Raw genomic sequence first — 57671 nt, forward strand, 5'->3', positions numbered from 1 at the left:
CCTATACAGCGCTGTTCCTGGCCACCGACGAAGCTCGCTTTATTAACGCGGCCGATATCATTATGGATGGAGGGCGCAGCCAACTGTATCACGACTAAATAGCGGCTCCCCCGCGTTTAGGTGGAGCCATACAGCACGCAGATATCGGCTGCCCCGCTTCCGGTTCCCGATTCGTGCATCCCTGCACTTGATATCCGGCATATTCGTATGGCGCAGCCTACCTGATTACTTCGCCGCCGCGGGCCATTGATCTAAAGTAATACCGCGTTGGATCGCATTTTCACTGAAGTCTTTCAGTAATGCGTTAACGTCTGGATCAATGTATTCAGCGTTATCGTGGTCGACTATTACCACGCTATTTTCCGGGATCTCGCCCAGTAAGCGCTGTAACCGCAGATTATGCATAAACGTCAGGTTCTGCTGGAAACGCAATACGTAGTGATCGTCATAGCGTGTCAGCTGAAACGCATTACGGTGGCTTTTATAGATGCTATAGATGATCTGCGTGGCAATTCCCAGACCAATCCCCGCCAGCATGCCAAAAGCAATGATGCCGATAATAGTGGTCAGGAAAGGAACCGATTGCTGAGCACCAAGGCGGATCTGATCGATAAACAACCGAGGGGTTGCCAGCTTATAACCGGTATAGAGTAGCACCGCTGCCAGGCTCGCCAGCGGTATCGCATTAAGTAAGTCGCTGAAATAAAGGCCGCAGACTAATAGCAACACACCATGAATCATGACTGATACTTTACTTTGTGCTCCCACGCTGACGTTAACAGAGCTTCGCACGATCACCGCGGTCACGGGTAACCCTCCCAGCAAACCTGCCAGCATGTTGCCCACGCCTTGCGCACGCATCTCTTTATCCGGAGAGGGCGCAGGAAACTGTGGCCGCAATTTTTTTAGCGCTTCCTGGCTCAGGAGAGTTTCCAGACTCGCCACAAGCGCCAGTGTAATTGCAACCACATATACCGATGGATTACGCCAGGCCTGCCAGTCAGGTCTTTCCAGTTCCCCCATCACTTCGCTCATATTTTCAAATTCCGGTAATGATATGCGTGGCAAACCGCTAACAAATTCCGGGTAAATACTATCGCCAAAACCGGTCGCCATGCTGCCAAACAGTACCGCAATTAACGGGCCAGGGATCCAGTTTAATATTTTAACGCGCTTAACGGTTGGCGTGGTCCAGAACCATAAGATAAACACGCCCACGACGGCCACAATGATGGCCGATGACGAGAAAGCAAAGTTCCCGTTAAAAAGTGTTGAAAGTTTACTCTCGCCGGCTGCACCCAGCGCTACCGGAATTTGCTGCATAATCAATAAAATACCTATCGCAGCCAACATACCTTTTATCACACTGCCGGGAACCAGATTGATAAAGCGTCCGGCACGGACCAGGCCAAACACCAGTTGGAGGGCCCCCGCCAGGATCAGCGCCAACAGAAACGCGGAGAAAGAGCCGAGCGTAGAAATGGCACTGACAACAATGGTTACCAATCCTGCAGCTGGACCACTCACTGCATAACGTGACGGGCTAAGCGAGGTGACAACCAGCCCCCCAATAACCCCCGTCAATAAACCAACAAACGGCGGTAATCCACTGGCTTGGGCGATACCAAGACATAACGGTAGCGCCACAAGGAACACGACCAAACCGGCAGGAATATCCTGACGCAATGTTTTCAGATTCATGGTGCAGGTTCCTCCGCCGATTGTTGAATTAATGCTTTAAGATGTCCCGACTGTAAATCATAGACACAACCAAATACTTCCAGCACGCGCCCTTCGCGCCAGGCGTTCACCACTGGTGCCGTACTGATAAGCGCGGCAAACTGCGCAAAAACATTGGCTTCAACCAGCCGGTCATGACGTTCATTTTCATCCTCATCTGCGGCATTAAACACCGACAGGCCCGAGGATAACGATTGCCTTAATTGCGCAATACGGCGAGCCAGCGGCGAGTCTTCAGTCACCAGTGGGCTGTCCAGCCGCGCAGTGGCAGCTCGAACGCCACCGCAACCATAATGACCACATAAAACAATGCGTGAAACGTTGAGGTACTCCAGCGCGTACTGCAATACGCTCATAAAATTATCATCCGTTGCGATCACCATATTGGCAATATTACGGTGCACAAACAGCTCCCCCGGATGTGCACCGGTTAACACTTCTGCCGGGACCCGGCTGTCGGAACAGCCAATCCATAATGAATGCGGCTTCTGTTGATGCAGATCTTTATCAAAATATTGCGGGTTACGTTGGCGACGCTGTAATGCCCAACTACGGTTCCTGGCTAACAGTGATTTTAATGTCGTCAAAATATTCGTCTCTTTTCGGGAATAAACAGCTTTTATCCGGACAGCGGATAAACCGCCTCTATTCAAAATTGAAAGTACAGACTAACAGTAGAAGCTTCTTCGCGAGGACACGTTCTAACACTTTAGATGAATTTATATAACCAGGATTAATCCTATAAGTTATTTTAAAATAAAAATGTAATTTTTTTAAAATTAATTGTATTTTTTCAGTAAATTAATAATTCTTCACTTGCCATTAAAAAAATGAATAACACCGCCAGCTCCCTTTCAAAGCAAACCCAACAAAACCATTTAAAATCATTTACATAAAAATAAAACTTCGTCTGAAAGACATGTCAGATATTCCCAACAACCATCCCTGGCCAGCATAAAAAATGACGTAATTAAATACGCATTTACGTTGCAGGCAGTGATCGCTGGCATCAGTAATAATGATTAAGAATAAGGAGAAATACACAAAACCAACTGTAGTTATCGTAATGATTGCTAGCAACCAGTCAGGAACCCATAAAAGGAAACAAAAATATGGAAGAATTTATGGTGCACTTTTCGGATAAAAAGAAAAATAAAATAGAGATGATATGGTGAAATATTAATATATTAATCTGCCTTTATTACCAGTTTCAGATTAAATAATAAGTTATTACCAGGCGGAACCTGTTGTCTCCGGAAATTTGGCGATGACATAACCTCACCACCAACCAAATCCGGCCTCTCTCATTGATTGCACCGATAAGTGGAAACTGTCGATGATCCAAAGGCAGAGAAGCCATAATGCGGACACGTTGTGAACGGCAGCAGTTTGCATATAAAACAAACGTGTCACATCAACCGGCACCGCCAAACATGTTCAATCGTTCAGAAGATTTCGCCTGCTGATAGCCACATTAACGACATTGCTATGCTGAGGTTGTTGATCATAAGTGAGAAACTCCGGGTGAACCGACAGGCTCTCTTCAAGCATGAGGCAGGGCGACATACAGATAAGATTTGCGATAAATCTTATTGCCTTTGCATTACTCTTCTTTTTGTTTCATTTTATGAAATAGTAAAAAGACAATATGTAAAATTTATTTATCAAACCCATATCTTAACCAATAAAAAAACACAAGATAAAAAACCATTAAAAACAACAAAAAAACGTGAATCAAAGCACACTTCCTTCAATGATTGCTGCAAGTTATTCCATGGATAGGTGTAATTAACTATGTTTTAAGTGTGGTTTTCCTTATATATGGCAATCCTACAAGTTGAAAGGAATAACAGGATATAACATGTTTAAGAAAATACTCCCGCTCTTAATCACACTGGCAATGACCAATGGAATGTCTGCGGCATGGGCCGATGAGAAATCACCCTCAACAAACTTTTACCAACCCAATACACTGGATCTCTCCCCCCTTCGTTTACACAGTGCAGAATCAAATCCTTATGGCAGTGACTTTAACTATGCAAAAGAATTCAACTCGCTGGATTTAGCAGCGGTTAAAAAAGATATACAGGCCGTACTGACGACCTCGCAAGATTGGTGGCCTGCAGATTACGGTAATTATGGCCCGTTCTTTATTCGTATGGCATGGCATGGCGCAGGGACTTATCGAACCTATGACGGCCGGGGCGGTGCATCTGGCGGACAACAACGATTTGAGCCACTTAACAGCTGGCCTGATAACGTTAACCTTGATAAGGCTCGCAGGTTACTATTGCCGATCAAAATGAAATATGGCGCGCAGATATCATGGGGAGACCTGATGGTGCTGACCGGTAACGTTGCGCTTGAATCCATGGGATTTAAAACACTGGGCTTTGCCGGTGGACGCGAAGACGACTGGCAGTCTGATTTAGTTTACTGGGGCGCGGGGAATAAAATTCTCTCCAGCAACCGTGATAAAAATGGCCATCTCCCGAAACCGCTAGCGGCCACCCAGCGGGGACTTATTTATGTTAATCCGGAAGGCCCGAATGGAAAACCGGACCCACTTGCTTCTGCGAAAGATATCCGGGAAGCCTTTGGAAGAATGGCCATGGATGATGAAGAAACCGTCGCATTAATTGCCGGAGGACACACATTTGGTAAAGCACATGGTGCAGCTTCCCCTGAAAAATGCGTAGGTCCGGCACCTGACGGCGCGGCAATTGAAGACCAGGGATTAGGCTGGAAAAATAAGTGCGGAACGGGTAACGGAAAAGACACTATCGGAAGTGGACTGGAAGGGGCATGGACAAGTTCTCCAACGCATTTTACCCTACAGTATCTGAACAACTTATATAAATATGACTGGGTGCTCAATAAGAGTCCTGCTGGCGCATGGCAATGGGTTCCCAAAAATGCCAAAAATGTCGTACCGGATGCACATGACCCTTCAGAACTGCATCCGCTCATGATGTTTACCACCGATATCGCATTGAAAGTTGACCCTGAATATAAGAAAGTCACCACGCGTTTTCTTGATAATCCAGAAGAGTTCGAGCTGGCATTTGCCAGGGCCTGGTTCAAACTAACGCATCGTGATATGGGGCCGAAAGCTCGCTACCTTGGCAATGAAATTCCGAAAGATAACTTTATCTGGCAGGATCCTATCCCGGCGGCGGATTATAAAACCATTGAAAGTGCCGATATCACCACCCTCAAAGAGACGATTTTAAAAGCAGGTCTCTCTGATTCAGATCTGATCAGAACGGCCTGGGCTTCAGCCTCTTCATTCCGGGTTACGGATTACAGAGGCGGCGATAACGGGGCCCGTATTCGTTTATTACCGCAGAAAAATTGGGAAGTAAACGACCCGGCAAAACTGGATAGCATTCTGACGTCGTTAGCGGATATCCAGAACGGCTTTAATAAAGACCGTACTGATGGGAAAAAGGTTTCTCTCTCCGACCTGATTGTTCTGGCCGGAAATACGGCAGTCGAAGATGCAGCCAAAAAAGCCGGATATACAATTACCCTGCCCTTTACGCCAGGCCGGACAGATGCCGCACAGAGTGATACCGATATAGAATCTTTCGGCGCGCTGGAACCCGTAGCTGATGGTTTCAGAAACTACTATGCGAAGGATAAAAATACCGTATCGCCTGTCGAAGCGCTCATTGATAAGTCCGGTAAGCTTGATTTGACCGTTCCGGAAATGACCGTACTGCTTGGTGGGCTTCGCGTGTTGGATGCCAATACCGGAGGCGCGAAAGAGGGGGTCCTGACGGCTACGCCAGGACAGCTTAACAACAGTTTCTTTGTTAATCTGCTGGATATGTCAACCCGCTGGTCCGCATCGCCCAAATCTGCCGGGCTATATGACGGCGTTGAGCGCAAGTCGGGGCAACACAAATGGACAGCCAGTTCCGTTGATTTAATCTTCGGGTCCAACCCTGAGTTACGTGCCGTTGCTGAAGTCTATGCGTCGGATGATGCAAAAGAGAAGTTTGTTAATGACTTTGCGAAAGCATGGACGAAGGTCATGAACCTTGACCGTTTCGATCTGAAAAAAGGGTAACAACGTCAATAAGGGCCTGGTAAACCAGGCCCTTAATAAAGGGCATGAAATGTTTTCATGCCCTTTATGCTCTTAGTCAGTCATAGTGGACAAACACCCTTACCGCCACTCATGATATAACCTCAAAACCCGTCTTATATTTCAGTTTTAACGCATTAGTGGCGCCATCTTCCGGATAGACATAAGGATAACGCTATGCAAAATACCTGGCCCGAACACACGCTTTTTTCTCCCCTGCTTACCTCATTGGGATGGGTTGAACATGCGTTTTATCCAGCCGGGCATAATCCCCCCGCCGCAAGCGCCTATGCCCATCAACGGCATAGCCCTGATATCATTCTGGATCATGAAGCTATTCCGCCAAAGCAACGGGATGCGGACGGCGTAATAGCTCTGAGCGATCGCCCCGTCGCAATCTATACCGCGGATTGTCTGCCCGTGTTAATTGCAGACGAGCGTCAGCACCATGTTGCTGCCGTGCATGCCGGGTTAAAAGGCGCGCTTGCCGGAGTGTTACTCACGGCGGTCAGCCGTCTGATTGAGCAGGGCGCGATACCAAATAGCCTGTACATTGCCATCGGCCCTGCCATTGGCCCCTGCTGCTATGAGCTGGGAAGTGAGGTATTGGGTGAGATACAGCGAAACCCGCTGCTGCATCACACGCCGCTGTGGCAACGTAAACAGCCCGTCAATCCTGACGCCATCCGCCCTCAGGCACAGGCTACGCGCGACAGCGTATGGTTTGATTTACCTGCTCTGGCCCAACAGATGCTGCAACAACTGGGCGTACCGGCGACTCAAATCGACCGGGTACCGGTCTGTACCTATTGCACAGCAGAAGCGAACTCCAGCTATCGCCGGAACACCCATTTTTCACAGGGCTACCGGCAGCGTTTTTCCTGGATCCGGCGGCGCGATTAATACCGCGCCTGCGTTGATGATGTCCCGCCAGGAACGCAGGGGCGCACAAGGCGGGAGGATCCCGCCGGATAGGTCAATGAATGATCGCGTTTAATATCAGCACCCCGGCTAAACCCAGTATAGAGATCAGCGTTTCCAGTACCGTCCATGTTTTCAGCGTTTCAACCACGGTTAAATTAAAGTAGCCTTTAAACAACCAGAAACCCGGATCGTTAACATGTGAAGCGATCACGCTACCGGCACCGACAGCCAGTACCATCAACGCCGGATCGGTATGCGTTACGGCAATAATTGGCGTGACAATGCCGGCGGTCGTAATCGCCGCTACGGTCGCGGACCCTAGCGCCACACGCAACATTGCAGCAACCGTCCAGCACATCAACAAAGGCGACAATGAAGAACCTTTCATCATATTCGCGATATAGTCGCCCACGCCGCTATCTACCAACACCTGTTTAAATGCACCCCCCCCGGCAATAATAAAGACAATCATTGCAATAGCGGCAATCGAAGCACCGCACATATCCATGACGTCTTCCATTTTACGTCCGTTACGCAATCCTAGCGTCAGCACGGCAATCACGACCGAGATAAACAGCGCAACCGCTGGATTACCCACAAATTCAAAGAACTGACGCAGCGGGTTTGCTTCTGGCAACGTTAACTCGCATACCGCAGCAACAGCCATCAGGATCACCGGCGTGATCGCCGCAAAAATACTGACCCAAAAACCAGGCATTTCGTGTTCTTCAAAGATTTTTGGATTAAACAGCCCTTCCGGCGGTTCCCGCTCAAAACTTTTCAGAAACCGTGAGAAAACCGGGCCGGAGATAATGACGGTGGGAATAGTAATAATCAGCCCGTAAAGCAGCGTGGTGCCAAGGTTTGCGCCAAATATGGTGGCGATCGCCGTTGGGCCGGGATGCGGCGGCAAGAAACAGTGAGTCACCGACAGTGCGGCAACCATCGGCACCCCCACGTACAACAGCGGCATCTGTGCTGCGGCAACAATAGTAAACACCAGCGGCAACAGCAGGACAAAACCAACTTCGTAAAACATCGCCAAACCGACAATCAGCCCGGTTATGACAAGCGCCCACTGCAACCGCTCTTTACCGAATGCTGCTATCAAGGTCGTCGCGACGCGTTGCGCCGCGCCGGTATCGGAGACAAGGCGCCCGAGCATGGCACCAAACCCCAGGATCATCGCCAGCCCACCCAGCGTTCCGCCAATCCCTTTTTGAATCGAGGCGACTGCTTCAAGCGGCGTCATACCTTCCGCAATACCTACCAGTGCGGACACCAGCACCAATGCAATAAAACCATTGAGCTTAAATACAATCATCAGGACCAATAATAAAATCACGCCTATCGCAATTATTGTAATCGGCATATCAGTTTCCTTATCAGAATCGGTGTGAGATGCAGCTTCAAGTATGGCGGGTAACGCCTATACCGCCACGCGCATCCCTCCATCGACAAAAAGCAGATGGCCATTTACAAAATCTGCCGCTTTTGACGCGAGAAATACGGCAGCACCAATCAACTCTTCTGGGTTCCCCCAACGTGCTGCCGGGGTGCGCTTAGTCAGCCATGCGTTAAAGGCTTCATCGTCGACCAGCGCCTGTGTCATTTCCGTTTTGAAATAACCCGGCGCAATGCCGTTGATCTGAATATTGTGCCGCGCGAGTTCGACACACATTCCACGTGTTAACATGGTAACGGCGCCTTTTGACGCGGCATAAGGCGTAATTGTCTCGCGCCCTAGTTCGCTCTGCATCGAGCCAATATTGATAATTTTACCCTGCTGGCGTGGCACCATCCTGCGCGCCACCGCCTGTGAAACCAGAAACACCGCCGTTTGATTCACGGCAATGACTTCATTCCACTCTTGTTCAGAGAATTCAAGGAACGGACGGCGACGCTGAATACCAGCGTTGTTCACCAGCACATCAATAGCGCCGATCTGGTTTTCTATCTGCTCAATGGCTGCATTCACCTGGGCAGATTGCGTGACATCAAACGCCAGTGCATGGGCGGTGTGCCCCCGCGCGCTTAACTGTGCAGCCGCTCTTTCTGCACCGGCTTGCGTTGTGGCGTTCAGAATCACTTCGCCCCCCGCCTCAGCCAAACCTTTCGCCAGCAGAAAACCGATGCCCCGTCCGGAACCGGTGATTAATACTCGTTTGTTTTCTAAAGAGAAAAGTGTGTTCATGATCGGTTCCTTAATCAAAAATCAACTGAACTTTGGCAGCTTTTTGCTTGTCTCCGGCGAAAATGAGCGCCGCATCAATATCATCCAAATGGTACTCAGCGCTGAATAACGGCAGCGGATCCACTGTCCCATGACTCAACCACTCAACGGCAGTGTTAAATTCTTCAGTAAAGCGAAAAGATCCAACCAAATTTATCTCTTTCGCAATCAGTGTCATGATGGGGAAGTGGGGAATGGTGCCGCCCATACCAACCTGTACCAGCGTCCCTCTGGCACGGGTGACGTCAAGGCAACGTTGTAACGAAGAGGGGTGGCCAGATGCTTCAAAAGAGACATCAAAGTAGCCTTTTCCTGCCAGATAAGAACTAAAATCCCCGCTGGCAGCGTCCAGTGTATGCGTTGCGCCCATTTTTTCTGACAGCATCAGTGAACGCGCACTCACATCAGTGCAGATGATCTCATTCGCGCCTTTAGCTTTCACCGCTGCCGCAATCAGGCAACCAATCGGCCCTACGCCAGAAATAAACACGTTCTTACCGGTGAGATCGCCCGCCTGGTTTGCCGCATGGATACAGACAGCTAGCGGCTCGGCAAACACCATCACCGAATCATTTGCATCATTCGCAAACGGAATACACTGCGATGTATCAACGATTTTATATTGAGTAAAACCACCGTCAACGTGTGGAAAATACATGGCGCTACCGAAAAAACGCATGCCAACACACTGGTTTTCTTCATGGTTAAGGCAATATTTGCACTGCCCGCAAGGTTTGGCAGGGTTAATCGCCACCTTTTGCTGCGGCAGTAACGCCGGATCGTCGCTCTGCACCACATGACCAATAACCTCATGCCCCAGTATCATCGGCATTTTGATATCGAAACTGCCCACTTTGCCATGTTGGTAATAGTGCAGATCGGAACCACAAATACCGCCGCGGGTAATGCGCACCAGCGTTCCCTCTCCCTGATAATTCACCTGCTGGGTGATGACTTTAACGTCTTCTTTACCGTTGATCATGCAGGACTGGGTATTCAAGCTCATGTAAACCTCACACATTGTTCGCTCAGGAGCACATTAACCCGATTTAATGAATGCAATACTGTGAAACAGGTCACTTAAAAGGGTGTTACAGAACGCATGTTACGCATAACGTGACCCCGCTAGCGCTTACGCAATGTTGTCACGATTTTCCATAAATCGGTGGCAAGGCGATTTGATATCAACACCTGACGTAATTTTTTGACTCGCTTCACAGCTTGTTTGTTCACACTTTCCCTTTGTGCAACTCCGCGCTACAGTCAACTCATCCGACCACACAATATTTCTGCAACATTACCCTGGTGGACATCCCCATGCAGCCATCCCCTTCTCTTTTCGATTCACTGGACCTTGGCTTTACGCAGTTAAAGAACCGCGTGTTAATGGGCTCCATGCATACCGGTCTTGAGGAGCATCCCGATGGTAGCGCGCGACTGGCGGCCTTTTATGCCGAACGAGCCAAAGCGGGCGTAGCACTGATTGTCACTGGCGGGATCGCCCCCTCACCGGAAGGCGTCGTGACGGCAGGCGGATCGGTACTTAATCAGTCAGAACAACTTGAACACCATAGGGTAGTCACACAAGCCGTACATAATGCAGGTGGAAAAATCGCGCTACAGATCCTGCACGCAGGGCGCTATAGCTATCAGCCGTCGCTGGTTGCTCCCTCGGTGCTGCGGGCACCGATTAATCCGTTTACGCCCCATATGCTGAGCCATGCTGCTATTTTAAAACTGATCGATGATTTCGCTCGCTGTGCCACCCTTGCACAGCGGGCGAATTACGATGGTGTAGAGATCATGGGTTCCGAAGGGTATTTGATTAACCAATTTCTCACCGCGCGAACTAACCGACGTGACGACCAATGGGGGGGTGATTTTCATCGTAGGATGCGTTTCGCCGTCGAGATTGTTTACGCGATTCGCAAAGCAGTTGGCCCTGAATTTATTATTATTTATCGCCTGTCAATGCTGGATCTGGTGGAACAGGGCAATACGCTGGAACAAACCATCATGCTGGCACAGGCAATTGAAGGCGCTGGTGCAACATTGATCAATACCGGCATCGGCTGGCATGAAGCGCGGGTGCCAACCATAGCAACCGCAGTGCCTCGGGCCGCTTTCGGCTGGGTCACCCGACAGCTAAAACAGCATGTCAACCTACCGCTCATTGCCACCAACCGCATTAACCACCCCGACGTGGCGCAAAGGCTCTTGGATGAAGGATGCGCCGATATGATTTCGATGGCGCGGCCTTTTCTGGCCGATGCTGAGTTTGTGCTAAAAGCACAGCAGGGGCGAGCCGATGAGATCAATACTTGTATCGGCTGTAATCAAGCCTGCCTCGATCGAATTTTTGTCGGCAAAATCACCTCCTGTCTGGTAAATCCTCGCGCCTGCCATGAAACGTTGATGCCCATCGTTCCTGCGGTAAAAGTGAAGACGCTGGCGGTCATCGGTGCCGGTCCGGCCGGCATGGCATTTGCGGTAAATGCTGCCGCTCGCGGCCACCAGGTGACACTGTTTGACGCCGCCAACGATATCGGCGGTCAGTTCACCATTGCCCGGCAGATCCCCGGAAAGGAAGAGTTCAACGAGACATTGCGCTATTTCCGTCGACGGCTGGCGCTAACCGGCGTCACGGTTCAACTGGGCCAGTATGTTGATGCCCGGCATCTGAGGGATTTTGACGAGGTCATTCTGGCCAGCGGTATTGCACCGCGACGGCCGGCGATCGACGGTATCACTCATCCGATGGTGCTCACCTATCTTGATGTTATCCAACAAAAAAAACCGGTTGGAAAGCGGGTGGCGATTATTGGTGCGGGCGGCATCGGTTTTGATACCGCAACATTCCTCAGCGCTGAGGGCCTTTCTCCCAGTCTGGACATCACTGCATTCTGCCGTGAATGGGGGATCGATCAAACGTTGCAGCATGCCGGTGGATTATTGCCGCAGAGAGCGAAAGCGGCCTCGACTCCACGCGATATCACGCTGTTACAGCGTAAACCCGGGAAACCGGGTGCAACGTTGGGAAAAACCACCGGCTGGATTCATCGTACCAGCCTGCAGGCACGCGGTGTGAAAATGTGGGGGGGCGTGCAGTATCTGCGGATCGATGATGACGGATTACATCTACTACGGGATGGGCAGCCGATCACACTTGCGGTAGACAACGTCGTGATTTGTGCCGGTCAGGAACCTCGCCGTGAACTGGCACGACCGCTGGAAGCGATGAGCAAAGTCGTGCATATCATCGGTGGTGCGGACGTGGCGGCAGAATTAGACGCGCGCCGCGCGATAGCACAGGGAACGGCGCTGGCACTGACAATATAGCGCGGCCGCCGCCAGGCCTAACGCAGCTTTACCGAACGTAAAATAACGAATTTCTGGTTTGAGGCCACGGTAACGCAGTTACCAAAAAGTTTTTTCATCTTCTGGTAATAACCAAGATGGCGATTCCCCACAAGGTGCAGCTCTCCGCCATATTGCAGGCAACGACGTGCATCACGCAGCATTTGCCAGGCGATCTGATCGGTAATCGCACTTTGCTGATGGAAAGGAGGATTACAGAGCACGGCGTGCAGGCGATCGGACGGGAATCCACTCAACGAATTGTTCACGGCAAAATGGCTACGTGCCATGTCTTCCGGGCGGTTAGTTTCCACATTAAGCTGGCTGGACGCTACGGCCATCCAGGACTCATCCACGAAGTGGACTTCTGCCTGCGGGTTCTGCTCCAGCGCCAGTAAACCGATCACACCGTTGCCACAGCCAAGATCGACAATTTCACCTTCAATGTTGCCCGGCAAATGTGCCATAAAAAAGCGAGCGCCAATATCCAACGCGCTACGTGAGAAAACGTTAGGATGATTGTGGATGTGGTAATCCGTGCCATCCAGCGGCCAAACGGTCGTCAGGGGGGCATCCTTTAGCGGCGGGTTGCCGAAGCGGCTGTAAACCAGACGCGCTTTTTTCCAGGCGAGTGATGTTTTGGTTTCCCCTAGCGTGCGTTCAAACAGCTGTAGTGTCGAGGTATGAATATCCTTCGCTTTAGCCGCGGCGATGATCACCGTTTCAGGTGTCAAAACCTCACGCATGGCTCGCAATTGGTGCTCTAACAACGCCAGCGTTTTAGGAATCTTGATCACTACGCAAGAGGGTGCTTTCGGCAACGCCGCCAGGCTGTCGAGGAAGATTACGCTCGACTCATCCAGGCCGTTCAGGCTGAGATTGTTACGAGTTGCCTGATGAGCAAGCCAGGAGTCGCCAATGCTGTAAACAGCACGGTCGCTAAGCGCACAGGCCAATACACCAAAGCTATCGTTAAAAATGAGTGTGGGACCGCTATCGTTCGAAGGCAGTTGTTGCTGCAGCAAATATTCATCGGCAGCGTCCCAGGCCTGCAGCGGACCCTCATCCTCCGTTTGCGGAAAACGATGCAGTGTCAGCGTGCGGTTGCTCAATTCGAGTTGGCTCATGGGATCTCCGGCATGGTAATATTGCGCATCTTATATCCGGCCAACAAACCTGCAACGTTAAGCCTGACGGATATCGCGGGCGCGCAGTATATATCAAAGTCTGCTGGACTTAGCCAAAATAATTCAACGCGTACAGGAACGATGATGTCATCATTAATTTATCTTCAGGGCTATCCTGAAACGCTGCTGGCACAGGTGCGCACGCTTATCGAACAACAGCGGCTGGGAGAGGTATTACAAAAACGTTACCCTGACAGCCACAGCATCACCAGCGATAAGGCGCTGTACGCCTACGCGCTGGACCTGAAAAACAGTTATCTGCGTAACGCCGCACCACTGAACAAAGTAGCTTATGACAGTAAAATAAAGGTGATGAAGCACGCTCTCGGTCTGCATACCGCCGTATCACGCGTTCAGGGCGGAAAACTGAAAGCCAAAGCCGAAATTCGCGTCGCCACTATTTTCAAAAATGCGCCCGAAGCCTTTTTACGCATGATTGTGGTGCATGAGCTGGCGCATATCAAAGAGAAAGATCATAACAAGGCTTTCTATCAGCTCTGCTGTCATATGGAGCCGCAGTATCATCAGTTAGAGTTTGATACCCGGTTATGGCTAACCGAGCAGGCAATTCGGGGTAACGCTGCTTAGGCTCAGATAAAATCTTTCGCCTTCTGAATCAAGCTGGTTTTTGTGAGGGCCCCGAGAAATTTTTTCTCAACCGCATTGTTGAGGACCGGTAAGCGCTCAAGCGTGACCTGGGCAAACGCCTCCCACCCTTCTCGAATGGTTTGGTTCTCATACACATAAGGGAAATCCTCATCCATCACCACGCTGACCGGTGAATCAAGGGTAATGTCGTGGTTAAGTACCTTACGTGAGATATCATGTATTGAAACCACACCAAGAAACTGGCCGTGCGGGTTAACGATATAAACAAAACGTTCACGCTTAAGCGAACTGACCGCCAGCGCTTTACCCACCGACTCTTCTGGCTGCAGGGCGGCGCCCGCCACAATAAATTGCGCGATAATTCCATTATCGAAATCGAATTTGGCATCCGAGCGGCTAAAATGGCGACTAATCACCGGATAGGTGCTGGATGATTGCAAACGATATACCGTCATTGATGCCAGTACTGACGCAATCATAATAGGGAAAAGCAGGCTGCTGTTTAGCGTCATTTCCAGCACCATTAGCATCGCCATCAGAGGTGCCTGACTCACCGACGCCAACACGGCCGCCATTCCCACCGCCGCAAATAACAGGGCATTCCCCACAGGGAGGCCTACCCACGCGGCCATGCTGGCAATGATGACGCCAAGCACCGCACCAATCAGCAACGACGGCGTAAACAACCCGCCAACCGCACTGGATCCCACGGACAAAGCGGTCGCCAGCATTTTCAATACCAGCAGTACCAGCAGTGCTTTCAGCATCAAACTTCCCGACATCACAGCAATAATGACTTCATAACCATTGCCAAGGATATCGGTTGAAGCGATTGCCAGAACGCCTACGGCAAAACCCCCTAATCCCAGCCGCAGCGGCAAATTGTTGATCCGTGCGAACCCTCGTTTACTTTTACCGATCATAAAGATCATGAGCCAGCCAGCTAATCCTGCGACCAGTCCGATTAAAATCGTCACCGTAATAGTGGTAGGATTAAGATCAAATTGCGCATCGGCAAAGGGATAGATCGCGGAACGATAGCCAAGCGTCCACATCGTCATTACCGCCGTTGCGGCAGCAATAATCAAGGGAATTAAGCGCTGGAGCGCGGAGATACCAAACGCAATTTCTGCGACGAAGATAGCCGAGGCTAATGGCGCATGATAAACCGACGCGAGGCCTGCTGCTGCTGCCATCGCCACCACATCGCTGTTTTTTAACGCCCGCAATTTAATGCAATAACGGCCCATGATGCTGCCACACAACGCGGCAAGCTGCACCATTGGCCCCTCTTTACCAATGGATGCGCCACTCCCAATGCTGGCAATAGAAGATAGCGCCCGAAACAGCGAGGTTCGCGTTGGCACGCTATCCAGCCGTGCATTAATCACCTCCAGATAGTCCGTCTGTACCGTCTTTGCTCGCTCGATGGTCGCCGCATAGTTGAGAAAAAAACCGGCGATTACGCCCCCTAACCCAACGATTAACGGCCAACACAACCATGAATACGCCGCCATCGCGCGGGTGATATCCTGATCGCCGCCAAAAAACAGGTTGTTGATCAGTGTAATAATTCCGCGAAAACCCAGCGTCACCAGTGAAGCCGCGCACCCTATCGGGATCGCCACCAGAATACTGGTCCAGTTCAACGCATGTTTTCCACCCACCGATATCGTACTCACCCATCACCCTTTTAATTGAGGCTTCTTTGCAACAGAAGACGCGGTATATCATCATATTGGAATGCCGATCTCAGGATCAATTGTTGGCACATTTTCCCCATTGCTCTCTGTTTCACGCGTGCTACTCTGCCCTTTCAATTCAGGTACGTGGAGCCAGAAAAACGATGATTCGCTTCGCAGTAATTGGCACAAACTGGATCACTCGTCAGTTTGTCGATGCCGCTCATGAAACCGGTAAAATGAAGCTGACTGCAGTCTATTCCCGCTCGCTTCAACAGGCTCAGACCTTCAGCAACGATTATCCTGTTGAGCACCTGTTTGTGTCGCTCGAACAAATGGCACAATCGGATGCGATCGATGCTGTCTATATCGCCAGCCCAAATGCCCTGCACTGCTCACAAGCGCTGTTATTCCTGTCACATAAAAAACATGTCATCTGTGAGAAGCCTCTGGCATCTCATCTTACGGAAGTGGAACAGATGATACGCTGTGCGCGTGACAATCAGGTGGTGCTGTTTGAGGCGTTTAAAACCGCCAGCCTGCCCAACTTCATCACACTACAGCAATCACTACCTAAAGTGGGCAAGCTGCGCAAAGCGTTTTTCAATTACTGTCAGTATTCTTCGCGCTACCAGCGTTATCTTGACGGTGAAAATCCTAATACTTTCAACCCAGCATGGTCCAATGGTTCCATCATGGATATCGGCTATTACTGCCTTGCGGCAGCGGTATCACTATGGGGTGAACCTTCGGCCCTCCAGGCACAGGCGTCTCTGCTCGCGAGCGGCGTGGACGCGCATGGTTCGGTGATCATGCACTATGGCGACTTTGACGTCACACTTTTGCACTCCAAGGTCAGTGATTCGTTGATCCCCAGTGAGATCCAAGGTGAAGCAGGCTCGCTGATGATTGAAAAGATCGCCGAATGTCAGCGGCTGATATTGACCTCTCGCGGTAGCAAAGCACAGGATCTCAGCCAGCCGCAGCATATCAACACCATGCTGTATGAAGCACAACATTTTGCCAGCCTGGTAGAAAACAATGAAGTAAACCATCACGGTCTGGCCACGTCGCGTATCACGGCAAAACTGCTAACGGAAATTCGCCGCCAAACCGGTGTTATTTTTCCGTCCGATGCGTAAGTAATGATACGACTGTGTAAATATTGCTAAATATTTCAACCTGCCATTGATTCTCCTCTTTGCTGAACGTATCGTGCTTTCAGCAAAGGGGAGTAACTTGTTAGCCAGTTAATCGTCATTACGGCATTCATCAATCGAACACTCGGCAGGTCTGATAACACGTTGCCAGAAGCGGCCAATTCGGCATACCCACAGCGTACTGACACTGCTGAGGTTAAGAATAAACGCTAACGGCTGTGGAACGCATAGCCTGTCAGATTGATGTTCGCCCGGTTACTGGGCAACACGGAATCAGGTGCACAATCTATCCTGTACCCAAAATAATTCGAGTTGTAGGGCAATATTAACGTTGCCCTGCAGGGCAGGCGAAAGCTCACCCCGCCAGTAAAGCAACATCCACAACGGGTGTTTCCGGGCGTCGTGAAATATGACGGGTATATATTCTGCGTTGTAAGTGAGACCTTGCCGGAAGGCGAGGTTTGCTTGCATGCAACATAAAGCAGCCGTCTTCTGATATCAGCCGCTTTATTGTTATCAGGACAGGTTATGAATACTGTAGGCACACCGTTACTCTGGGGCAGTTTTGCCGTCGTCGTCGCAATTATGCTGGCGATCGATCTTTTTCTGCAGGGCCGTCGTGGTTCGCATACCATGTCACTCAGGCAGGCCGCCATTTGGTCGCTGGTTTGGGTTTCTCTCTCACTGCTGTTTAGTGCCGCATTTTGGTGGTATCTCGATGATAGCCTTGGACGCGAAGTCGCCAACTCGCAAACCATGGCTTTCCTGACCGGCTACGTGCTTGAAAAAGCGCTGGCCGTAGACAATGTTTTCGTCTGGCTTATGCTGTTCAGCTATTTTTCTGTTCCCCCCAACCTGCAGCGCCGCGTATTAATCTATGGCGTATTAGGTGCGATCGTTCTGCGCACGGTGATGATTTTTGCCGGTAGCTGGCTGGTGACCCAATTTAGCTGGATCCTCTATCTGTTCGGTGCATTTCTGCTTTTCACCGGTATCAAAATGGCGCTGGCGAAAGAAAATGAAGAGGGTACGATCGGCGATAAACCCATAGTTCGCTGGTTACGCAGCCATCTGCGGATGACCGAAAACATGGACGGTGAAAAATTCTTCACACGGCAAAACGGCATTCTGTTCGCGACGCCTTTGTTATTAGTGCTCATCATGGTTGAACTGAGCGATGTCATTTTCGCGGTTGACAGCATCCCGGCTATTTTTGCCGTCACCACCGACCCTTTCATCGTTTTAACCTCAAACCTATTCGCTATTCTTGGCCTGCGTGCTATGTATTTTCTGCTGGCTAACGTAGCCGAACGTTTCACCATGCTGAAATACGGACTTTCCATCGTGCTGGTATTTATCGGCGTGAAAATGCTGATTGTTGATTTCTGGCATATTCCCGTGTCGGTTTCACTGGGCGTGATCGGCAGTATTCTGGGACTGACCCTGCTTATTAACGCATGGGTAAATCACAGGAACGATCGTACGGCATCCTCACGCTAATCTGTTCCGGACCGCTCCTCTCAAGGAGCGGTCCGGATATTTCAGACATTCAGATAGCGCAGCTATCAACCTTCATGTACACGATGCGGCTTTTTATATTGACCAAATCGGCCGTTGCCCTACTTGAATAACTGTCACACAAACGTTATCGAACCGTTAGAAAAGTTGATCACGGTTAAATTGCCAGAATTATCTCTTTTCCTGACAACACATTTCCTTATACTTCATCTGCAAACACGCCATCCACAGCTGCGGGTTCTGACGCAGGATGCGCGCCACTTATAACTATTATTGGTTCTGAATAATGACTATGGAAAAGAAGCCTTCAGGGTTGATCGGCCGACTTCTGGGTGGCAGCCTGGTAACACAAATCATGATTGGTTTAGTTGCCGGCGTGCTGTTAGCCTGGCTATCAAAAGAGACAGCGGTTACCGTCGGGTTGCTGGGCTCGTTGTTCGTTAGTGCACTGAAAGCGGTGGCGCCGCTGCTGGTTTTGGTGCTGGTTATTGCGTCCATTGCCAACCACCGGCACGGACAGAAAACAAATATTCGCCCTATTGTCGCCCTCTATTTACTGAGCACGTTTTTTGCCGCCGTTGTTGCCGTGGTTTTCAGTCATTTAGTGCCTCAAACGCTAACGCTTGATGCTACAAACACTGACATTACGCCGCCGTCAGGTATTGTCGAGGTCCTGCGTGGACTATTGATGAGTATGGTCGCCAATCCGATTACCGCGCTGATGGAGGCAAACTATATCGGCATTCTGGTATGGGGTATTGGTTTAGGTCTCGCTTTTCGCCACAGCAGTGAAACCACGAAAAATCTACTCAACGATGCTTCCAATGCGGTAACTTGGGTCGTACGTATTGTTATCCGCTGTGCGCCCATCGGTATTTTTGGGTTGGTGGCATCGATTCTGGCATCAACCGGCTTTAATGTGCTCTGGAGTTATGCTCACCTGCTAACCCTGCTGATTGGTTGCATGCTGCTGATGGCGTTAGTCTTCAACCCAATGCTGGTCTTCTGGAAAACCCGACGTAATCCCTATCCACTGGTGTTTACCTGCCTGAGAGAAAGCGGCGTTACCGCATTTTTTACCCGCAGCTCGGCGGCGAATATTCCGGTTAATATGGCGTTGGCAAAACGTATGAATCTGGATGAGGATACCTATTCAGTTTCTATCCCACTGGGTGCAACCATCAGTATGGCCGGAGCATCAATTACCATCACCGTACTGACTCTTGCAGCAGTAAATACGCTGGGTATCAGCATAGATGTGCCGACGGCGATTTTGCTGAGCCTGGTCGCATCGCTGTGTGCCTGCGGCGCATCTGGCGTGGCGGGCGGCTCACTGTTATTGATCCCGGTAGCCTGCAATATGTTTGGGATTCCAAACGATGTGGCGATGCAGGTGGTTGCCGTCGGCTTTATTATCGGAGTACTGCAGGACTCGGCAGAAACTGCACTGAATTCTTCAACAGATATTCTGTTTACTGCCGCAGTATGTCTGGCAGAAGAGAACCGCCTGGCGGAAAAAGCCTGATCTCATGACTAACAGGCGGTCTGTGCCGCCTGTTACAAGGTGACACCGCTTTTAAAGATAGCCAGCTCACGAAAATCATTGCGCTCATTGTTCACAGGTCTGCCGTTGGCGACGTCAACAATGAAATCGACAAACTCGTGAAGCAAGGTCGGCATCTCTTTTCCCGCAATTAATTCACCCGCATCAAAATCAATCCAGTGTGGCTTTTTCACGGCCAGCTCATGGTGAGTAGAAATTTTCACCGTAGGAACACATCCCCCATAGGGTGTTCCACGCCCGGTAGTGAATAGCACCATGTGACAGCCAGCAGCAGCCAGTGCGCTGGTTGCCACAGCATCATTGCCCGGCGCACTCAATAAATTCAAACCACGCCGCGTAAGGCGTTCACCATACTTAAGCACGTCGACAACCTGACTCCGACCCGATTTTTGCGTACATCCCAGCGACTTTTCTTCCAACGTTGTAATTCCTCCCGCCTTATTACCGGGCGAAGGATTTTCATAAATGGGCTGCTGATGAGCAATAAAATAGCGCTTGAAGTCATTAATCATGCTGACGGTTTTCCCGAATATCTCTTCATCGCAGCAGCGATCCATCAACAGATGCTCAGCACCAAACATTTCCGGCACTTCGGTCAGGACGGTGGTACCGCCATTAGCGATCGTATAATCAGAAAAATGGCCAAGCAACGGATTGGCGGTAATACCCGAAAGGCCGTCAGAACCACCGCACTCCAGGCCAAAGTTGAGTTCGCTCAGTTTTCCTGGCCGCCGGCGATCCTTACGCATCACCTGATAAAGTTGCCGCAATTGCTCAAGCCCCGCAGCTACTTCATCATCTTGTTGCTGGCACACCATAAAGCTCACACGATCTTGTTCAATTTTGCCTAAAGTATCGCGAAAAACCTCGACCTGGTTATTTTCACAACCCAGACCAATAACCAGTACCGCCCCCGCATTAGGATGTCGCACCATGCTTTGCAATATCGTGCGGGTATTCTCATGATCCTGTCCCAATTGTGAGCAGCCAAACGGATGGCTGAAGAGATGTACGCCGTCAATATCAGCAGCATCATCACTCTCCTCCAGAAAACGTTGCTGAATTTGACGGGCGATGCCGTTCACACAGCCGACAGTCGGCAGGATCCATAATTCATTACGGATACCAACGTCACCGCTGGCACGACGAAACAGCTGTACCTCGCGATCGTCAGCATGGGGGGGCAACAGCACCTGCGCCGGCCGGTAAATATAATCCTCAATTCTGTTCAGGTTGGTCTGAGCATTATGTGAATGGACACGCTCTCCCGGACGCACACTACAAGTAGCATGTGCGATCGGCTGACCATATTTGACGATCGTTGATCCCCGCACCATCGGCTGAAGGGCAAATTTATGGCCACGCGTCACCGCCTGTAGCAACTGAATTTGCAAATTATCCAGGATGAATATCTCACCTTCCGCCAGGTCGACCAATGCCACCGCAACATTGTCATCCGCGGCTAGTTTGATAAATCGTTGCATAAGCGATCTCTCCCACTGTCACGCACGATCCGCATTGATCCGCTGCAGTGATTACAGTTCAATGGCGAAATACTCCCGAGCATTGTTGAAGCAGATATTTTTCACCATGTTTCCCAATAGCGTGATATCCGCAGGGGCTTCTCCTTTTTCCACCCAACGCCCTATCATCTGGCATAACAGACGCCGAAAGTATTCATGGCGAGTATAAGAGAGAAAACTACGGCTATCGGTTAACATGCCGACGAAGCGACTCAGTAAACCAATCTGTGCCAGTTGAGTTAGTTGTCGCTGCATGCCATCAAGCTGATCGTTAAACCACCACGCAGAACCGAACTGCATTTTCCCCGGGGTCCCTTCGCACTGAAAATTACCGGCCATCGTGGCAACGACTTCGTTATCGCGCGGGTTAAGGCAGTAAAGAATCGTTTTTGGCAATGCATTATCACGGTTTTGTGCATCCAGCAGACGCGAAAGCGGCTCGGCTATTGGACGATCATTGATCGAATCAAACCCCACATCAGCGCCCAATAAGCGAAGCTGTCGGCGATTATTGTTTCTCAATGCACCGATATGATACTGCTGCGCCCAGCCACGATGTGTATATTCCGCTGCCAGCCAAATCAGAACGGCAGTTTTGAACTGTGCAATTTCATTTTCCGTTAGACTTGCACCCTGCAAACGACGCGCGAGAATCGCATCCAGCGTTGGCTCATCCGCTTCGGCAAACAGCACGACGTCCAGTGCATGGTCGGCAATTTTACATCCGTGTTCTGCAAAGTAATCAAGACGCTTAGTCAGCGCGCTGCAAAGATGGCTAAAGCGGGAAATGGCGACATCCGCTACGCTACCTAACCGCTGCATATACTCTGCAAATCCTTCCGATTCGATGTTGAAGGCTTTATCAGGCCGCCAGCTTGGCAATACTTTTGTCTGAAAATCCTCAGCCTGCGCCAACCTGGCATGATGACGCAGGTCATCAATGGGATCGTCGGTCGTTCCCACCATTTTCACATTCATCTGTTTCATAATACCGCGAGCGGTAAAGTCATCCTGCTCCAGCAGCGCGTTACACTGATTCCAGATTTGTTCTGCCGTTGTTTCTGACAAGAGCGTACCGGTGATACCAAACGGCCTACGTAGCTCCAGGTGTGTCCAGTGATAAAGAGGGTTTCCCAACGTATGTGGCACGGTACGCGCCCAGGCATCAAACTTTGCACGATCGCTGGCATCACCAGTGCAGAGCGATTCGGCTACCCCGTTCGCACGCATCGCTCGCCATTTATAATGGTCGCCCTTTAGCCAGATATCGTAGAGGTTTTTAAAATGCGTATTTTCCGCAATTTGTTGCGGTGGCAAATGACAGTGATAATCAAAGATAGGCTGGTCGGCTGCGTAATCATGAAATAGTCGACGGGAAAACTCACTTTCCAGTAAAAAATCTTCAGTCATAAAATGGGCCATGCCAGCTTCCTCTCTTTTAAGTCAGGACGGTGCGCCTTAATGACCAAAGTTATCATACCAATTACGGGGAGCACTGCGGTAATTTTGCGCAGTGACTCACAATAGTCGTATTTTTCGACACTATTATCGCGTTAACATCGGTTACAGCACCGATAAAGAGCGCTGGGATACGAAGATTAACAGTTACCCTCTAATCGACAGCGCAAGCTATCTCCCTGCCTCGGCAAGTGGTATAACAACTTATCATTACCGCATGCATTTATGGAGGAACATCATGGGACGGATCGAGCCACCCCGCCTTTATCAGCAACTGGCTGCCGAGTTGAGGTTGCGTCTTGAAGCGGGCCACTATTCTATCGGCGATAAGTTGCCTGCTGAGCGTCTCCTCGCTGAGGAGAAAAACGTTAGTCGTACGGTAGTTCGTGAAGCAATGATTATGCTTGAGGTAGAAGGTTACATCGCGGTACGCAAGGGCTCAGGTATTCACGTGGTTTCCCTTCAGCAAAAAAATCGCACCGTCCCCCCGGAACAACTGGAGTTTGCACAGTTTGGCCCATTCGAATTACTGCAGGCACGTCAGCTGATTGAAAGCAATGTGGCAGAGTTTGCGGCTACCCAAATTACGCGTGAAGATATTGAACAATTGATGGATATTCAGTCGCATGCGCGTCGCGAGGACCGCTTTCGCGACTCAGAATGGGATATGAAATTCCATGTTCTGATCGCCCATGCTACGCGGAATAGCGCGCTGGCAACGATAGTGGAAAAACTTTGGCTACACCGCCTCTCTAACCCTTATTGGCTCAAACTGCATGAGCATATTGATGAGCGATCAATGATGAGCTGGTGCGACGATCACGATGCCATATTGAAGTCGTTGATACGTAAAGACCCTGCTGCCAGCAAATTGGCTATGTGGCAACATCTGGAGAACACCCGACAGATGTTATTCAACGCCACGAGCGAAGATTTTGACTTTAATGTTGATCGCTATATGTTCAGCGAAAATCCGGTAATTTCTCTGAATAAAGCGCCCGTTACGGAATAATTTGACATGCCTGCCTGCAAGGTAGCACCTTAATAACAGGCTACGTGGCAGCCGTATAAAACTGAAATGGCCGCACAAAAGCCGCACTTTTCAAAGTCAATAAACTGCTAATAGTGTCAGCCTGTGTAAAACCTCTTTCTGCGAGACCCCCCTAACGGTAAAACTCCTATGTTATCGTAAGTTTCCCCTGTCTCAGACAGGCGAATTTTGTTACAGTTATCTGTCTTTTTTTACCCTTTGCCACAGGGTGAGAATTCCCTGCTTTTTTTCTGCTCGGATTCTGAAAACTCCCCCAGGCTAGCATTGAGCTGCGCCATTCATAATGATTAAAAACCGCGCTGTTCTTCGCCCTGGCCTGTTTTCGGCAAGAGTATTTAACATTGATGTTCAGGAATAGACTTAATGGATATTATGAGAGCGTTGTTGCACGCACTGTGGCAACAAGATTTTGAAACTCTGGCCGACCCCACCCTTGTCTGGGCAATTTACGGCGTATTATTTATGATCCTGTTTCTGGAAAATGGGCTGCTTCCTGCGGCTTTTTTACCCGGAGATAGCTTGTTGATTCTGGTGGGTGTTTTGATCGCCAAAGGCACCATGAATTTCCCCCTCACTATTTTCATTCTGACGACAGCGGCAAGTCTGGGCTGCTGGGTTAGTTATATCCAGGGTAAATGGCTGGGCAATACCGATACGGTGCAAAAATGGTTATCACACCTGCCTGCGCAGTATCATCAGCGCGCCCACAGCCTGTTTCACCGACATGGGTTATCGGCACTGCTCATTGGCCGCTTTATCGCCTTCGTGCGTACCCTGCTGCCTACGATTGCCGGTCTTTCAGGCCTTAGCAATGCGCGTTTTCAGTTTTTTAATTGGGTCAGTGCTCTGCTGTGGGTTGTGATTCTGACGGTTCTGGGCTTTGCGCTGGGCAAAACCCCTATTTTTCGTAAGTACGAAGATGAGTTGATGCTTTGCCTGATGCTTCTACCATTGGTGTTGTTGGTATTTGGCCTGATAGGCTCACTGTATGTTCTTTGGCGCAAAAAACACGGTTCGGGTAGTGAGAAAGGGAATTCATAATGACCGGGCAATTAAAATCTGCAGCAGGACGCCGCTATTTGTTACCGGGGCTGTTTCTTGCCGCGCTGGTGTTACTGGCGCTGACGATGATACCGACGCTGTTTCGCACAGAAACAGCCGTACAAATTCGTACCTCGCATGAGGGCATTGCCTTACCGGACGGCTTCTATATTTACCAGCGCCTTAATGCCCAGGGCATTCAAATCAAGAGTATTACGCCTGATGATGATAATGCGCTTGTGATCAAATTTGATTCAGAAGAAGAGAGTCTGGCGGCTCAGAAGTTTCTGCATACTATTTTTCCTAATGGTTTTGTCATTGCGCAAATCGATTCTCCATCATCCAAATACTGGATTACGCGCCTCGGACGCCATCATCAATCGGTTGGCTAACGTCCAAACGGGCATCCCTTTCGCTTATAAAGAAGAAGATTTCTGCATCTTTGAGATTTTGCTGGTTTCTGACTATTCTTACAAAGCATGCAGTTTTTCATTTCTGACTGATAGCCGATTCAGGACGTTAGTGCCGCTGTCCAATCACTTGCGCAGCTTTTCAACAAAGGAAGGTAAAGTTACATGAAAGTTCTTTTCACTCTCTGTTTTGGCCTTTTCTCTCTCTCCAGTTTTGTTCAGGCAGCTGAGCCGCTCTGTGCACAGAAGGAACAGCGTATCCAGCAAGAAATTGATTTTGCTAAACAGCATAATAATCAACGCCGTGTTACGGGTCTGGAGCGCGCGCTCACGGAGGCTCGCGCGGGTTGTACCGATGCAGGGCTGACCGCCGCACATCAGGAAAAGATCAAAGAGCACCAGCAGGAAGTGGCGAGACGGGAACGTGACTTGAAAGAAGCTCAGGATAAAGGTGACAGCGATAAAATCGCTAAACGAGAGAAGAAGCTGACTGAAGCACGCAAGGAATTGAAAACAATAGAAGCAGCACCATATTAAACCGTTTACTGGATACCATTTTACTGACTTTAAAGGAGTATTTTCATGTCAAAAGATACCACTTCAGAACATTTGCGCGCTGAATTAAAAAATCTGGCAGATACGCTGGAAGAGGTGCTGAGCACATCAACGGATAAGTCTAAATCAGAGCTGGATAAGCTACGCAGCAAAGCGCGTGCCGCGCTGGATGAGTCGCGTCACCGTCTAGGCGAGTCTGGTGAACGCATTGCCCAGGGTACCCGTGAAGCAGCCGATCGGGCGGATGATTACGTTCGTCAGAATCCATGGCACGGTGTAGGTATCGGAGCCGCCGTTGGCGTGGTGTTAGGCATCCTGCTGACGCGTCGTTAATTATGGCGAATACTCAGCAGAGCCACGGCCCCGGCAAAGGGGTCATTAATACCGGGCAACGCATCATTACCACACTCGTTGGTATGGTTGAAACTCGCGTACGGCTGGCAGTGGTCGAGCTTGAGGAAGAAAAGGCCAATCTGATTCAGATGTTGATGATGGTTGGTCTGACGATGCTGTTTACCGCTTTTGGCTTGATGAGTCTGATGGTGTTGATCATCTGGGCGGTAGATGTACAGTATCGTTTAATGGCGATTGCCATCACCACTGGCGTGCTCTTTGCGCTGGCGTTGATTTTCGGCCTGTGGACGCTTGGTAAATCACGGAAGTCAACGTTATTACGAGCAACACGCAAAGAGCTGGAGACAGACCGTCAATTGCTTGAGGGCGATGACGCATGAGCCGCCGCGAACGCGAGCAGCGTAAAGCCGAACTGTTAGGCATTGTTCAACAACAGCGGCTGGACATGACTGCGGCTCGCCGCGATTGGCTGACGACAACCGCACGCTACGATCATGGCTGGCTTACGTTGCTGAGTTTGCGGCGTTATCTGGTTATTGGTAGCAGCGCAATGGCCATCTGGTCTGTGCGTAACCCCAGTTTTCTACTGCGCTGGGCAAAACGTGGTTTTGGAGCCTGGAGCACGTGGCGACTGATCAAAAAAAATCTACCTCAACGATAGCTTCCTTCCCCCAATGACGCGAGAGTGCATCGTTCCTTGGCGATGCACCTCTTTTATCCGTCAAACAAGCACGACTTTCCTTTTGGCTGTTCATGCTGCATCCCGGAGGCAATCCGAGCGCCCCGCGCCATGTGACCTTCACCCAGTCACAACCCAAATAGAGCTGACGTGAAGGATTACGTGCATATTCAGAAATACTGACAGATAACGACAGTTTAACTTACTTACAACCCTTGCAATTCGCGTTTATCATCTCCTCCAACTCGAGGCTTACACACACTTTGATCCTTTTGAGCCTTGTTACTTAAGCGGTTAGTTTATTCTGCACACGATGAAAGAGAGATGGAGATGATGATGAAAAAATTAGAAGACACTGGATTGTTGATTGCACGTATTTTGCTGCCCATTCTGTTTATTACTGCTGGCTGGGGGAAAATTACCGGTTATGCAGGAACACAACAGTATATGGAATCCATGGGTGTTCCCGGCTTTTTTCTGCCACTAACTATTCTGCTTGAGTTTGGTGGCGGCCTGGCCGTACTGTTTGGCTTCCTGACACGCACGACTGCACTCTTTACCGCTGGCTTCACACTGCTCACTGCACTGATTTTTCACAGTAACTTCACTGAAGGCATGAATCAGCTGATGTTTATGAAAAATTTGAGCATTGCGGGCGGCTTCCTGCTGCTGGCCGTTAGCGGCCCTGGTGCTTTCAGCATTGACCGCGCTCTGAATAAAAAATGGTAAGCTGCGCAACATATATCCTGCCACAGGCGTAATCGTGGAGGTTAACAAACCAGCAGCCTGCGGTGTGATGGGGTATATACTAAATGATTAAAGGGCGAGGATAACCGCATCCCCGCCCGCATCATTTTGGAGGCGTTATGGGACAACTGATCGACGGAGTCTGGCACGATAAATGGTACGATACGGCCGCGAACGGAGGGCACTTCAAGCGTTCAGAATCGAAGTTCCGCCATTGGATCACACCAGAGGGCGACGCTGGCCCTGAGGGTAACAGCGGCTTTCGTGCCGAACGTGACCGTTACCATTTATACGTCTCGCTGGCGTGCCCCTGGGCACACCGCACGTTACTGATGCGTAAGCTCAAAGGGCTTGAAAATATCGTTCCCGTTTCCGTTGTACACCCATTGATGTTAGAACATGGCTGGACGTTTGAAGACGACTTTCCCGGCACCACTGGCGATAGCTTGTACCAGAATGAGTTCCTGTATCAGCTCTATCTGCATGCTGATAAAAGCTATTCTGGTCGAGTGACGGTGCCGGTACTGTGGGATAAACAGCAAAATACCATCGTCAGTAATGAATCCGCCGATATCATGCGCATGTTTAATTCTGCCTTTGACGCGGTGGGCGCTCGGGCCGGGGATTACTATCCTGCTGAGCTGCGCGAACAGATTGATGAGATCAATCACTGGGTCTACGATTGCGTCAATAACGGGGTTTATAAAAGCGGCTTTGCCACCTCACAGGAAGCCTATGACGAAGCGGTTAGCGTTCTGTTTAACGCGCTGGATCGGCTGGAAAAAATCCTGGGGCAGCAGCGTTATCTCACTGGCGATCGCTTAACTGAAGCCGATTTACGCTTGTGGACCACGTTGGTGCGTTTCGATCCCGTCTACGTTACACATTTTAAATGCGATAAACACCGAATCGGCGACTCTCTGAATTTACATGGTTTTCTGCGTGAGATTTATCAGATACCGGGCATCGCTGAAACGGTCAATCTCGAACACATCCGCCATCACTATTATCGAAGCCACAAAACCATCAATCCCAGCGGGGTGATTTCGCTTGGTCCGGCCTTCAACTGGAATGAACCGCACGGGCGCGATCGTCTCTAAACCTAACACGATAATTTTACCCCGCGGGCGAATAGCGCTTCGCTCCCGGGAATTATTTTTGCTTCGCTAATAAACGCGGTATTTCCCGCAGACACCAGGCTTTTGCTTCTCCCATACTGTCACGCCTCCAGGCCATAATGATATTGATTTCACGCGTGTATTCCGGGCTCACTACACGCAACCGGCCTTCCGCAATGTCTTGTTCTACGAGTGGATAAGGCATGCTGGCTACGCCCAAACCAGCCAGTAATGCGCGACGTTTATCATCCATCGAACTAACCGTTAATCGCTGTTGTTTATCCAGCAGCTGCACAGTGAGCACAGGACGCTCACGCGCGGTATCAGCAACGGCGATACCCCGATATTTTACTCGTGTAGTTTCAGATAACGGTTCTGGTTCAAGGTGGATTGGATGATCGTGACTGGCAACATAGACGCTCATCAAGCTGTAAAGCTTACGCGTATTAATTTCAGATGAGGCACGAAAGTGAAGATCAGGGGCGATAACGATATCTGCCCTTCCCTGCTCTAAACGCTCCCAAGAACCTGCCAACACTTCGGTCATCAGGGCAATCTGGGTATTCGCTTTTTCCGCCAATTTGTCGACCAACGGAAACAGCAACGAGCCCGGCACCAGTGCTTCTATCACAATGGTCAAATGCGTTTCCCAACCGCGAGCCAGCGCTTCAGCATCGGTGGTTAGCTTATCAGCAGCTTCGAGCAGGACACGTCCCCGCTCCAGCAGCATCCTACCAACGTTAGTGAACTTGGTACGATGGCCCGAACGATCAAATAACACGACATCCAGCTCTTCTTCCAGCTTTTGCATGGTATAGCTTAACGCTGAGGGCACACGCCCCAGCTCATCCGCCGCCGCAGCAAAGCTACCGCGTCGATCAATGGCATCCATCACTCGTAAGGCTTCCAGCGTTAGTGCCCTGTCTTTCGCCATAGCGGTTCTCTGTCAGGAAATTTGAATATACTCAGCAGATTAACTGGCTAACAATCCGCCGTCCACAAACTTACCATGGAAACATGACAATATCCGGCGATCCGGTGCCACTACAAGGGCCGAGGAAATAACGATGATCACATCTCGTGCTGCGGGCGCCTGCGGCAAAGCTGATTACGGTTGGCTGCAAGCTCGTTATACATTTTCATTTGGACACTATTTTGACCCAACGTTGCTTGGTTATGCTTCGTTGAGGGTGCTTAACCAGGAAGTTCTGGCGCCTGCATCGTCCTTTCAACCACGAATCTATCCGCAGGTTGACGTGCTGAATATTATCCTGCGGGGAGAGGCCGAATATCGCGATAGCGAAGGTAATCATATCCATGCCTGCGAAGGTGAAGCGTTATTGCTGTCGACACAGCCTGGTGTGAGCTGGAGCGAACATAATCTCAGTAAAGAACTGCCGCTAACGCGGATGCAACTATGGTTGGACGCCTGTCCTGAACGTGAGAACGCGCTGATCCAACACGTCAAGTTGGCCACGCATCAGCCCTGGTCACTGCTGGCATCACCCGATGGCGCTGAAGGTAGCTTGCAACTGCGTCAGCAGGTGTGGCTGCACCATCTTGAACTCCAGCCAGGTGAGAGCTGGGCGCTGAAACTACATGGTCCACGCGCCTATCTACAATCGATTCATGGCGCGTTGCGTGCTGAAGCCCACTCGAAACAACACGTGGCACTGATCTGCGGTGACGGCGCTTTTATCAAAGAAGAGGAGAGCGTGAGACTGACTGCAGAATCGCCACTCCGCGCGCTGGTGATTGATTTACCGGTGTAAAAAAGGCGGATAACGATCCGCCTTTTTACAGTAGCGCGGCTGTCGATTACTTAAGGATAGTAAACGCCGTGGTGACGTGCTTCACACCACTTACGCGACTGGCCGTGTCTGCCGCCGCTTTCGCTTCAGCATCCGTTACCATGCCGAGCAAAAATACCTCTCCGTCTTCGGTTGTCACTTTCACGTTGGATGATTTAACCTGGTCGCTGGCCAGCAGTTGGGAGCGGACCTTAGTGGTGATCCAGGTATCTGAAGAGGCGGTACCTATCGAGACTTTATTACCCTGACGGATTTCGTTATAGACCTCATTTGCGCCATCTACACCCATGGCAATTTGCTTCACACGATTAGCAATATCGCTGTTCGGCGCCTGGCCCGTCAGCAAAACTTTGCCCTGATAGGCCGTTGCCACAATATGGGTATCATTTTTAATTTGCTGATCTTTGCCCAGCGCATTACTGACGCGCAGCTCTAAGGTGCCATCATCAACCTGTGTGCCAACGGTACGCGGATCCGTTGCGCTCTTGGTGGCTACGGCCGCACTGCCTACAACCACTGCTGCACACCCCTGCAACAACAGCGTGCAGAGAATCACGGCTACTAAAGATAAATCCTTCATTTATGCTCCTTCAATCATCCTGGTGGGGAAATAAGGTGTTATCTATTAAGTCACACAGGCAATTCACGGTTAACATGTGCATTTCCTGTATCCTTGAGCTCCTGTGTGAGGGAATGCGAATTTCCACATCCTGCGGCCCCAACAAACCGGCGAGCTCACCGCCGTCATAACCCGTCAACGCAATGATGGTCATATCACGCGTTACTGCCGCCTCAACGGCTTTGACAATATCACGGCTATTACCGCGCGTAGAAATCGCCAGCAACACATCCCCGGTATGACCCAACGCACGTACCTGCTTAGCATAAATTTCATCGTGTAACCGGTCATTACCTATGGCAGTTAACAGCACATTATCAGCACTGAGCGCCACAGCGGGCAGACTGGGCCTTTCAGTTTCAAAACGGTTAATCATACTGGCCGCAAAATGCTGGGCATTGGCCGCGGAGGTTCCGTTGCCACAACTCAGGATTTTGTTGCCATTAAGCAGAGACTGCACCATGGTCATCGCCGCTCGTGAAATCGCGTCCGGCAGCGCCTCTGCAGCTGCTATCTGCGTTTGAATACTCTCGGTAAAACACTCTTTGATTCTTTCCAGCACGCTATCACCTGGCTTTAAACATCTGCATTAAACGCATCGGGCAACCACTCAAGCTGATCCCCGGTGATGGCGACTACGTCAAAACGGCAGTCGACCGTATCAAAACTGGCCCCGCGCGCTGCCAGCCAGAGCGCCGCCGCACGCAGCAACCGTTGCTGCTTTTGTGGCGTCACACTGGCGGCAGCCCCCCCAAAATGTGCATGACGGCGGTAGCGAACCTCAACAAATACCCATCGCCGCTTATCACGCATAATGAGATCAAGTTCGCCGCCACGAAAGCGCACATTAGCGGCTTCAAAAATCAATCCGGCCTGCTGCAGATAACGGCGAGCGATTAATTCATAGTCCGCCCCTTTCTGCACCGTGCTTAACGCGCCGAAACGATTTGTCCCTGACGATACTGGCTCCATGTCAACTTCCTGTTGATAACACAGTCCTGAGTCGCGCTCAAATTACCGGTATTGCCATTCATCTGGAAACCGGGTAGTTGGCGCATTTCGCTAAAGTGATTCGCCAACGTCCAGGCATCAATGCCCATCGCATACAGACGCACCAGCGAGTAATCATTATTGAAGCTACGCGCTGCCTGCTGCATCAGTGACGGATTCGCACCGGTAAGCAGAGGAATATCGCTAAACTGTAATCCTTCCATCTCCAGACGATAATCCGGACCTGCGCCCGCCTGGAAACTGCGAGAACTGGCGTATAACGAGACGTTACTGCGACTGCTGACACGCATGGCGATCATCGGTTTGATCAGTTGCAGTTCGTCCTGGGTCGCCACAATATAGGTCGCATCGACGCTACCACTGGATGCCGGAGCTGGTTCACTGCTTTGCGGAGCCGGGATCGTCAGACCAGCAATGCTGACATCCTGAGACTGCGCAGATTGAACATTAACGGGCGTGCCGTTCAGGCTGATACCCGCTCCACTGTTAATTCCCTGCTTGAGTTCGGCAGTTGAACCAAATTTCTGTTGCTGAACCATACTGCCTCCAAGCTTCTGCCACTCTTGTGCAAAGGCTGTGCTAACACGATCGCCTAATGAACTGCGCGGCACCAGCAATAGTGGAACTCGCTTACCCTGCTCCCAGATATGATGCGCAGCATCACGTGCTTCGTCTTCAGGCGAAAGTGCAAAATAGCAGAAATTCGGATGGTTCTGGATATTTCCTGGCTCATTCAGCGCCAGCACGTTGAGAGGTGTCTGGCTTGCGGCCAGTTGCTCAACATCGTTTTTCAGCAATGGTCCCACGACCAGCGTGGCCCCCTCTTGTTGCGCCTGGGCCAATAGCTGGGGTAATGGCTGTGCGCTGGTATCATAAACTTTGACATCTAGATTGCTGGCCGGTGCGGTAGCGATTTCGCTGACGCCGGGCTCAGTCCGCTCGGTCGGCGTATCGACATTTTGCTGATTGCCGATATCGGCTGCTGCAGGGCTGACCACCACGTTAGGATCATTTCCGGCGTTGCCGTCCGGTGGTGTACTCTGCGACGCTGACGTCGCTTGTGCAGCCGTTGGCTGAGGCGCTGCATTAAGCACCCCATTTTTAGCGTCGTTAAAGCCTTTTTGAATTGCATTTGCAAAAACCTGCGCCTGACCATTTAGCGGCAGAAACAGGGCAATTTTTCCTGCAGCACCTGGCTGAAGATTCTGAATCTGGCCAAGCGTCCGAGGCAAATTCTTCGCCGCCGGATTCTGCGGGTAGCGTTTTTGCCAGTCGGCAATCCCCGCCTTTAACATGTCTGGATCGTTACGGTTCGCCATATAGACCCCGAAAAGGTCCAACCAGCCTTGCAGCGTATTTTCATCGGCATTGATCACCAGATTATTCGCCTGCTCCTGCGTCATCTGCGCCAGTGACTGCCATGTCGCATCAATATTTTTCTGATGTTCTTCACCTTTGAGCAGTGGTTCCTGTGCAATATAAGCACGCAGAACTTCCAGCGATGGACGCCCCTGACTGGCAACAATGAGCAAACTGTAGTAGCGCGCCTGCTGATCTTTCGACAACGAAGAGAGGTCCAGATTATCAAGCGTGCCTTGTGCGCTGCCTGTATCATTACCGGCAAGTTGCAGCTGCGCGGTCAATAGTTGTAGTTCTTGTCGCTGGGTATCACTCAGATTTTGTGATAACTGACCTAGTTGCTGATTAGCCTGTGGGATTTTCCCTTCATTCAGCAAGGCACGTATGGCAAGTAATTGCCAGTCAGCCTTGCTATCATTTGAGCTTTGTTGCACCTGCTGCAAATAGTAGTCGGATGTGCCTGTGGCAGGTCCCTGAATATTTACCTGCGGCGTTTGGGGGGCCTGACCGGTACAAGCTGCTAAGATTAGCGCGGCCAGGAGAACAGGCACGAAGCGTCCTGCTTTATTACGAACGACTTTTGAAGGAAGCATACTGTATCCAGTGATGTTTTTTTCAAGATGCTCAATATTAAATCGGCAATTCGGATGAAACAATGAAACAACTCGATCGGACAGATATTTCTGCCAGCACGCTCTACATCGTCCCGACACCGATTGGTAATCTGGGTGACATCACCCAACGTGCATTAACGGTGCTTACGAGCGTTGATCTGATCGCTGCGGAAGATACACGTCATACCGGACTGTTGCTACAACATTTCGCCATCAATGCGCGCCTGTTCGCACTCCACGATCATAACGAACAACAGAAAGCCGAGCAGTTGTTAACCAGGCTGCAGGAAGGTCAAAGCATAGCGCTAGTTTCTGATGCTGGCACGCCCTTAATTAACGATCCCGGCTACCATTTGGTGCGACGCTGTCGCGAGGCCGGTATTCGCGTAGTGCCACTGCCCGGGGCCTGTGCTGCAATTACGGCGCTAAGCGCGGCAGGATTACCATCGGATCGCTTCTGCTATGAAGGGTTCCTCCCAGCAAAAAGTAAAGGTCGTTGTGATGCATTACGCGCACTGGAGCAGGAACCGCGCACGCTTATTTTTTACGAATCTACCCATCGCCTGCTCGACAGTTTGCAGGATATCGAGACGGTTCTCGGCCGCGATCGTTATGTCGTACTGGCCCGTGAAATGACCAAAACCTGGGAATCCATTCAGGGAGCGCCGATTGGTGAACTACTGGCTTGGGTAAAAGAGGACGAAAATCGTCGTAAAGGTGAAATGGTATTAATTATTGAGGGCTTTAAAGCGCAAGAAAACGCTCTCCCACCTGAAGCATTACGCACGCTGGCAATGCTTCAGGCGGAGTTGCCGTTAAAAAAAGCCGCCGCGCTGGCAGCGGAAATTCACGGCGTGAAAAAAAATGCGCTGTATAAATATGCGCTGGAGCAGCAAGAGGGGTGACAAAGCGCACTGAATACCCTATTATCCGCGCCGAAGCTGACCAGACAATCGCCGCTTTATTGCCGTCCTCCTTCGGGGGAGACAGATAAAGGGGAGGAAAGTCCGGGCTCCATAGGGCAGGGTGCCAGGTAACGCCTGGGAGGCGCAAGCCTACGACCAGTGCAACAGAGAGCAAACCGCCGATGGCCTCTCTTTGAGAGGATCAGGTAAGGGTGAAAGGGTGCGGTAAGAGCGCACCGCGCGACTGGTAACAGTTCGTGGCACGGTAAACTCCACCCGGAGCAAGGCCAAATAGGGGTTCACCAGGTACGGCCCGTACTGAACCCGGGTAGGCTGCTTGAGCCAGTGAGCGATTGCTGGCCTAGATGAATGATTGTCCTCGACAGAACCCGGCTTACCGGTCAGCTTCAACTCATTCACAGAACCCCGCTCCGGCGGGGTTTTTGTTATCTGAGCATCAGGCAGTGAAATCATTGTCCACCACGCTCCTGACAAAAGTACGCGCCTTACCGGCCACCCTCTCTCATTCAGCACAGAACACCACACATGGCATGGCGAAAACCTTGCGGGCGTTTTGCTATAACAAACAATATTAAGGATCATTACCGCTTAATGCTGCTGACAATAAATTGAAATACATTAAAATAACTGCAACTAAAGACAAAAAAACGTAACAATAGCTTTCAATTTGTTAAATAAATAAAAACATTAAAAAATGTTAATATGCAGTAATCCAGTATAATTATTCATCAATATTTTTAAGCATATCCGCGTCATTCAGATTTTTTCTCAAAAAAAAACCAGAATTCTTCACCGATGCATATTTAATGGATTCTTATGCAAACTAGCTATAACAATAAAACACATCTCTCTCCCAAAATAACATTACAATTAGCAACAAAATAAAGATAAGCAACTTTTATAAATAAATTTTATTATTTCATAACCAAGTAAGTCAGTGTGTTTAACTCATTAAAACATTCACTGCAGGTGTAAAACAGTGAGTATTTCAGTGGTCATTGGCATTTCACGAGACTAAGCCATTAGTATTAGTGTGGTTTTAACTCAAAGTTAAAGCTGCAGAAGTTCAATTTATATCTTCTTGATGTCACATATCATTATAACTTTTAGTCAGTTATTTATTAGCATTTAAACCAAAAAAACACTTTATATAATGTCAGCCAGGTTGGCGAGAAACATGAGCAAGGATTTTTATGGCTAAATAACCCTGACACTTGTATGCCGAACCAGCATTACCATGAGAGAGTTTATGTGTGCAGTTATGAGACGAGTTAGACGTCGCCGCGGTGCGGCCGAATATTTTGACCCTTCATCCAGCCAGATTACCCCTCCTTTTGTTGATCAATTTGAGCATCTACAGCAGCAGTTAACAGGAGGCCACAAGCAAAAAAAAGCGGACACCGTCCTGGTATCGCGTGATAATTTTCTCAGCAATACGATTACCGATCTGATTTTTTCTCATTTACATATTCAGGTTTTCCCATCGTTGAGTGAAGCCATGAAACATCCGACAACGTCTTCCAATACGCGTCTGATTATCGATCTCGATAGCCTTGAAACCCCTACGCTTCGTATGCTGAATGATATCCGGCAACAGCGAAATGCCATTCCTCAATATCAGATAACATTGCTCACTGCCGGGCGGAAACCCGAGATCGTGCGATTTATTCAGTTGGCCGTTGAGTGCCAGGTCATTGAACGTCGTGTACCACCAGTTGTATTAAAGAAGGCACTGAGTAGCCTCAATGACAATCATACGCCCCAAGTTAACAACGTTCCGCGTTTCTCATCCAAAGAATGGGCGATCTTATTGGCGTTCAGTCGGGGAGAATCATTAAAATCTATCGCGGCTTTTTTAGATAAACCTTACCATCACATCATATATATCTTTAATGCGCTGTTAGCTCGCCTGTTGCTGGATAATCGGCATAAGCTTGTTCACCTGCTTTATGAAATTTCCTTTGCGAGTGCAACTCTGCCTTGAATAAATTAACACGATTTATACCAGGGTTATTATTGAGCTTACTGAATTTGCACATTTAAAACGAGTTAAAAACAGCCAACTTGCTGACAGGTAGAACTATTCCTGGAAACCACACCTCGTTTAGCGGCTTTTAACGCCCGATTGTGAACTATTTTATAACATTTAGCATTAAATATCATTTAAAATCAAAGGAATAAATCTTAACACTCAAAAAATGCAAAAAAAAGATATTAACCCTTTAAATGACTAATTTAAAACAAAAAAACAGCATTTAATATTTAAATGGTTCTTTAGTCGTTATACAGGACTGTTCCTACCGGATATCAACTGTATAATCCTTTTATGACACTAATTTCTCAAGACTCTCATAGAATTCATATTCAAATCTTTATGAGATATCTTAAAAATTGAAGTAGTCATTTAAACATGGAGGTTTCCGCAACAAGGTCGGTAACCACAGCTCACTGTTTATTACTTGCATTGCGCAAAGCAATGTTTTATCAAACAATCGAGAAAAAAAATGAAACCGGCATCAGTTATTATTATGGATGAACACCCAATTGTCAGAATGTCGATAGAAATCCTGTTGCAAGAAAACCACAACATCAATGTTGTGTTGAAAACAGATAATGGCAGGGATGTCATCGACTATATGAGAGGCAATCTGGTTGATCTGGTGATTCTCAATATTGAATTACCCGACACTGATGTTTTCACTTTAATAAAAAGAATCAAAACCAACCAGGAAGAGACAAAAATCCTTTTCTTAGCGTCTAAATCTGAAACATTTTACGCAAAACGTGCTATCCAAGCCGGTGCGGATGGTTTTGTGAGTAAGCGTAAAAAACAGGAAGATATCTATGACGCAGTAAAAATGCTGCTGGCTGGTTATTCTTTTTTTCCATCGAAAATGCTGAAACTTATCAATAATCACAAACTCCGGAATGCTTCGCCGGATGATATGCTGTTATCCAATCGTGAAGTGACCGTACTACGTTACCTGGCACAGGGTATGTCAAATAAAAAAATTGCCGAGCAATTATTACTCAGCAACAAGACGATAAGCGCCCATAAGGCCAATATATTTTCCAAGCTAGGGATCAAATCAATTGTAGAGCTTATTGATTACGCCAAGGCGAACGAAATGTTGTAGGGTAAAACGGGTCAGACGATGCAAAAAGTCGGGAATCTCTCCCGTTTTTTTGCAAAAACAGCGGGCGATTTAATTGTAATTGATGACGAAAGTCGCATCTGCATCGGCTCTGCCAGGAGATGCATTACCGCTATCGTAATGTAGTTGGCCCAGAAATTTAGTGTTGCATCTCCCAGGGCATCAATCTGTACCTCATTACAGGCAGTATTCAGCAAAAGATGTGTCTTCCCCTCATTAAGCAGTTTGATGGCAATGTTCATGGCAGTACAGCAGTACATGCACTACTTACTAAGTGCAAAAAATCCGCCCTCGGTACTGAAGGTAGCGGATGCGGTTCCACTGGCGGGCATCCCACTATATTGAGGCTAAATGACCTGGCTGGAATCCGGCTATCGGTGATGCGTAATTGTTTCGTCGGCCAAATTACCTACTGAACCATCTTGCCAGTGTTGTTGGTTTCCACCACACAAGTAAGGTCAACAATGTTGTATACAATTCAATGTTAATCGCCCCTAATAGGAAAACGCTACCGGCCCCGACGCTATAGAATAGCGTGCTTAGCATAAGTCATCTTATTCATTGCCAGCCCCTTTAATTAAATCCACACGCACATAACACTGGGCGTTAAATGGCCCCCGTGAGCTTATTTCCTGGAGTGCCCACCGGCCTCTACTTCCGCAGCAGCTGAATCATCCCGTTGGAAATTAGGGAAGCAGATTTTTCGGGACAATCACTTAATGCAAGTTCTTAACGTCAGGTCGTTACGCTCAATACGGTGGGTAAATATTTTACCTGTCAGATGGTTATCTTTCGGGAATTCTCTGGCATAACTTTCCCGGTTGACGCTCATTAGCAAGGATTATACCTCCATTCAGCTAAATAGAGGCATTGCCATCTATTCATTGATATGAATATGTTATCCCGATAACTGCTTTTGCTGTACCTGCCTTAACTTCTTGCTCGGGTTTACGAACATAACTGAAACCAAATCGCGCATTGACAATGTTATCTTTCGAGGGAATAGTACCTGAATATTGAAGATAGTACTTTTGCTGACCTGGAACATTAGCAGCGGAACCATCCGGACCGAATCGTAAACGTGTTCCATTCTCGCTAGTTACAGCAAACCCCACACCCGTGGCTGTTGAATCAGGGGTTAGGCTGGCAGTATCTGATATATTTTTCGTGTCAGACAAGTCAACAATCGACATATAAACCCTGACATCAGGATCACATTTTAAAGAAAATGTGGATTGTTTGGTTCCTAAAAGCGTTGAAGGATCTGCATTTTCAACGGTTCCTTGCGCTATTTTATCCATATCAAGGATAACCGCACCTTTGTCAGGTGTACAACCGCGCACAATGCTATTAATGTATATAGGCCGAGTGACATAATTATATATCTCTTGTGTGGCACCTCTGTCATCTTTGCACAAATATCGATACATTCGCTTTACCGGTATTATATTTACACCATCAATTCGATGTTCATCTTTGTAAAGATTCATTCCTGAAACCATTCCGAAACCTTTTTCAACTCGGGCTGCATTTTCAATATAGCCGCTCCAGACGGTTGTAGGAGCGGTGGGTAAAGGGTAAAAATTGAAGGGAGCTGGATCTCGGGCATTTCCGCCTTTCTGTGAGAAGTAAAATCCGGTAACACCAGATTCAAATAAGGGAATAGGAACGTGCGCTGGAGTCGCCTGATAGGTACGTCCAGTCCACGTTGCGATAGGCTCATAAACGATACTACCAAGTGTATAATTTACATCGCTACTTCGACATAACGGCTCAGTCCACATACCTGTGGCCCAGACGACAGTACCGTAATCCATGTTATCTACAGGACCAGCAATATCAATCGATTGAATAGAGACAAATATTGGTTTTTCGAATTCAGGATAAGCTGATGCCTGATTAATATTAATCATGGTAAGAACTAGAAAAGATAATATTTTTTTATCTATATACATATAGGATTCCTTACTGTTTTCTTGATATATTTACAGTTTCAATAATATCGTTATCTTCATTATAAAAACTTACCCAAGCATTACAACTTGAATCTAATTTTTCATTATCCAGTTGAGTTTTACTATATGGACTTATATTAAATAACCTCGATTTAAAATCATTTTTTTTCACAGACAATGAAAGCGTGAGGACAAAATCTGAATTATTAACAATCGAGCACCTATCATTTTCATTTACTAATTTAATTTTATCCAATGGTATGTTATGAAGTTCTTTATGACGATAAATTATCTTAAAGTGACTCCTCACAGCCATTGAAATTGAATCGACATCATTATTTGCCGATGATCTTGGTATGGCGGTAATTGTTAAATTAATTATCTTATCTTCATCATACTGTTTTTTTTCCTTAGGAAGAATAGTAATCAGATTGCTAGTATTCTTTTTCTGTAAAAAAAGAGGGGGCGAGACAAAATAATCGTTATCATCTAAAGTACTTTTTATCAAGTAATCGCTCTCGTTGTCATTGACAACTTTGATATTCAGATGACTCATCTCACTGTTTATCATAAAACGCGTACCAACGACAGATATGCCACAGGATGCGTTATTAGCATAAAAAAGAAAAAATAATATTAAGAGCCTCTTAATCATAAGCCAACTCAAAATCAACAATACTTAATACTTTTCCCGCAGAAAAAACATCACTTACTCTTACATAGTAGGCAAGAAAACCGAATGTGTTTTTTATCAGACCATGATTTATAGTTAATATTTCTTTATTATTTCTTATATCAATATTATTATATGCTAAATTATATAACCCTAATGCAACACCATTGGCTGAAACATCAGTTTCAGCCATATTTTTCAATAAGTTACCCATCACTGGATCACTCGCGCCTGCAAACGTTACATATGCCGTAGAAATATTTTCAGGGCAATCCTCCAGACTAATTGAAAACGCAGAGCCAGCAAATGGGATGCCTATTTTACTTCCTTTTAAATTGCCAGCTTGTAAATCAACATTCGCATTTATAGAGTCATTTGAAATGGCGCAACTGCGTTCAATGACATTGGCATTGATGTTGATAGTGACTTCTTCACTAAAGCTTATTACTGGTACTGTCATTGTCAGGACAAGAAGAAGGAGCGATATTTTATTCATAATAAATATCCAGATAGACTATTGAAGATGCGTCTCCAGGACCTATACTGCTGCTGGTTGATTTATATCTAAGATAAAAATTCAACGTATAAGTTGCACTGGTAATTACTTCATTTAAAGCCTGAACCGTATTTAAAGCTATCGTCTTTTTCTTTTCATTAAGAATCTCAATCGCCAACCCGGTTGCCAGAACACCTTCGGTCGCACCACCTTTGCCTATGACTTTTAACAACGAAGAATCAGAATCATCTGCCTCTCCTGAAAACTTATACGTGATGTTATTAAGATTACCAGTGCAATTTTCCAGGTGTATTGAAACAGATTCCTCAGCACTGACAGCACCTTTTTGACTAAAATCTTTAGGATCCAAATCAGGGAAGTTAACATTTTTAATCAGATCCTGGCCAGAGACATTACAGCTCTGTGTCAGGATACCACCATTCACGTGAACTGTAACATCTACAGCAAAGGCTGAAAAAGAAAACAGATAAGTCAAAAAAAACTTGGTAACTTTATCCATGATGCATCCTTAATTATTGACATGTCAAGCTTACATTATTAATTCTTTCCATATCTTTTTTCTCATCATAACTAATTGTAAACTTACATTTATTATTATTATCTACTTTTACTGTGTACTGAGTTCCAGCTCGAACACCGGTTAAGTATACCGTGTGGTCATCATTAACAATTGACGTTGAACTGTCAGCATCAGATGTAACAATAGTGCCAAACTTGAGCGGTGTGCCTTTATAACTGACAGAGGCTAAAAAGTTATAACCTTTACGTACATCAAATACAACTTTGCTAATTGCTCCTCGTGTTGGGGCAACTTTCAGTATTTTCCCATCAACATCATAACCTGTGCCAAATGATTCTGGTGACAAGGCAACATCATTATAGTGATAAGCCGTTGCATAAGGAATAAGCGCATAGCCAAAACGGTCTATTGATATATTCTCTCCTACTCTATCGAGCTGTGCTCCTACGGCACCTTTAGCCTCAACTAAAATTGCTGTATCATTTGCTTCTCTGGCAAAAACTACTCCGCCCTGATGGATCACCATAGAACCTGTCACACCATAGTCAAACTCTTTAGAATTGCCCGTGAATGATGTACCTGTGCTTATGTCAGCAGCATTTGCTTTATAATGTGCATTTAAATTAGATCTATCTTGATTGTTATTGCTGACAGACTGATAAATATTATAATTAAATTTATTATCTAACGCATTTCCATACAAGCTAGTGTTATTGCTATATTTCGAATTGTTATAGCTAGTACTGCTTGACAAATACATTCTATTTTTCTCAATGCCATTAGTTAATGGCATTGAGAATGACAGATAAAACATATTATCGCTCAGGCTTCGAAATTTGGTTTTGGTATAATTAGCAGATAAACTTACATTATTTAACTGTGTAAATGTTTTATTCCAACCAATCTGGGTGTTCTGAGATTTTGTGTCTGTTCCCCAGTAAGAATTCACATTACCCCATAAATATAACTGTCCATAATCACCCAGACTCTGAGAAACATTGATCTGGAAACTATTTTTCTTCCTCTCGCTTCTTGAATAGAAGAAGTAATCACCGGCATCATATTTAACACTGTCTTGATAATTAGCTTCACTCAGGCTGTAGTAATTAGACGTCGAATAGCGGTACCCCGTTAACTGAATGTTTGTTCCAGTATCACTGAAAGATTTTGCATATAAAACTCGATAAGAATTTCCGACGTAATTTTTACCTTTAATTGTTGCCTTAGCCTGAATCGAATCTAAAGATAGAGCACCAATATTACCCATATCTTTTCCTAAACCTAAGCCAAAAGCGGCATAGTCATCTGCAATCTGGTATCCGGTATACACAGTTGTGTCAAGGGGTAAACCATAGCCAAATGTACCCTGGAGAAATTTACTTTTCTCTGCATATGAGATATCGAGTTGCCCTGCGGAAACTGAATAATTATATCTTCGATGACGTAATAAGTTCGGCAGTGAAGAATAAGGGACGATATACCTCGTTACCAAACCTTGATCCGAGGTTAATTCTACCTCATAGTCGCCACTGGATCCTACCGAGTTCAAGTTATCTATATTATAAGGTCCAGGATTGATATACTCCTGATAAAGAATGTTATCATTTTGTTTAATTGTTATTTTTGATCGTGTTTCAGCAACACCTTTAATAACTGGGCTATAGCCTCTTTCACTTTCAGGCAGCATCTCATTAGATGTGGCAAGTGACACGCCAATATAGGTATTTGAGTCAAATAACATTGATCCCAGAACACTTTGTCCGATGGTTAACGTTGATCTGATAGAATTAATGTTTTTTGTGGCAAAAAAGTTATTAGAATTCCATTCATGGCTAGATTTGTTACCTGTTTTACTTTGATTGTAATACGTACTTGAATTAAATCGCCATGAACCAAGATTCAATCTATTAGAAACACTAAAAAATGTGGATGAATAATCTTCCATTTTTTTGTTTTTCGTGTAGGAACCATTAACGTTATAATTAGTTACTAGTGCAGGTATACCATCATCCCAGTCCGCTTCATTCGCTAATGTTGAGCGAATCGATTTAAGGTAAACTTGCGGTATTTGTAGTGTCAATGTAAGTTTTGATAAGTTAACATCATAATTAAAGTCATCAATATAATCTGAAATATTAATACATGTATTTTCATCAGACACTGCATCAAATTTGGCAGATGCATCCTTATTTAGAGGAATGATGTCAATAATTTTCTTTGTAAAACATGCTGAAACTTTCTTTTTTTTATCTTCTTTGAAGATCACATCCATACTGCCTAAGAAACTATCCCCGACATTTATACTCAAGAAATACTTACCCGGTGTTACATTGTTTCCTGCAGCAATATAAGAAAGATCCTCGATAGAATCGACATCAGACCCCAGGAAGAGAGGATTAAAATAATCCTGCGAATATGAATAATTTACATTTAAAAAAAAAGTAAAAAACAGGAATCCTTTCATCATTCGCATTAGATCATTTCCAGATTAATTAAAGTTGCATTGTTTATCTTTAATCTGAACACCATAATCATTGATAAAGTTAAATTTTAATTTTTTACTTTTATCGCTTGTGTTCAGCATGAACTCAGTCATCGGGGCAATAGTTGCAGCAGGTAGCACTTCCTTTCCATTTATACTTAATGAAGATAAGTTCATATAAAATGGCGTTGGGTTTTTAATTTTCAAATTATTATTTTCATAGCTACACCTTAATTTTTCGTATGACGTAAATGAATCTCCATCAATATTGGTTGGCCTGGTAAATAATTTTATTTTAGTGGTAGTGGAAATTAACAGCGCATTGTCTATCTTTTTTTCTTCCTCCGTTAGCGATGGAATGACTTTAGTGTTCAGGTAATATAACTTCTCTTTGTTCTTGTAGAGTTTATTTTTATCTCCTGTGTATACTACATTTAGTAAACTGTCAGTATTTGCCTGAATGACAAAAAGGGGCGGCGTGATGATAAAATCTGACACCTTTTTATCATTCTCATCTGTTACCCATGACTGAACAAGATAGTTTGAATCCTTGTCACTGTTATAAACTTTCAGGGTCGCTTGATTTTTATCAATCGGATAGATCAACCGAGTGGCTCCTAATGAAACGCCACCTGCATTTACCGAATGACAGCATAATAATAAAGGAGTGATTAACGCTATTTTTTTTAACATATTTACCCCAAACAGGTAATTGGTCATGTCTGACCAATTACCTTTAATTTAAAGAGTTAACATTAATTGTAGGTCAGCATGAAGTTTGCAGCAGATTGAACCTTACCTGCAGTTACTGTGGCTGCTGTTGATTTGTAATCTACAGATAGTGGGATAGTAGTACTGCCTGTCACAGCCACTGGATTACTGATCGTGCCAACATTTAATGCAGTACCATTTGGATTAAATAACTGCAGGCCTACATTCTCTGCAGAACCAGCACCTGCGTTATTGGATAACACACCTGGTTTACCTTCGACAGTCTGGCCGCTAAAAGTAATTTGTACTGTTTTAGCAATTTCGGTATTACAATCAACCAGACTGATGGTGAATGGTTTTTTAGCATTAGCCAGCTGATCCGCTGCTTTAAAAACACTTGTTTTTACAGTATCCAGAGTAACGATTTTATCGGTATCTGATCCAGAAACAGCACAAGCTCCTGCAGTTACTTCTCCGTTAAATGTAACCTTACCGCCATTCACGCTCACTGGAGTTGGTTCTGGATCAGCTGCATTTGCTGCGCCGCAGATCAGTGTAGCCAGTACAGCAGAAAGTAATGTGATTTTTTTGTTAATAAACATGTTTATATCCTTATATATGAATGATAATAGCGATTGTGGGCGACCCCATCACATGTGACAACTGGTATAATTCCCACATGTCATGATGTAACATCAATTATCAACACAATAATCCGTTGGTTGTAATTAAACGCGCAATGCCTATTTTTAAATTATTTAAAATTTATTTCACAAACACCTCATCGCTTAACGAGGTGGATAATTTAAGTGAAATCCTAATTAAGTGATAGCTAAAGCCTTCCCATATATCTAAGGAAACTTCTTAATAATTCCTAAGAAAAATCTATAAAATTTATTAATAAAAAAGATTATTTCCAGATAAGAAGCCTTAATTATCATAAGGTTACAACAAATAACACCAACAAGAATATTGTTTTTTTCATGTTAAGATTGTTTTTTCCTTGTTGAAAAAAGGCATAAAAGTAAACCTTCGGTAAAAACACTTAATATATGTCGTGAAAATTAATGCCAACCCCTTCGTTTTATTCCACCTTTTGCATAGACATCCCACATGAAAATAAATTCCGGCTTATATCAGGATTAATTTACCGATGGTTAAATTAAGTCACCCTTAATGCTAATGATGTAACGGCACCATGCTTTCGATGAAAACAACCATCATTTTTCTCCTCGGCTGTACAAACGTGGGAAAAGGTATGAACATCATCAGTATTATTAATCCACTCAATAACGTATCTGATTGCGATTTATTACAATCGATTTTAACGTTGTTCAAATTATCCATTCCGGAAGTAATCGTGTTGCCTTTTTTCAGTATATCGACTTAACCTGTGGGTTAATCGGTGTAAACTCAGCATACTGCGGCACCTTTATCTGATACCACGGTGCCCAAAAGCCCCCAAGGGAGCGTAATATGAATACCGGACCACTGACCGAAGAAGAACTGGAATGGCTGGATGATGTGTTGATGGAATGCGGTAATGATGATTCAGTGCTGGATGTGTCAGAGCTTGACGGCCTGCTCACTGCGATTCTCTCTGGTCCCAATATGATCCCGCCCTCTCAATGGCTGCCAGTAATTTGGGGAGGTGAAAAGCATGATCCCGGTTGGTCTGATGAAAGTGAGATGACCCGCTTTATGAACCTGACATTCCAGCATATGAATGATATTGCTGAGAGGCTGTGCTATGTACCGGACCAGTTTGCACCGCTATTTGGCTATCGGACTATCAAGGGTAAAGAGTATACCGTGGTGGAAGAGTGGTGCTTTGGTTACATGCGCGGCGTGGCGCTGGATGACTGGTCGGCGCTACCAAAGAGTATGCAGTCCGAACTGGATGCTATTGCGCTACATGGACGAGAAGAAAATTTTTCAAAACTCGAGCAAATGACGGAGGATGCGTTTGAACAGAGCCAAATGGCTATCGGCCCGGCGGCGCTACAGCTGCATCACCACTGGCTGACATTGCGCGCACCGACATCTGAACCCCGGCAAGCTACACCGGTGAGCGCTCAGCTTAAAGTCGGTCGCAACGACCCTTGCCCTTGCGGGAGTGGGAAAAAATTCAAACACTGTTGCCTGCACTGACAGATATGCGCCCGAAACAGGCTCAGCGACGATTATTGTTGTCGCGCCTGCGGGCTTTAACCGTAACTAACCCGACTCAAAGCCGGCTCAGGCAATCCATCGCGACGGCCTTAAAGCTGGCAAAGTTCTCGCTTTCACGCAGGCGTATCATCGCCCTTTCTCGCATAAAGGTAACGAACAGGTCGTAAATGGCCATTGCCTCTTCGTATTCAGTTTTACTGATCGCCAGCAAGAAGATGACATATGCCACCTCATCCCCCCAGACAATGCCCTGCGGTGCCAGAACGGTATAGACCACGGTCTTTTTCGCCAGTAATCCCAATGAGTGCGGTAGCGCGATCCCTTCCCCCAGCATGGTGCTGACAATGGCTTCACGCTCTTCTACCGAAGGATAAAACTGCTCATCAACATAGCCTTCCAACTCCAGATGACCGCACAACTGACGAAATAGCTGTGAACGCTCGATCGGCTGGTCAATCACGAGAAAATGGCTCTCATCAAAAAATTTTTCCAGCATATAAGGTTTGGTACGATCAACCAGCACCAGCTTACCAATTTGTTCCAGTTGGTATTCAGTAGGAAAAGGTGACATCACCACGCTGGGTTTACCCTTCTCACTCAAGCGCGCAGTGGAAATGACAAAATCTTCATCAATACTCTGCATCTCTTCATACTCACGCAGCGAGACGATGTTCTTTACCTCGATTTGTGGATACTTGCGCATCAGCATCGCCTGGATCATCCTTACCGTTGAATTACCGGTATCACAAACCAACAGAACCTGTGGATGTCGTTGATAGCCCACGTTGTAGTGCCGTTCCAGCCCAACACCGATATGCAATACCAGAAAGCCGATCTCATTTTCACTGATCGCATAAGGGGTGTATTTCCCCCAACTCGATACCGCAGCCAGCGTGACATCATATGCCATGGGATAGTGCTGTTTGATATTGGCTAATAATGGATTAGGAATGTGTATCTGATAACGTACCCGCGTGATCATAGTTTTGATATGGGTAAGCAAATCAGCGCGCAGTTGGGGATCGTTCTGCAGATTGAAGTTGTAGTGGTTATTGATATAACTAAGGATATAGTCCACCAGCGACTCGCCGTCGTCCGGGCCGATGGCGCTGGGCGCAATCTCCTGCACACGGCGCGCGGCAATATTCACCCGCAGGTAGGCCTCTTCTGAAGGAGAGATTGCCTTTCCGGTGATAGGTCGCATCAAATTAATCATATGACGTGCAGCATCACGCACATCATCATCCACATCCTCAGCGCTGAAATCCGAAAGTGGGTACCCTTCACTGATCCGCCTCACTGCAACCGCGCAGTAGAGACGCAGATAATGTTCGCAGTCATCGGTCATTCTCACGTTAAAGCGCGAGAAACACTGATGCAGCAACGGCTGCAGCGTCATCAGCATCCCGCTGTTGAGTACTTCAAGATTCAACAGTGGGCTTTCGTTCTCTTCCTGTGAAATCTGGTATAGCAAATCGGTTAAACAGGTACGAATCGAGACTTCGCTACCAAACAACTTCATGCCATAACGCGGCTTGGTTTCAATTTCCAGGTTATACCGATTTAGCCATTCTCTCACTTCAGCCATATCACTTTGCAGCGTGGCACGACTGACAAACCACTCTTCCGCCAGGTCCTCAAGCTTAAGCGAAAAGGCTGAAGTAAGAAAACGGGTCAATAAATAGTGCACCCGCTCGGCCGAGGTCCGAGGAACGCGCAGATGCGTGCGAGCCTCCTGTAGTAAACGTCCATAGCGCGCAGCGTCATCAATTCTCAACTGGTAGCCTTCACCACGATTCAAAACAAAATGTGCTCCATGTTGGGCCAGCATTTCGTTCAACGCGATAATATCAGTCCGTACGGTACGTGTAGAAACGGCAAAACGCCGCGCCAGCTCATCCTGCGGCAGAGTTTCGTTTTGCAGCGTGTCAAACAGCTGCGCCAGTCGTTGATTGGGAAATCTCACATCACTCATCCATCATTGACGTTAGTTGTTATCAAAATAACACAGGGCGAATCGATCGCCCTGTTTTCATCTGTCCACTGACTGTGGTCGATACTAAGGAGTCAGGACCATCGCCGAAGGCGCGCCCACCGCAGTATATTCATCACTGAAGAGCAGCTCACCGCTGGCGCCGTCTACGCTAAAGCGCGTAATATTATCACTCCGCTGATTCATGACATAAATGGATTTTCCATCCGGCGATAAGGTAAGCGTGCGTGGGTAATCACCGCGCGTCCAGATATCATCCTTATGCGTCAGCGCACCACTCGCTTCGATAGCAAAATGTGCAATGCTGTTATGCAACCGATTGGCGATATACAAATTTTTACCCGCACTGTCGATAATTAGCCCTGCGGCAAAACTGGTGCCTTTATAACCCGCGGGCAGTGCTGAGACCGTTGCCCTCTCAGACAATGTCCCCTGCTTTTCATCAAGAGCATAATGCGTCAGCGTCGAAGCCTCTTCATTAATCAGATAGATCCCTTTTCCATCGTGCTGAAAAACAAAGTGCCGCGGACCGGCCCCCTCAGAAGAAGCGGGGATCCAGGCAGGTTTATTGGGCATCAGTTTGCCATCATCGCTCAGGCGATATTGATAAATACGATCCAGTCCTAAATCGGTCGCAAAAACAAATTTTCCGCTACGATCGCTGGCGATCATGTGAGCGTGCGGACCGTTATGGTCGCTTATGGCAAAGCTGCCTTCTACCGCAGCTACGGGTCTGCCTGCGCCCGCAGGACCTTCATCCTGCTTGCTGTCGCTGGCTTCACTCAAGCTACCGTCGGTATTCACCGGCAAAACCGCGACGGTTCCGCTGATATAGTTAGCAACCAGCAGGTGCTTGCCGTTTGGCGTCAGGGACAGATAAACCGGCCCCGCCCCCTTCGAACTCACCTGATTCAGTAACGTCAGGCCGCCATCCATGCCTATCTTATAAGCCGCAATCATGCCCGGCTGGCTTTCACTGCCGACATACAGCACCTTACCCTGCGTATCCATTGCCATCTGGGCCGCATTAGGTAACGTACTGACCAATTTTTTATCGCTCAATGCGCCGTCGGGACCAACCTGGAAGCGATAGACCCCTTCACCATTCGGGTTATAGGTTCCTACATAGGCATATTGCGCCTGGGCAAAAAAGGGTGTCATCGCCATCAGCCCCATAGAGAAAACAGAAATTAACGATTTACGCATATTTTCCTCACCCGGGGCCAATGTATGGCCCACGTTGTTATGCCAGCAGTTTTTTAGTGATTGCCAGCAGCGTAGCCACATCTTCCGGGCGCGTGTCGCCAGAAGCTTTATCGATGATAGAACTGTAGATATGCGGAATGATTTTGCTCACGCCCGCATCCAGCGCAATCTGCAGGATGGTTTCAAAATTTTCCAGATCGATGCCACCCGTAGGTTCCAACCAGAAATCATGACGTGCGCAGGCTTCAGCGACAGCCTTAAATTCGTCGATCGAGGCCAGGCCGCCCATCGGGAAATATTTGATCGAGCTGCCGCCCATATCTTTTAGCAACGCAATGGCTGTTTCGACCGGGACGATCCCCTCAGCCGCTTGCGAACTCAATGGGCCGGTAGAGATTTTGACCAGCCCCGGCTTACCCGTAGGCGAAACCAAACCGTTCACCACCGTCTCAGACTGTCCCAGCAGCGCACGGCTTGGACCAACACCGGTAAAAACCTGATTGACGTGTTGAGGCTGCACCTGCGCAGAAATGGCACTGACCATCGCTGACTGATTCGGGTCACCCGCTCCCAGTCCGACAGAAAGTGCATTGTCGATCAGCGCCGCGTACTCACGCATATCGGTCACCGCCTCGTCGACAGTGCCATAATTTTTCGACAATACGCCCACCAATACATGACCTTCAGCCGCCTGCCAGATCGCACGTGCGTTCTCCTTCGATCCCGCAAGTACATTCAGGCAGACGCGATTTTTATAAAAGTTAGGGGTAAGCGTCATGCGTTTTTCTCTCCGGCCAGTAAAGCGTTAATGCAAATATAAATGGTATTAAGTTGTTCCGGCGTTACGCTACGGACATCAACTTCAACAATCCCTTCATTGGCCTTATAGCCACGGAAATAGATCGCGATTTCGCCCGTTTTTAGCGCCTGCACCAGTTCGCCTGTCGTGCGGCCAATAATGGCTTCATCAAAATGGATCTCCGTTCGTGCGATGTCTCGTCCGGCGGCATCCCATACCACGCGTGCACTGACGCCCTTCAATGCGTTCAGACTGTCGATAAATGGCGTCATTTTTTCCACCATTTCAGCCCCGCTCACTTTTTCCCGGGTCAGGTAGTTTTCAATCGCCTGTGTCAGGCCCAGGATCCCCTCCTTACCAACTTTCATCGCACGACCAATGCCATTTGACTGACGTTTTACCCACTCAACGTACTGATGTTTACCGACCACCAGCCCGCTGGTAGGGCCTTCAATGGCCTTCGCGCCGCTGTAAATCACCAGATCGGCACCGAACTGGTAGTAACACTGTAAATCTTCTTCTGCCGCAGCATCGACGATCAGCGCGACGCCATGCTTACGTGCCACAACAGCCGCCTGTTCGACGCTGAGATGACTTTTCTGCACACAGTGATGGGATTTGATATAAAGAATCGCGGCCGTCTGCGGGGTGATCGCCGCAGAAAGCTGCTCGGCTGAACATTCGTTGGCATAGCCCGCTTCAACCAGGCGTCCCCCCCCCATCGTTACCATCGTGCCCACCGGGGCGCCAAAATTGACGTTATGCCCTTTCGGTACAACGATATCGTGTGGCACGGTCAGCGGCGCGGCGTGTAGGTTTTCCAGCAGCCAGTCGTCATCCTTCACGATGACTGCCGCTACCGACTGAGCGATCCCGGCAGAAGCGCAGGAAACCACTACGGCATTTTCCGCGTTCAGTAATTTCGCGATGTAAGCACCGGTTTTATTCACCAGGTCTTTCATTTCGAAATAGTGGTTCAGGCCATATTTGACGGTATCGACAACATCCGAGCTCGGGGTAGAAACGCCCAGGATAGTCATACGGCCGGATGCGTTAATAACTTGTTTTAAATTATATTTTTCATAAATTGAAGACATGATTGGCTTTCCCTTCATCAGTCACAACCCACTGGCCCGCGACAACGGACGCTACGGGTACCAGATGTTTCTCGCCCTGGAGGGTTGCCCCTTCGGAATCAACGAACGGACGAGTTTCTTCTTTGATGGTAAAAATAGTCAGGTCGGCATCAAAACCGGGCTCGATCCGGCCTTTGCTTTTCAGACGCAGACCTTCCGCTGCTTTATGGGTAACACAGTCGATCACCTGCGGCAGCGTCATACCCACGCTAAAGAATTTCGACATCACATGGGCCAGGTTATGCACCGGCCCATGAAGACGGTTACGGCAGTAAATATCCGAACTGATGGTGTCCGGTAAAATACCTTGCGCGATAGCCACGCGCGCCACCTCAAAGCTGAAACTGGCGCTCCCGTGCCCCACATCAAGCCGAACACCACGTTTTAACGCCTGATGGATGGAGGCCCGCAGCTCGCCAGCCGGCGTCAGAATGCGGTTGGGTTTACCGTTATAGCAGTGAGTGATGATGTCGCCTGAAGTGAGTAAATCAGCAATCTCATCCAGATTGGGGGGATTGTTGCCAATGTGTACCATCAGCGGCAGATTATCGTTTTCCTGCTGTATTTCTTTCGCACGTTGCAGTGGCTTAATACCATTTTGCCCCACCACGCTGCTGCTAATACGCGCTTTAATACCGACGATAAAGTGCGGCAAACGCTGTACTGCGTCCCGTACGCCGACCTTATCGATCTGCGTCATGTCCGCCAGTTCATTTTGCGTCACAATGCCCGTACGAGCGATATTCAGCAGTGCGTAAACCTGAGTTTTCGCACTACGCGTGAGCTGGTAAAAATCATCAATATCATCCGCGCCGGTACTGCCCGCATCCACAACGGTAGTAACGCCGGTGGTCACACCGATAGCATCGGCTTCGTCATGGTAGATCGGCGATTTCGGATAGCAATGGACATGGGAGTCGATCCAGCCGGCACTCAGGTAGTAACGCCCGGCCAGATCGCGTTCTTGTTTCGCTTTGTCTTGCAATTCGCCAATGGCGGCGATTTTGCCGTCGTGTAGTGCGATATCAACCACACGTTCATCGGTAAGACGCGCGCGGCGAATAATGAGATCGAACATGACAACTCCTTGAACGACGGCTCACCCTTATGAGCAAGCCGGGATCACCGTTAACTGATAGCAACCGGGAAAAGCGCGCCGAGGATCATCGCGCCGAGAATCGCGCCGCCGGTGATCGGTTTGTTCCAGAGATAGAACAGCAGTGCACCGACCAGTGAGCCAAGACCAATGGGAATGGATGCCGCCATTGCCGACAGGATAATCAGCGGCCCGAGAAAGCGACCAGACGCGTTACCTGCACCCATCATGACATCCGCACCGTAGGTTGAATCGCTTTGGTTGATCGTAAATTTACGCGCCAGAATGATGAGGTAGCCAATGGCCAGCCCAATCACCAGGCCGGTCACTATTGAGGCAGCAAAGTTAGCGACCGGAAAGACAATGCCTGCGCCTAACAGTAACGCAGGCACGCCCAGGCCAACGCCCGTTTGAATCGCCCCACCGATATCAAGGATCCCAACCAGCGACCCCTCAATAATGCGGGCAAACAGAAAGCTTGCACCGAAAGCCGCAACCGCACCATAAGCGCCGGTATCAATGCCCGCTCTCAGCATTGAGACGAAGGCCACTTCGTTAAATGCCCCGATACCGTAGAGATAGTACATATGCGTACCGGCAAACACGCCCGCAGAGAGCAATCCGACAAAGATCGGGAATGACCAGTCGGCATACCAAAAACCGCTTTTTGTTTCACTCATTTCCATCGTCCTCGTTACTTACCGCTCAAGGCGTTGTGAATCATATCCAGCCAGCCCGGGATACCCAGTTGGAAAGACTGCAACATTTTCATATCGAAGCCGCGGAAGAAACCACTCAGAACAAACAGCAACACAATGGCAAGCATCATGATTTTGGTCACTTTGTTCCAGCCACTCTCTTCAACCCCTTTACCGATCAGGATCCCCAGCACCAACCCCGGTACAGCGTTACCCATAATCAGCTGCGCCAGACCGCCAAAAATGGTGGCCCAGAAGCCAGATTTCTTACCGGCATCAATCGCGGCCAGCCAGAAAATCACCGGCATCACGGTATTGACCAGCAGGTTAGCAGCAGGGACCAGCACCTTCACTGCCGTCACTTGTAACGCGGCCGGAACGGCGGAGGCGGTAGAGTTGAGGAAAGCCACCACGATCATGCCGATAATGCCGCAGACAATGGCCATTTTTTTCGGATCGTGCAGCGTTTCAGCGACGTTGCGGTTCTTCACCATCAGTGCAGCCGCACCCCAGTTAGGAATAATGCGATGGTCAACGTCCTGGGTAAAAGCACCCGCCGCAACGGAGGAAGCCCAGGCGTTAAAGAAAAAGCCAAGGCCAAAGGAGAAGTGAGAAGCAGGATCGCCTTCACAGGAGTTCAGTTCACCCAGCGTTCGAAATGCGCCCATCCCCTGCGTGGTGGGCGCGTGAAACATACGTGCGGCACCCGCACCCACGCCGACCCCGACCAATCCGCCGATGATTAGCGATTTAAATAAAATAATTAAAAACATCAGTCTTTCCTTAAGGGCTTGCGCCAACGTTTTTTAATCATGATTATTCCCTGATGCATTAATCGCTCAGGGTATCTATGCCCCATTCGGAAATGCACCGTCATATGCCGTTCAGAACGTGCCCCACAGGTCAGCCGGTGTAAAACCATACGGCTTTTAGTGCACGCCACGCCGATACAGGCAGGTCAGGAACCCGAAGGAAACGTTCTTATTGCATCACTGTGAAGGTCACCTTATCGGTGTCAATCACGGTAACGTTGACGACAATTTCCAGCTCAACGCTGTAATGCCGTCTTTCTCGCGCCAGGAAAAAGAACAGGAATTTCTCTTTTCTGACGCTTTCCTGCGCACGAATGACTCGCACATCCTGTGGCTCAATGCGCAGCAGAATTTTGTTGGTGGAACGAAGTACCGCACTTTGTACGCGACTCAGGGCATCAGCAAACGCTTTACCTTTGGTGTCACCTTTACCGCTGACACTCACCGTGGTCGTGGACTGTTCTTTCATGGTTGACCATGCTTTTTGATCCAGGCCTGCACCAGTCGCTCTCCCAGTTCCTCTTTGTCCATAAAACCGAATCCGAGCACATTACAACCTTCATTGATTGCCGTTACGCCTTCATCAACAGAGCGCATACCGTATTTGGCTTTATAACCATATTTATTCTGCGCGGTAATAGCCCCTGCGCCGCCGCTTCCGCAGAAGGAGATACCGAAAGTGGCATTCTCTGCTTTCATCACATCGCCCAGTTTCATGTCAGCCGCCACACCGGGTACCACGACAGCGCGTCCGCCCGCTTTTTCAACACCGGCAGCCACTTTTTGGCCTTTACCTAAACGATCGCCAATTACTACGGTTACTTGTGACATGTTATTTTCCTTTAAATCATGTTATTACGAATTTTCTTTAGCGACTTCAAAGTGGACAGACAGCAGCCAGGCCTCTTCTTTCGGCAAATTGCCAAACAACTCAACCACCTGCCGGGCCAGTTGCATGGAATCTTCAGAGATATCTTCAAATAGCTCCTCCTCGACTTCCGGCAATGCTTCACCCGTCAAGGATCGCAGCGCCATCGCACTGACATGCGAAGCCAGCATCTGCTGCTGTACAGTGTTGGGGGTGATTGCCTTAACTGCAAACAGATCGCCTATCTGCATCATCACCTTGTCGGCCAGCGCGTGGATGGCTTCCGGGCTAGCTGCCGAATTCACCGTTACCGCTCCGTTATTCACGTTATTACCCCTTTCCTCTTCGGATAAACTTTTTCCTGTTGTCCTTCAAGCTCTGTCAGTCGCACCACACATCGTGGCTGAATTGTGAGCAGGTCCAGGCAGCAATATCCTGCGGCTTGAATACTTCAGGCTCTGTCGTTCGCGTTAAAATGAAATTACCCTACAGGAGGTGAGGTTTGTAGACCGACTTTTTCCATTTCGAAACGGAAATAGGGCAATGAATAGAGAGCGATGTCGCAAAACCGTTATTTCACGCAAAAAGAGCAGAAATTATGAGAGATTCGTCACTTTTTTAGCGAGGTAATGGCAGAGTCATGCATTAATCATGTGGGAATAAAAAATAAATACGCTGTTGTCGCACAGATATAAGGAAAGGTGATGGCATCCGGCCATACTAAATTACCGATGCAATCGAGTTGCTGAACAGCATGACCTGGCAGGCGATAAAGAAGAGAAAAGTGTTCCCGGACGGATGATTAAGCACGGAAAGCGATCTTAGCACGCAGGGTGGCTGCGAGCGATCCCACGTCAAATCCCTGACAAGCCGTTTATGGACCGGTAAATAATTCTGCATAAATAAGCTCAGTTCTATGTTAATAACAACCCGATAACCGAACTGACAGTAATATCACCGCTAAACTCTTTAAAAGCTTCGGTATTTTTCTCACGATGCATTTTAAGCTTCAGCTGCGCTAATTTCCCTTAAATCGACAGCGATGAAGCGACAGATGAGGAGTTATTTATCGTTTGGCACCGACATCGTCGTAACCACTGCCAATAGCCCCGTAGTGGTACACGTCAGAATGTCGTCAGGAAGCCGTGAAATAATGCGGACGACGGTATTTAATTATATCGAGTGTGATTAGTTGCAATTGGCTTCGTCGCCAGAGTGCCTATGGCGCGAAGAATGACGGGTAACAGGCCGGAATTTTCCGGCCTGTTAAATCTTAACGGAATTTTTTATGATTCTCGTTGCGCGTGTCCGCGAGTTTCTTCGCTTCCTCTTTTGCGCCCGCAACATTTCCTGCATCGACTAACTTGCTGGTCGCATCGATTTGCCCGATCAACGTGTCCAATCCGGCATGATAATCTTTGATTTCAGGACTATCTGGTGCTTTTCCTTCAAGTTTATCAGGCGTTTGTGTTTTCGCATCTTCAGCTGCAGCACGCATATCGGTTAACGCCTTTTTCATTTCAGCAGCGTCATTT

General features: G+C 48.0%; 54 protein-coding genes, 1 other RNA gene and 1 pseudogene (2 of these 56 only partly in view). 23 read left to right on the forward strand and 33 right to left on the reverse strand.

The genetic code is table 11. From position 1 onward, the window contains the following. On the forward strand, positions 1-98 hold the 3' end of the coding sequence (locus tag J1C60_RS15605) for an SDR family oxidoreductase (RefSeq protein WP_128179089.1). It extends 682 nt beyond the left edge of the window; only the last 98 of its 780 coding nucleotides appear in the window; its start codon lies off the left edge, out of view; its stop codon occupies positions 96-98. Positions 99-225: 127 nt separating this feature from the next. On the opposite strand, the gene J1C60_RS15610 is transcribed toward J1C60_RS15605, so the two are convergent. After that, on the reverse strand, positions 226-1701 hold the full coding sequence (locus tag J1C60_RS15610) for a SulP family inorganic anion transporter (protein WP_128179090.1): 1476 nt from the start codon (positions 1699-1701) through the stop codon (positions 226-228). Continuing rightward, entirely contained in the window at positions 1698-2327 is a 630-nt protein-coding gene (locus tag J1C60_RS15615) for a carbonic anhydrase (protein WP_128179091.1), read from the reverse strand. The genes J1C60_RS15610 and J1C60_RS15615 overlap by 4 nt, the downstream gene beginning before the upstream one ends. A gap of 1274 nt (positions 2328-3601) precedes the next feature. On the opposite strand from J1C60_RS15615, the gene katG reads away from it, so the two are divergent. Further along, complete coding sequence (katG, locus tag J1C60_RS15620; protein ID WP_128179092.1) at positions 3602-5815, forward strand: catalase/peroxidase HPI; 2214 nt, start codon at positions 3602-3604, stop codon at positions 5813-5815. A 195-nt stretch (positions 5816-6010) separates the two neighbouring features. Continuing rightward, a complete protein-coding gene (locus tag J1C60_RS15625; protein ID WP_128179093.1) occupies positions 6011-6736 on the forward strand; it encodes a purine nucleoside phosphorylase YfiH/LACC1 family protein in 726 nt (241 codons plus the stop codon). 73 nt (positions 6737-6809) lie between these two features. On the opposite strand, the gene J1C60_RS15630 is transcribed toward J1C60_RS15625, so the two are convergent. The 3 genes from J1C60_RS15630 to idnD are packed head-to-tail and all read right to left on the reverse strand — an operon-like array spanning position 6810 to position 9996. Then, positions 6810-8129: a gluconate:H+ symporter gene (locus J1C60_RS15630; protein ID WP_128179094.1), complete on the reverse strand. Its 1320-nt coding sequence runs from the start codon at positions 8127-8129 to the stop codon at positions 6810-6812. A 57-nt stretch (positions 8130-8186) separates the two neighbouring features. After that, complete coding sequence (gene idnO, locus J1C60_RS15635) at positions 8187-8951, reverse strand: gluconate 5-dehydrogenase (RefSeq protein WP_128179095.1); 765 nt, start codon at positions 8949-8951, stop codon at positions 8187-8189. Positions 8952-8961: 10 nt separating this feature from the next. Then, positions 8962-9996 (reverse strand): L-idonate 5-dehydrogenase, encoded by a 1035-nt coding sequence (idnD, locus tag J1C60_RS15640; protein WP_128179096.1) that lies wholly within the window; start codon positions 9994-9996, stop codon positions 8962-8964. A gap of 311 nt (positions 9997-10307) precedes the next feature. Here idnD and J1C60_RS15645 point away from each other — a divergent pair, with 311 nt between their 5' ends. Beyond that, positions 10308-12329, forward strand: coding sequence for an oxidoreductase (locus tag J1C60_RS15645; RefSeq protein WP_128179097.1), 2022 nt, complete (start codon positions 10308-10310; stop codon positions 12327-12329). A gap of 17 nt (positions 12330-12346) precedes the next feature. Here J1C60_RS15645 and rlmG read toward each other — a convergent pair whose 3' ends face one another. Next, the gene (gene rlmG, locus J1C60_RS15650; protein WP_128179098.1) at positions 12347-13474 is read right to left on the reverse strand and encodes a 23S rRNA (guanine(1835)-N(2))-methyltransferase RlmG; all 1128 of its coding nucleotides are present in this window, start codon (positions 13472-13474) and stop codon (positions 12347-12349) included. Positions 13475-13618: 144 nt separating this feature from the next. On the opposite strand from rlmG, the gene J1C60_RS15655 reads away from it, so the two are divergent. Beyond that, positions 13619-14122, forward strand: coding sequence for a M48 metallopeptidase family protein (locus J1C60_RS15655; RefSeq protein ID WP_128179156.1), 504 nt, complete (start codon positions 13619-13621; stop codon positions 14120-14122). A gap of 2 nt (positions 14123-14124) precedes the next feature. On the opposite strand, the gene J1C60_RS15660 is transcribed toward J1C60_RS15655, so the two are convergent. Beyond that, complete coding sequence (locus J1C60_RS15660) at positions 14125-15816, reverse strand: chloride channel protein (RefSeq protein ID WP_128179157.1); 1692 nt, start codon at positions 15814-15816, stop codon at positions 14125-14127. A 173-nt stretch (positions 15817-15989) separates the two neighbouring features. Between J1C60_RS15660 and J1C60_RS15665 the strand changes: the two genes are divergently transcribed. From J1C60_RS15665 to sstT, 3 genes are all read left to right on the forward strand, one after another. Then, complete coding sequence (locus J1C60_RS15665; RefSeq protein WP_128179099.1) at positions 15990-16967, forward strand: Gfo/Idh/MocA family protein; 978 nt, start codon at positions 15990-15992, stop codon at positions 16965-16967. A 546-nt stretch (positions 16968-17513) separates the two neighbouring features. Further along, the gene (locus tag J1C60_RS15670; protein ID WP_128179100.1) at positions 17514-18485 is read left to right on the forward strand and encodes a TerC family protein; all 972 of its coding nucleotides are present in this window, start codon (positions 17514-17516) and stop codon (positions 18483-18485) included. Between the two features lie 310 nt (positions 18486-18795). Continuing rightward, positions 18796-20028: a serine/threonine transporter SstT gene (gene sstT, locus J1C60_RS15675; RefSeq protein WP_128179101.1), complete on the forward strand. Its 1233-nt coding sequence runs from the start codon at positions 18796-18798 to the stop codon at positions 20026-20028. Positions 20029-20060: 32 nt separating this feature from the next. Here sstT and J1C60_RS15680 read toward each other — a convergent pair whose 3' ends face one another. Both J1C60_RS15680 and uxaC read right to left on the reverse strand, forming a co-directional pair. Continuing rightward, on the reverse strand, positions 20061-21551 hold the full coding sequence (locus J1C60_RS15680; RefSeq protein WP_128179102.1) for a UxaA family hydrolase: 1491 nt from the start codon (positions 21549-21551) through the stop codon (positions 20061-20063). 51 nt (positions 21552-21602) lie between these two features. After that, positions 21603-23012 (reverse strand): glucuronate isomerase, encoded by a 1410-nt coding sequence (gene uxaC / locus J1C60_RS15685; protein ID WP_128179103.1) that lies wholly within the window; start codon positions 23010-23012, stop codon positions 21603-21605. 274 nt (positions 23013-23286) lie between these two features. Here uxaC and exuR point away from each other — a divergent pair, with 274 nt between their 5' ends. The 9 genes from exuR to J1C60_RS15730 all read left to right on the forward strand — a co-directional run bounded on the left by exuR (position 23287) and on the right by J1C60_RS15730 (position 28985). Continuing rightward, positions 23287-24060, forward strand: a complete 774-nt coding sequence (gene exuR, locus J1C60_RS15690; protein WP_128179104.1) for a transcriptional regulator ExuR — start codon at positions 23287-23289, stop codon at positions 24058-24060. A 402-nt stretch (positions 24061-24462) separates the two neighbouring features. Next, complete coding sequence (locus J1C60_RS15695; protein ID WP_128179105.1) at positions 24463-25140, forward strand: DedA family protein; 678 nt, start codon at positions 24463-24465, stop codon at positions 25138-25140. Next, entirely contained in the window at positions 25140-25532 is a 393-nt protein-coding gene (mzrA, locus tag J1C60_RS15700) for an EnvZ/OmpR regulon moderator MzrA (RefSeq protein WP_128179106.1), read from the forward strand. Before J1C60_RS15695 ends, mzrA begins: the two co-directional genes overlap by 1 nt. Before the next feature lie 183 nt (positions 25533-25715). Next, positions 25716-26087 carry a DUF1090 domain-containing protein gene (locus J1C60_RS15705; RefSeq protein ID WP_128179107.1) on the forward strand — a complete coding sequence of 124 codons (372 nt, stop codon included), beginning with the start codon at positions 25716-25718 and terminating at the stop codon, positions 26085-26087. Between the two features lie 45 nt (positions 26088-26132). Then, positions 26133-26438 (forward strand): ElaB/YgaM/YqjD family protein, encoded by a 306-nt coding sequence (locus tag J1C60_RS15710; RefSeq protein WP_128179108.1) that lies wholly within the window; start codon positions 26133-26135, stop codon positions 26436-26438. Between the two features lie 2 nt (positions 26439-26440). Continuing rightward, complete coding sequence (locus J1C60_RS15715; RefSeq protein ID WP_128179109.1) at positions 26441-26839, forward strand: phage holin family protein; 399 nt, start codon at positions 26441-26443, stop codon at positions 26837-26839. Next, on the forward strand, positions 26836-27120 hold the full coding sequence (locus J1C60_RS15720; protein ID WP_128179110.1) for a YqjK-like family protein: 285 nt from the start codon (positions 26836-26838) through the stop codon (positions 27118-27120). The genes J1C60_RS15715 and J1C60_RS15720 overlap by 4 nt, the downstream gene beginning before the upstream one ends. A 354-nt stretch (positions 27121-27474) precedes the next feature. Next, entirely contained in the window at positions 27475-27867 is a 393-nt protein-coding gene (locus J1C60_RS15725) for a DoxX family protein (RefSeq protein ID WP_128179158.1), read from the forward strand. Between the two features lie 137 nt (positions 27868-28004). Then, positions 28005-28985, forward strand: coding sequence for a glutathione S-transferase family protein (locus J1C60_RS15730; protein ID WP_128179111.1), 981 nt, complete (start codon positions 28005-28007; stop codon positions 28983-28985). Between the two features lie 52 nt (positions 28986-29037). On the opposite strand, the gene J1C60_RS15735 is transcribed toward J1C60_RS15730, so the two are convergent. Continuing rightward, on the reverse strand, positions 29038-29937 hold the full coding sequence (locus tag J1C60_RS15735; RefSeq protein ID WP_128179112.1) for a LysR family transcriptional regulator: 900 nt from the start codon (positions 29935-29937) through the stop codon (positions 29038-29040). 133 nt (positions 29938-30070) lie between these two features. Here J1C60_RS15735 and J1C60_RS15740 point away from each other — a divergent pair, with 133 nt between their 5' ends. After that, positions 30071-30775 (forward strand): pirin family protein, encoded by a 705-nt coding sequence (locus tag J1C60_RS15740; RefSeq protein ID WP_128179113.1) that lies wholly within the window; start codon positions 30071-30073, stop codon positions 30773-30775. A 46-nt stretch (positions 30776-30821) separates the two neighbouring features. On the opposite strand, the gene dolP is transcribed toward J1C60_RS15740, so the two are convergent. Genes dolP through J1C60_RS15760 form a run of 4 tightly spaced genes read right to left on the reverse strand, consistent with a single transcriptional unit; the run spans position 30822 to position 34396 of the window. After that, a complete protein-coding gene (gene dolP, locus J1C60_RS15745; protein WP_128179114.1) occupies positions 30822-31394 on the reverse strand; it encodes a division/outer membrane stress-associated lipid-binding lipoprotein in 573 nt (190 codons plus the stop codon). A gap of 10 nt (positions 31395-31404) precedes the next feature. Beyond that, positions 31405-31995, reverse strand: coding sequence for a DnaA initiator-associating protein DiaA (gene diaA, locus J1C60_RS15750; RefSeq protein WP_128179115.1), 591 nt, complete (start codon positions 31993-31995; stop codon positions 31405-31407). A 14-nt stretch (positions 31996-32009) separates the two neighbouring features. After that, on the reverse strand, positions 32010-32405 hold the full coding sequence (locus tag J1C60_RS15755; protein WP_128179116.1) for a YraN family protein: 396 nt from the start codon (positions 32403-32405) through the stop codon (positions 32010-32012). Beyond that, positions 32363-34396, reverse strand: coding sequence for a penicillin-binding protein activator (locus tag J1C60_RS15760; RefSeq protein ID WP_128179117.1), 2034 nt, complete (start codon positions 34394-34396; stop codon positions 32363-32365). Before J1C60_RS15760 ends, J1C60_RS15755 begins: the two co-directional genes overlap by 43 nt. A 62-nt stretch (positions 34397-34458) precedes the next feature. On the opposite strand from J1C60_RS15760, the gene rsmI reads away from it, so the two are divergent. The 4 genes from rsmI (at position 34459) to fimZ (ending at position 38480) form a co-directional block, all read left to right on the forward strand. Next, complete coding sequence (gene rsmI, locus J1C60_RS15765) at positions 34459-35322, forward strand: 16S rRNA (cytidine(1402)-2'-O)-methyltransferase (protein ID WP_128179118.1); 864 nt, start codon at positions 34459-34461, stop codon at positions 35320-35322. Positions 35323-35354: 32 nt separating this feature from the next. Continuing rightward, an RNA gene (rnpB, locus tag J1C60_RS15770) (RNase P RNA component class A) lies at positions 35355-35735 on the forward strand. A gap of 869 nt (positions 35736-36604) precedes the next feature. After that, positions 36605-37327: a response regulator transcription factor gene (locus tag J1C60_RS15775; RefSeq protein ID WP_128179119.1), complete on the forward strand. Its 723-nt coding sequence runs from the start codon at positions 36605-36607 to the stop codon at positions 37325-37327. A gap of 520 nt (positions 37328-37847) precedes the next feature. Beyond that, entirely contained in the window at positions 37848-38480 is a 633-nt protein-coding gene (gene fimZ / locus J1C60_RS15780) for a fimbria biosynthesis transcriptional regulator FimZ (protein ID WP_128179120.1), read from the forward strand. 733 nt (positions 38481-39213) lie between these two features. On the opposite strand, the pseudogene J1C60_RS15785 reads toward fimZ, so the two are convergent. The 8 genes and pseudogenes from J1C60_RS15785 to J1C60_RS15820 form a co-directional block, all read right to left on the reverse strand. Next, positions 39214-39330 (reverse strand): annotated as a pseudogene (locus tag J1C60_RS15785) (IS1 family transposase); the annotation flags it as partial. A gap of 49 nt (positions 39331-39379) precedes the next feature. Then, the gene (locus J1C60_RS15790) at positions 39380-40453 is read right to left on the reverse strand and encodes a fimbrial protein (protein ID WP_128179121.1); all 1074 of its coding nucleotides are present in this window, start codon (positions 40451-40453) and stop codon (positions 39380-39382) included. A gap of 10 nt (positions 40454-40463) precedes the next feature. Continuing rightward, the gene (locus tag J1C60_RS15795; protein ID WP_128179122.1) at positions 40464-41108 is read right to left on the reverse strand and encodes a fimbrial biogenesis chaperone; all 645 of its coding nucleotides are present in this window, start codon (positions 41106-41108) and stop codon (positions 40464-40466) included. Further along, positions 41101-41622 carry a fimbrial protein gene (locus J1C60_RS15800; RefSeq protein ID WP_128179123.1) on the reverse strand — a complete coding sequence of 174 codons (522 nt, stop codon included), beginning with the start codon at positions 41620-41622 and terminating at the stop codon, positions 41101-41103. The genes J1C60_RS15795 and J1C60_RS15800 overlap by 8 nt, the downstream gene beginning before the upstream one ends. Next, positions 41615-42142 carry a fimbrial protein gene (locus J1C60_RS15805; protein ID WP_128179124.1) on the reverse strand — a complete coding sequence of 176 codons (528 nt, stop codon included), beginning with the start codon at positions 42140-42142 and terminating at the stop codon, positions 41615-41617. The genes J1C60_RS15800 and J1C60_RS15805 overlap by 8 nt, the downstream gene beginning before the upstream one ends. Before the next feature lie 13 nt (positions 42143-42155). Further along, positions 42156-44636 carry a fimbria/pilus outer membrane usher protein gene (locus J1C60_RS15810; RefSeq protein ID WP_128179125.1) on the reverse strand — a complete coding sequence of 827 codons (2481 nt, stop codon included), beginning with the start codon at positions 44634-44636 and terminating at the stop codon, positions 42156-42158. Positions 44637-44651: 15 nt separating this feature from the next. Further along, a complete protein-coding gene (locus tag J1C60_RS15815; RefSeq protein WP_235859183.1) occupies positions 44652-45365 on the reverse strand; it encodes a fimbrial biogenesis chaperone in 714 nt (237 codons plus the stop codon). A 35-nt stretch (positions 45366-45400) separates the two neighbouring features. Beyond that, positions 45401-45958, reverse strand: a complete 558-nt coding sequence (locus J1C60_RS15820; protein WP_128179126.1) for a fimbrial protein — start codon at positions 45956-45958, stop codon at positions 45401-45403. An 874-nt stretch (positions 45959-46832) separates the two neighbouring features. On the opposite strand from J1C60_RS15820, the gene J1C60_RS15825 reads away from it, so the two are divergent. Next, complete coding sequence (locus J1C60_RS15825; RefSeq protein WP_128179127.1) at positions 46833-47507, forward strand: YecA/YgfB family protein; 675 nt, start codon at positions 46833-46835, stop codon at positions 47505-47507. A 76-nt stretch (positions 47508-47583) separates the two neighbouring features. Here the strand turns inward: J1C60_RS15825 and J1C60_RS15830 are convergent, their stop codons facing one another. The 11 genes from J1C60_RS15830 to cybC form a co-directional block, all read right to left on the reverse strand. Continuing rightward, complete coding sequence (locus tag J1C60_RS15830; RefSeq protein ID WP_128179128.1) at positions 47584-49494, reverse strand: BglG family transcription antiterminator; 1911 nt, start codon at positions 49492-49494, stop codon at positions 47584-47586. 93 nt (positions 49495-49587) lie between these two features. Then, positions 49588-50727, reverse strand: coding sequence for a lactonase family protein (locus J1C60_RS15835; protein WP_128179129.1), 1140 nt, complete (start codon positions 50725-50727; stop codon positions 49588-49590). A 37-nt stretch (positions 50728-50764) separates the two neighbouring features. Beyond that, on the reverse strand, positions 50765-51505 hold the full coding sequence (gene dagF / locus J1C60_RS15840; RefSeq protein ID WP_128179130.1) for a 2-dehydro-3-deoxy-phosphogluconate aldolase: 741 nt from the start codon (positions 51503-51505) through the stop codon (positions 50765-50767). Beyond that, positions 51502-52623, reverse strand: coding sequence for a DgaE family pyridoxal phosphate-dependent ammonia lyase (locus tag J1C60_RS15845; RefSeq protein ID WP_128179131.1), 1122 nt, complete (start codon positions 52621-52623; stop codon positions 51502-51504). The genes dagF and J1C60_RS15845 overlap by 4 nt, the downstream gene beginning before the upstream one ends. Further along, positions 52607-53740, reverse strand: a complete 1134-nt coding sequence (locus tag J1C60_RS15850; RefSeq protein WP_128179132.1) for an amidohydrolase/deacetylase family metallohydrolase — start codon at positions 53738-53740, stop codon at positions 52607-52609. Before J1C60_RS15850 ends, J1C60_RS15845 begins: the two co-directional genes overlap by 17 nt. A gap of 50 nt (positions 53741-53790) precedes the next feature. Further along, complete coding sequence (locus tag J1C60_RS15855) at positions 53791-54438, reverse strand: DUF4310 family protein (protein ID WP_128179133.1); 648 nt, start codon at positions 54436-54438, stop codon at positions 53791-53793. 14 nt (positions 54439-54452) lie between these two features. Next, positions 54453-55229: a DUF4311 domain-containing protein gene (locus J1C60_RS15860; RefSeq protein ID WP_128179134.1), complete on the reverse strand. Its 777-nt coding sequence runs from the start codon at positions 55227-55229 to the stop codon at positions 54453-54455. Between the two features lie 208 nt (positions 55230-55437). Continuing rightward, on the reverse strand, positions 55438-55737 hold the full coding sequence (locus J1C60_RS15865) for a DUF4312 family protein (protein ID WP_128179135.1): 300 nt from the start codon (positions 55735-55737) through the stop codon (positions 55438-55440). Beyond that, on the reverse strand, positions 55734-56099 hold the full coding sequence (locus J1C60_RS15870) for an SFCGS family glycine-rich protein (RefSeq protein WP_128179136.1): 366 nt from the start codon (positions 56097-56099) through the stop codon (positions 55734-55736). The genes J1C60_RS15865 and J1C60_RS15870 overlap by 4 nt, the downstream gene beginning before the upstream one ends. Before the next feature lie 24 nt (positions 56100-56123). Beyond that, positions 56124-56462, reverse strand: a complete 339-nt coding sequence (locus J1C60_RS15875) for a glycine dehydrogenase (protein ID WP_128179137.1) — start codon at positions 56460-56462, stop codon at positions 56124-56126. Positions 56463-57409: 947 nt separating this feature from the next. Then, positions 57410-57671 carry the 3' portion of a cytochrome b562 gene (gene cybC / locus J1C60_RS15880; RefSeq protein ID WP_128179138.1) on the reverse strand. The gene runs 125 nt beyond the window's last position, so only the last 262 of its 387 coding nucleotides appear in the window; its start codon lies beyond the right edge, outside the window — the gene reads right to left on this strand; its stop codon occupies positions 57410-57412.

The organism is [Pantoea] beijingensis, assembly GCF_022647505.1.
GTDB lineage: Bacteria > Pseudomonadota > Gammaproteobacteria > Enterobacterales > Enterobacteriaceae > Erwinia > Erwinia beijingensis.

Coding starts and splice junctions, on each gene's coding strand:
- J1C60_RS15725 (WP_128179158.1), top strand. CDS start 27,475: ATGAAAAAATTAGAAGACACTGGATTGTTGATTGCACGTATTTTGCTG.
- katG (WP_128179092.1), top strand. CDS start 3,602: ATGTTTAAGAAAATACTCCCGCTCTTAATCACACTGGCAATGACCAAT.
- J1C60_RS15695 (WP_128179105.1), top strand. CDS start 24,463: ATGGATATTATGAGAGCGTTGTTGCACGCACTGTGGCAACAAGATTTT.
- dagF (WP_128179130.1), bottom strand. CDS start 51,505: ATGACGCTTACCCCTAACTTTTATAAAAATCGCGTCTGCCTGAATGTA.
- J1C60_RS15855 (WP_128179133.1), bottom strand. CDS start 54,438: ATGAGTGAAACAAAAAGCGGTTTTTGGTATGCCGACTGGTCATTCCCG.
- J1C60_RS15715 (WP_128179109.1), top strand. CDS start 26,441: ATGGCGAATACTCAGCAGAGCCACGGCCCCGGCAAAGGGGTCATTAAT.
- J1C60_RS15760 (WP_128179117.1), bottom strand. CDS start 34,396: ATGCTTCCTTCAAAAGTCGTTCGTAATAAAGCAGGACGCTTCGTGCCT.
- J1C60_RS15850 (WP_128179132.1), bottom strand. CDS start 53,740: ATGTTCGATCTCATTATTCGCCGCGCGCGTCTTACCGATGAACGTGTG.
- rsmI (WP_128179118.1), top strand. CDS start 34,459: ATGAAACAACTCGATCGGACAGATATTTCTGCCAGCACGCTCTACATC.
- J1C60_RS15720 (WP_128179110.1), top strand. CDS start 26,836: ATGAGCCGCCGCGAACGCGAGCAGCGTAAAGCCGAACTGTTAGGCATT.
- J1C60_RS15610 (WP_128179090.1), bottom strand. CDS start 1,701: ATGAATCTGAAAACATTGCGTCAGGATATTCCTGCCGGTTTGGTCGTG.
- sstT (WP_128179101.1), top strand. CDS start 18,796: ATGGAAAAGAAGCCTTCAGGGTTGATCGGCCGACTTCTGGGTGGCAGC.
- J1C60_RS15845 (WP_128179131.1), bottom strand. CDS start 52,623: ATGTCTTCAATTTATGAAAAATATAATTTAAAACAAGTTATTAACGCA.
- J1C60_RS15670 (WP_128179100.1), top strand. CDS start 17,514: ATGAATACTGTAGGCACACCGTTACTCTGGGGCAGTTTTGCCGTCGTC.
- J1C60_RS15705 (WP_128179107.1), top strand. CDS start 25,716: ATGAAAGTTCTTTTCACTCTCTGTTTTGGCCTTTTCTCTCTCTCCAGT.
- J1C60_RS15795 (WP_128179122.1), bottom strand. CDS start 41,108: ATGATTAAGAGGCTCTTAATATTATTTTTTCTTTTTTATGCTAATAAC.
- J1C60_RS15625 (WP_128179093.1), top strand. CDS start 6,011: ATGCAAAATACCTGGCCCGAACACACGCTTTTTTCTCCCCTGCTTACC.
- J1C60_RS15755 (WP_128179116.1), bottom strand. CDS start 32,405: ATGGAGCCAGTATCGTCAGGGACAAATCGTTTCGGCGCGTTAAGCACG.
- J1C60_RS15645 (WP_128179097.1), top strand. CDS start 10,308: ATGCAGCCATCCCCTTCTCTTTTCGATTCACTGGACCTTGGCTTTACG.
- J1C60_RS15710 (WP_128179108.1), top strand. CDS start 26,133: ATGTCAAAAGATACCACTTCAGAACATTTGCGCGCTGAATTAAAAAAT.
- J1C60_RS15735 (WP_128179112.1), bottom strand. CDS start 29,937: ATGGCGAAAGACAGGGCACTAACGCTGGAAGCCTTACGAGTGATGGAT.
- J1C60_RS15865 (WP_128179135.1), bottom strand. CDS start 55,737: ATGAAAGAACAGTCCACGACCACGGTGAGTGTCAGCGGTAAAGGTGAC.
- J1C60_RS15860 (WP_128179134.1), bottom strand. CDS start 55,229: ATGTTTTTAATTATTTTATTTAAATCGCTAATCATCGGCGGATTGGTC.
- J1C60_RS15630 (WP_128179094.1), bottom strand. CDS start 8,129: ATGCCGATTACAATAATTGCGATAGGCGTGATTTTATTATTGGTCCTG.
- exuR (WP_128179104.1), top strand. CDS start 23,287: ATGGGACGGATCGAGCCACCCCGCCTTTATCAGCAACTGGCTGCCGAG.
- uxaC (WP_128179103.1), bottom strand. CDS start 23,012: ATGGCCCATTTTATGACTGAAGATTTTTTACTGGAAAGTGAGTTTTCC.
- dolP (WP_128179114.1), bottom strand. CDS start 31,394: ATGAAGGATTTATCTTTAGTAGCCGTGATTCTCTGCACGCTGTTGTTG.
- J1C60_RS15740 (WP_128179113.1), top strand. CDS start 30,071: ATGATCACATCTCGTGCTGCGGGCGCCTGCGGCAAAGCTGATTACGGT.
- J1C60_RS15775 (WP_128179119.1), top strand. CDS start 36,605: ATGAGACGAGTTAGACGTCGCCGCGGTGCGGCCGAATATTTTGACCCT.
- J1C60_RS15810 (WP_128179125.1), bottom strand. CDS start 44,636: ATGCGAATGATGAAAGGATTCCTGTTTTTTACTTTTTTTTTAAATGTA.
- J1C60_RS15835 (WP_128179129.1), bottom strand. CDS start 50,727: ATGCGTAAATCGTTAATTTCTGTTTTCTCTATGGGGCTGATGGCGATG.
- rlmG (WP_128179098.1), bottom strand. CDS start 13,474: ATGAGCCAACTCGAATTGAGCAACCGCACGCTGACACTGCATCGTTTT.
- J1C60_RS15815 (WP_235859183.1), bottom strand. CDS start 45,365: ATGACCAATTACCTGTTTGGGGTAAATATGTTAAAAAAAATAGCGTTA.
- J1C60_RS15870 (WP_128179136.1), bottom strand. CDS start 56,099: ATGTCACAAGTAACCGTAGTAATTGGCGATCGTTTAGGTAAAGGCCAA.
- J1C60_RS15805 (WP_128179124.1), bottom strand. CDS start 42,142: ATGGATAAAGTTACCAAGTTTTTTTTGACTTATCTGTTTTCTTTTTCA.
- mzrA (WP_128179106.1), top strand. CDS start 25,140: ATGACCGGGCAATTAAAATCTGCAGCAGGACGCCGCTATTTGTTACCG.
- J1C60_RS15790 (WP_128179121.1), bottom strand. CDS start 40,453: ATGTATATAGATAAAAAAATATTATCTTTTCTAGTTCTTACCATGATT.
- J1C60_RS15820 (WP_128179126.1), bottom strand. CDS start 45,958: ATGTTTATTAACAAAAAAATCACATTACTTTCTGCTGTACTGGCTACA.
- J1C60_RS15680 (WP_128179102.1), bottom strand. CDS start 21,551: ATGCAACGATTTATCAAACTAGCCGCGGATGACAATGTTGCGGTGGCA.
- idnD (WP_128179096.1), bottom strand. CDS start 9,996: ATGAGCTTGAATACCCAGTCCTGCATGATCAACGGTAAAGAAGACGTT.
- J1C60_RS15800 (WP_128179123.1), bottom strand. CDS start 41,622: ATGAATAAAATATCGCTCCTTCTTCTTGTCCTGACAATGACAGTACCA.
- fimZ (WP_128179120.1), top strand. CDS start 37,848: ATGAAACCGGCATCAGTTATTATTATGGATGAACACCCAATTGTCAGA.
- J1C60_RS15730 (WP_128179111.1), top strand. CDS start 28,005: ATGGGACAACTGATCGACGGAGTCTGGCACGATAAATGGTACGATACG.
- J1C60_RS15665 (WP_128179099.1), top strand. CDS start 15,990: ATGATTCGCTTCGCAGTAATTGGCACAAACTGGATCACTCGTCAGTTT.
- idnO (WP_128179095.1), bottom strand. CDS start 8,951: ATGAACACACTTTTCTCTTTAGAAAACAAACGAGTATTAATCACCGGT.
- J1C60_RS15825 (WP_128179127.1), top strand. CDS start 46,833: ATGAATACCGGACCACTGACCGAAGAAGAACTGGAATGGCTGGATGAT.
- J1C60_RS15655 (WP_128179156.1), top strand. CDS start 13,619: ATGTCATCATTAATTTATCTTCAGGGCTATCCTGAAACGCTGCTGGCA.